Below are 53,831 nucleotides of genomic sequence, written 5' to 3' on the forward strand. Positions count from 1 at the left end.
GTATAGGAACGTTACATGAAGGAGAATCAAAGGATTTTTGGGTGAGAATTGCTAGGGTCGATACAACCGACCCTGAAAAAATAAAACAACAGATGAGACCTTCACACTTCTTCTTGGAAATAAGAAACGAATAAGGGGTGGCTAAATGGGAACAAGAATGAAGCTCCATAGATATAGTCCTATCACAAAAGATTGGGATGAAATATTACACCTTGTTGATCAGGATTTCGTGAAAACATATGGTACATCAAATCCTATTTTACCAGTTGGTCATACTTATGAACCAAATAAAGGGTTATTAAAAGTGTATTATAATGGCCGGCGTTTACTAAGCGGAGTTGATTATATTGAGTTGGATGATTATCACATCCATTTAGGTGTAGGTTCAAAAAATGAAGAGCGTTCTATACAGCTACAAATTGGTGATGAGGTGTACATAGAAGTCTATAAAAACCAATATTGTAGTAGGGGGCAAGCTACTATTAGTGGAACGCAATTTTATGACTTACAAAAAGAAGTATATGATGCTAGGCAATTCAGAGAGAGTGATAAGCCTCATATTTCATTAGATGCACGTTTAGATGAAATACAACGCCAGTTAGAATTGGTGTACGGTGGAAATTCTAGTGTAGATATAGATTATGAATATAACGAAAGAGGTCAAATTATTCGTGAAATTATCACGGGAGATCATACTATTATTCGAGAGTTTACGTATTATGAGAACGAGGCACCTATGGTAAAGGGTGAATTGAAAACAGAGACTGTATATTATACAGATGGTCTTGGAAGTCTATCTCAACAGGTTACAAGGGAATTTTCATATGATCCTGCAACTAGAAGACTATTAAAGACAACAGTACGAGGGGATAGCTAAGTCTATCCCTTTGTTAATTTCTAATGGAAAGTTCTTATAATGAAAGTGCATACCTCGATTTATAAGGAGGATAAATTTATGGATTTTATTGCTTACAATAGAGCGCATCTCAATAACAGGCGTATACGGAAGCTTGACGATAAAGTGATGGTATTTGTTGTGCCATCTATTGTACAAGTAGGTATTGTTCGTACAGAATTACGCTTCCCTTATGAGGGAGAGTTAATTGATGCGTATGTAACGTGCGGCACAATGGGAGAATCAAAAACGTGTATTGACATTGAAAGATGCAGTCAAAGTTCATATGATACAAGACCTATTTGGCATAGCATTCTTGCTGATGAACTTGTTATTGATGGAAAGAGCAAATCTAATCGTACGTCCTCTACACCATATTCTTTTAAACCATCACAACTAGCTGTTAATCGTGATGATCACTTTAGAATCAATATCAAAGAGGTAGGTAAGGGCGTAAAGGATATTACTGTAGAGTTGGTAGTTGAATTAGCTCTCGAAGAATAATAAATAATTCATCACAACTTTATAAAGAGATGTAGCGATAATTAAAGTGTAAATAAAAATTAGGAGGTCATTTATATGCCAGCACCACAAGTGAATTGGAGAAAACAAGACAACTCAGGAGCTGTACCGTCTTGGAATATTGGGACCATTGATGCAGGAACACCTTCCTCTGATTTTGGAGTATTAATTTGGAATAACTTTGCGGGAACAACAGATCTATCTACTATGACAAACTGTACTATTACGACAAAAGATAGTGCAGGTGGTAACACAGGTGAATTGGTAACAAATAAATGGGTCGAGGTGACTGTTGCATCCGCAGGCGAAACGGGTCGTACACCTATTGGAGGTAATTCTACTCATCCAATCCAGGCGGGAGGAAATTCAACGAATACTGATGGTACGTTTTCTCCAAATGCAAATGAAATTTTAGGTGTTAAAAATGATGGTAATAAAACGAATGCAAAAGGTAACTATGCAGAAGTTATCCTTCGTGCCAATGTTCCAGGTAACGCGACAGCAGGAAACGTAGCATTCTTAACACGTGTTGCATATCAGTACGTATAAAAAATAGTTACTTCAATGCAATGAGGTAGGGGGAAGCAAATTGATTTTACAAAATGATAAATATACACATTCTCCTGTGGCACAGGATTTTATCTGGGTGGCTGAGTATCCTGACGGTACTCATCTCCCAGAATTTGATTTTAATACAAAAGAAGAGAATAGCTTTTATAAGATTGATAGAAATAAGCTTTTCAGATTCGGGTTAATTGGTCATGGTAATAAAATTTATTTTGAACGTGATGGTATTTTCAGTATAGCAGGTCATCGCATTCAGTTCTTTTATGAGTTTGATGGAAAAACTATACCTTTAAATGGCGATTTTAAGTATGACATTAACGATATTATCACATTTAAAGATGCAGAAGCATCAGGACTTGTAGCTGGTTTTCAGGGAAACGGAATGTTATCGAATCGTATCACTCATTACAGCTTAGGTTATAAAACGAATATTAATGTAGAAGGTATTAACTTTCATTTTAAGCCCATTGTAAAACTTCCACTTAATCAACCTGCCATGATTAATTTACGAATGGTAGCTGATCAGAAATTAGATGGAAAAGTGATTATAGTAAATAATGGACGAGTAGCTTTTGAAACTAAAGCGCCTCTTGAACCTAATATAGGTGGTGAATTGAATTGGATCATTCAGTAAAGTTAACAAGAGATCAACTTCTAAATATCCTTTATGGTACGTCTTATAACATGGATGGGAGTGTAGTAAAAGATACTGAAACGATTCGAAACTACACAATAGAAGTTATAGATAAGAAAGTTCACTTAAAAACATTTAATATACCAGTTCAAATCTTAGTAGAAAACGAATGGTGTGATATTGAAAATGTAGTAAGTGATGAAGATTTAAATCTAGTATATTCAACATTTCAAGAAGTTCATCTGGACAGTGAAATTATTTTAGATACAGATGATCCGACAGGTATTTCTGTACGAAGTCGTGAACGAGTTCGCGATTTATCTAATTTAATCTCTGAAGCAGGTATTGTTTTGCCGAGGGAATTTACTTGGGTAGACGGGGCATCTGAAACAAGTGGCGTTATTATTTTACCACAAGATGACTACGACAAAGTATTTATTGCTACTGATCCGGACAAAGATGGAAATCCTTTAATTGTCTTTATTAAACAAAAGACAGAAAAGGATCAAGAAAGACCATACTTTGTAAAAGAAAAAGGTAAGACATATATATATGTTGACCATTTCTCTGGTGGAGGGGGAACACAATCTAGTCCCTATTTAGTTGAGGATGAAAAGGATTTAAATAATGTCCGAAGTAACTTAGGTGCTTACTACACGCAAACAAAGGATATTATTATGACTAGTTATCAAACTGGTTCTGGTTTTGCTCCAATTACTAGCTTTAAAGGTTATTATGATGGTGCGGGATATGATATTAAAGATTTATATATTAATCGTACCCAATCTAATGTGGGTTTGTTTGGTGAACAAACCGGGGGGACTATTAAGCGTGTTCGATTAGTTAATGTAAATATTGTGGCCAACGGATCAATGGTAGGTGCTTTAGTAGGAAAGTCTGATGGAGATGTTGAAGATTGTGCCGTAATTTCGGGAACAGTTAAAAATGAGGGGAGCTCTGCTCAATATACAGGTGGCTTAGTTGGTTACCAAAATGCAGGGAGAATTGTAAGAAGCTATAGTCATGCGGATGTGATGTCTTCAGGTAATAACTGTGGTGGTTTTTTAGGAATTGTTAATGGTGGATCTGTATCTCAATGTTTCTCAACAGGTTCTGTTACTGATTTAACAGTTGCTAAAAATGCTTCGTATCATGGGGGGTTTGTAGGTTCAGGAAGCAGCATATATTCTTGCTATTACAATCTTACAAAACAAGGCGGAGTAGCTAAAGGTGGAGGCACTGCACTTAATGAAGCAGACATGAAAAAAGCTTCTTCATACTCGTTTGATTATCAGAATTATTGGCATATTGGCGATTATAAAGTTAATAAAGGATATCCTGAGAATAGGAAGTTTATTAAGTATAGGAAAGGTAAAGGTACTTCAAATGATCCGTTCCTCATTTATAATCAATTTGATTTAGAACAAGTCCGTCATTTCGCGGACAAACATTTTCGTATGGAAAATGATATTATACTGAACTATCCCAAATCGGGTCCTGGTTGGCTTCCAATTGGAGATGGCATGACTAATCATGAAACTGGTTGGTGGGCTAATAGCTTCGAAGGGACGTTGGACGGTAACAATAAAGCTATAGGTGGGCTTTATATGCGTAGACGTTCTACTTCTAAATGTGGAATGTTCGAAACATTATCAACTAATGCAGTTGTTAAGGATCTTATAATTATTGATGTTGATATGGAAGTAGGAAACCATTGTGGTATTATCGCAGGTTCCATGAATAAAGCAAAATTACTTAATGTGAGTGTAAGGATGTTTAATTCTTTTTCATACAAGACTTTTTCTAGTGCAAGTGATGGAAATGGTTCAGGTGGTTTAGTAGGTTTGGCAACTAACGATGCGGTTATTGATAATTGTCTATTTGATGCACCAATACAGCAACAAAGCGGTTACTTTGGTGGTATAGTTGGCTGTGTAGATATGAAAGCTACTATTTCTAATTGTACTGTTTCAGGAATTTTTGATCAAGTCAGTGGATATATGGGAGGAATTATTGGAAATATAGCTTATACAACTTATTCAAATTCTTCCAATCAACTGATAAAGATAAATGATTGTGTGGTCCATGCAGATATGAGTAAGGCAAGTGCTGGGGGGACTATAGCTGCAATTCACTATAGAAAAGATGATTACTATAACAGTGATACTGCTAGAAAAGGTGTATGGAATGTCAATATTTCCCGAGTCATTATTACGGGTACTGCTTCTGCTTCTAATTTATTAAGAGCGGAAGCAGATCGTGTTTATAGTGGACAAGCAATAGACCTATCATATTACTTCAGTAGTAGTTGGCAAGTTAGTAACAGTTTTTATAATAAGAATAAGGTGTCAGCCAGCACGTATTACAATTTTCAAGCCAAATATACACCAGAAATTCGACATCCTTCCACTTACAATGCCTATGATTTTGTAAATACTTGGACGTTTGATGAAAAAAATCGAGATGGAGATCCGGTACTAATTAAACACATTCCACCAAAATTACCAATACTAGGTTTTAGGAATGAAATAGGCCTGTATTATACTGATGAAGCCGGTAACATACTAAGATACTTAGAGTATGGGACACTGGTAGCTGGTAGTACCTCAGAAGCTTATCCCATATGGCTGCAGAATAATGCTGATTTCCCTGTTAAGGATATGAAAGTTTGGGTCGATCCACCTACAGTAAAACCAGGTATTACAGTCCAACTAAGTTTATCAAACAATCCTTTCGTACCTGTAAGTGAAATACCTTTCTCTGGAACTATACCTATTGGAGATGCTAGACAGTTTTATATTAGGTTTTTGTCCGAAGTTACAGTTACAGAGGGTGGTACATTTGATATGAAGGCAAAAGCAAGTCCTGCTTAATGAGCTTTTCATCTCAATACAATGGGATTGGATGTGATTAGAATGGCATATCCGTTAAAGGGACTGACCTTACATTTACACTCTGCGTTAGCTAACCAAGGTTATTCACAGGGTGTAAATACAATCCCTGTTAATTCTTGGTTTGATTTAGCAAGAAAAGGGCATAACGGAAGTTTGATAAGTTTTAACTTCTCGCAAGATAAAACTTGGACAGGTATGAATATACCTACGGATCCTTATTCACTTTACTTTAACGGCCTTAACAATCACGTGGTAATCCCTAATCATTTGGAATTACTGCCAACAGACTCAGGTTTTACTTTTGAAACTTGGGTCAAACCAGTTAAGTCAGGTTATATCGCATCTTATGGTGCGAGGAGTGAACGAGGGTTTTCACTTTATTTTGACTTAGATACTCGTGAAATTCGGGTTCAAATAACGACAGAAACAAAGAAAATGTCTTTTGTTTTTACTGAAGTTAACGTAAAGGCTTGGCAACACATAACTTTACTGTATGATGGAGAACGCTTATGGGGTATGATCAATGCAGCTCCGCAGGGCTTTAGCTTACCTGTATTGGGGGAATATGTTAATACAACAGCCCCATTAGTATTAGGTAAATCATCAACAGCAAATAATAGTTATTTTGAAGGAAATATAGCAACTTTTAGAATATATCAAAGGTCACTTAGTTGGGATGAGGTAACGAATAGTTATAATGCAGGTTTTCTTATTACCGACAATAAAAGTGAACTATCTTCTAAGGGATTAGTATTATGGCGTGATGAGATAGAAGCTACCTTAAATGTAAGCATAATGTCTCAAGCAACAGCGAAATATGAGACAGCCAAAGTAGATAGTCAAAATATAAAAGGCTTCATAGATATTATGAAACCTGAAGATATGATAAGTTCTATTATAATTAATCCAAGTATTAGAATAGCCGCTAACTATGAGATTGATAAATTCGGAGAAAACGATTTAGTTGCTACAATTAGTGTTACACATTTCCAAAAAGATTTAAGATGTACATTGAATATCAATCCTATCAGTTATATGCGTTCTGAATATAATATGGAGGGTTATGGATCTAGCGATTTAAAATCAGAAATTAGAGTATGTACACATAATAATCTATTTTCAAATATATCTATTAATCCTTATGTCAAATTAGTAGGTCATTATGAGATTGATGAACAATATATTTCAAGTTTACTTTCTGAAGTAAATGTATTGACGTATCCTGCACATTTAAAATCAAACATTATAGTGAATATGAAAGAAATTCATTTGTCTGCTAAGTATGAAATGGACAAAGCTTCATATCATGACTTTAAAGGTGCTATTTCTGTAACATATTTTAAAGATTTACCTTCCAATATTGGAGTTAATATAAATGTAGATAGATTGGTAAGGGCTACATACTTTACTGAGCCTTCGTATTATAGTGATCTTTATTCCGAGATTTTTGTAATGGGTACGAATAACTTGGAATCAAGTATACACATTTCTACTAATTCATATCTAAGAGTAACCTATGGAATAGATGGTATTACCATTAGAGATTTCCCTGCAAATCTTACTGTAAGAGCTGTACAGGAACTTCTCTCTACCATTAACGTGACGACCCGTTCATCCATGAGAGCACAGTATGGTATGTCTGGGATTATTATAGATGATTTGGTTTCAAAAATTACTATTACTAGTCTTTCAGAGCTCGATGGTACCTTAACGGTAGCTGTAAAAGGAATAATGTCTGCCAGTTATGAAATTTCTCCAATCTTTATAGCAGATTTACCTATGGATTTAGGGATTAAAGAGTGGAATGAATTATATGGAGACATGTTCATTAATTTGAAAAATAGTATGATGGTTACCTATGAAATAGCGCCTATTTATTTTGAGTGGTTATCATCTAAGTTATCGATTAGAGTAACTGAAAATTTACAATGTAAATTGTTTGTCTCTAAGCCATTCGTATTAAGGGCTAGTTATGGCATGATGGAAAGGCCAAAGTTTAATATGAAACTGTATCCGAATAAGGATGCATTTATTCGTGAATTTTTCCCGAAATTAAACTATGGTTCAGAAACACAGATGTATATAGGTAGGACTGGATCACCGTTTCCTGAGAAATATCGTTCCCTTGTGGGATTTGATATTTCAACAATACCTACAGTAAATACTGAAATAGGTAAAGCTATTTTACGACTGTATTATGATGGGAGAGGACAAGGTTCTCAGTCTGTCCAGGTTATTGAAAGTAATAGTCAATGGAATGAAACAGGTGTAACGTGGGCTAACCAACCTCAAGCTGCAATAGATGGATTTTCTGTAACTAGAGTAATAGGTGGAGCAGCTGGATACGTAGAGTTTGATGTTACGCAGTTAGTTAAGCAGTGGCATATATATGAAAAACCTAACCTTGGTTTCTTAGTGCGGGCAGTAGAAGAGTCCGAAAATTTATCTAGAGGATTTTATACAAAAGAAGCAATCGAGCGAAGACCAGAGTTAGAAGTTACATACTATGACATGCAGATATATTCTGATGATCATGCGTATATTTCAGCAGAAATCACAATTATTCAGAATAAGGTAAAAGATTTAATTGGTAACATTCTTGTTAGAGATAATAAAGGATTTGGTAATCTATCATCTAGTTTACATATTCATCAACCTAGGGAGTTAGAATCCCGAATTTGGATTAACCATCCACAAATTATAGGTAGTATTGTATCTAGACAAAAAGATTTTAGTGAAATTCTTGCAAAAATAGCTATTAAAACAATAGGTGCATCTGATCTTGATGGTTATATTCGTGCCAATGAAATAGAAAAACGTTCGAGTATTTATGTTCTTTATAGAAATGATTTGAACACTAATATTACCGCTCGTGTATGGGGGAACCCTATAGTTAATGGTGGGCAAATAGCCTCTACTATGAGTATTACTGAAAATAATAAAGTCTCTAGTGTTTATGTTCTTTATAGGGATGATCTCATTTCTAATTTTGATATAAGAGTATGGTCTAATGATACTGACTTGCAAAATAATCTACTCATGGAATTTGAAATCACACGTAGTTTTGAGTTGTCTGGTAGTTTAGATGTTAAAGAGCGAGTTGAATTAGATAGTACAATTGGAATTAGGGTTGAAGAATGTACGGATCAACATTCTGAAATGTACGTTAAGTATAGAGTGGATTTAGAAGGTTATGGTAACATAGGAAATCCTAATTTAAAAACGTACATTAATGTTTGGGAGAAATCTTTATTAAATGGCCATGTAATTGCAAGACAAAATATTGAGAACAATCTTCCTGCGACTATTCATATTCCGCTAGGTGGGTGGGAGGAAATTCCTTCTTCGATTAATCTACGCATGATGTATGATGTTCCAGGTATTGTAACAGTAAACTCAGGTAATTTACAATCGTTTATTACGATTCCTATTAATGCGCAAAAAAATCTGGTTTCCATGTTAAATGCGCGAGTAAGAAGAAGCTCAGATTTAGACAGTATATTTGAAATAAATTCAGGTAACTTCTATTCAGAACTAATTGTAAGAGCTATAGGTCATATAGATTTTAGAGGTTATGTAAGAGTTAAACAAAATACTGAAGATAGGCTTCCGATTAAGGGGTATGTAAGGCCTTGGGTTAACTTGTTCTCTAGCATTACTGCTAGTAAGCCACGGTATAGAGATTTAGCCTCTTCTATTAGAATAAGACAAACTGGTGCAGTGATACTAGAAAACTCTATTGTAGTAAGAGTATGGGGTGACTCTTGGCTTGATGGCGGACAACTAGATGGAACAATAGCTATTCGAATATGGGATAACCAGAATCAAGAATCGAGTATTAGTATTAGACGAAGTGCTGAAATCGGATTAAATGGATTTATTCAAGCTAAACAAGTTAGTGATTTACCTTCCAAGATTGCCGCAAGACAAATTGCCTTAGCAGATTTAGCTTGTGAAATAGCTTGCTATGATCATTTTAATTTGTTCGGGAACGCTACTGTACGAGTATGGGGTGATTCTCAAACAGATGGTGGTTTACTTAATGGTAAAATTACCGTAAGACAGTCTTCGAATAGTAATTTTGTTGGTTTAGTTGAAGTATTTGAACATTACAGTGTAAATTCCACGGTTATTATAAGGCAGAGTGATAAGGAAGATTTAAGTAGTACAATTGCAGTAAGACGATCAGCTGCATATGATAAACTTGGAACAGTAGCTGTTAGACAGTCCGATAAAAGTGACTTACAAGCTTATAATTTCTTTGTAAGACAAAGTGATAAATCACAGATATCGGTAACAGCTTTAATTAAGCGTGTTAGCAATTTAGAGAGTAGTATTGAGGTCGTAACAGCATATCCGTATGCTTATATAATGTAAAAGAGAAAAGTAGTCTACCATTTCACTGGGTAGGCTATTTTTTATGATTAAATTCTTATAATTTCTATTGAATAAGATAATAAATTTATAAATATATAAGTCCTATAAATTCTTATGATTTTGCTGTTAAAATCAATTTTCATTTTCTAAAGAACTTTCAATGGTTTAATTAAAGTAACTTTTCTTAACGTGTTGTGTTGTAGATAGTGTTTCTCTAAGAAAAGTGTTATCTTTTTATTTTTGAGTAATGTTAGAGGGAATATATAAATTTTTTACTTAAATTATTTAATAGCGTAAATATTTCCAATGTAGAAAGTTAGTTTTATGTATAGTGACATGAAATTGTTTTAACTATTCTACGTAAGAAGCTAGATAAGACTCAATGATAGAAAGTGATAACTGCCTTAAGTTATAAGGATAAATGAAATAGGAATACGTTTTATCTCTTACAATATATGGAGATAAAAATTTTGAGTGTATTCCATGTGTAACATCTCTTTACCTTGTAATAATTCACATTAAGTTATGTCTAAGGTGGGAGAATTTCTAAAAGTAGGAGGCTATTATATATGCCTAAACAGAGAAAATACAATCTTGTTGAAATTGGTTTGATCAGTATAGCACTGTGGTGGGCAGTTCTATTGTTATCTCCCATTGCTACATTTAAAAATTCTGTTTACAGTACTATGGAGCAAGTTATGCCGGAACAGTTATGGGGCATGCAATGCTTATTTATATCTTTCTTCTTATTATATGGGGTGGCTACAGATAATAAGATTATTAGAAGTATTGGATTGTTAATTTCTATTGGATTTTGGACATTTGTTTCCGTTTCCTTATGGTTAAGTGATAGTGCTACAACAGGTACAAGTTATTTTGTTTGGGCACTTATGGCCGCAGGTCTCTATCTTAAGCTGATGAAAGTAGGTGACGGTTAATGAAAGATAGTTTAATTTCTGCAATTGCTTCTGTATTAGGCATGTTTATTACAGGAGGTTTTGGTTACTTAACTTCTAAGAATAAACCAACTTCTAACACCAGTATCGATACCAGTACTAACCGTCATTCTTTATCTGATGACGAAAGACAGTTTCGAATTGAACTCAAAGATATGATGTTAACATATCAAAATCAGGTGAAAGAACTAACTCTTGAGGTTGCTAGATTAACAAAAGCGAACCTTCAATTAGAAGTACAAGTAAGACAATTAACGGCTCGTAATGAGAGTCTGGAAACGCAAGTGCATGAATTAACCACTGCGAATAGAGAATTAAAAGAAGAGGTACAAAGGAGACGCAATAGTATTGCGGAATAAGGTGACTCCTGGAAAATACATTCAGAATAATTAGTTATTTAAAAGGCAAGGACTACCTCTATCTGTTTTTATATTAAATATATTTATTATTCTAAGTAAATGTTAAACCATTAAATATTCTCCTTATAATAATGCAAATCAAGTGTTGCAATACGAGATTGATGTTCTTCATTTTATTCAGGCATGAGGAGGTCTTGATGTGGGATTTAAGAAAAAATTTGAAATTGAAACGGATTATCTGGATGAAGGATCAACCAAGCGTCCTGGTAATCGCATTTATGTTCAATTTATTGTTGCGCATGATATAGAGCATCCAAACTTAACAGCAAGAGAAAGTGTAGATTATTATCAACGTACACAGAATCAATCAAATACTGCGGTACATTTTCTCGTAGATGATAAACAAATTATTGAGTGTATACCTGCTGTGACACATGAACCAGAATATGCCTTTCATGTAATTTATGATGTTAATACTAGTAATGCATTATATGATACATGTGCTAATAATTCTGCCATCGGAGTAGAATTATGCTACGGTGAAAAAATTGATAAGGTAGATTCGTATAAGCGCTATGTTTGGCTGCATGCTTATATTTGTTATAAGTTTGGACTAAATCCTCGCCGAGATATTATAGGGCATGATGTACTAGATTCTAAGCTGAGAAGTGATCCCGCTAAAGGACTAGAATTTGTAGGTAAAAGCTTTAATCAATTCATTATGGATGTAGTAGACGAGTTTGAAAGTTGTACAAAGGAAACCAATATGATAGCTAAACAGGTATCGGTCAAAAATGGAAAGTTATATACAATACGTGCAACCGATACGCTTCAGTCTTTAACCACTCAATTTGGTATAAAAGCAGATTGTTTAAAAAAACTAAATCCAGAACTGGACATCCATGCATTGTATGAAGGACAAAGTATTTTAATCGAGCCAGGTTCACCTCAATTAGGCAAGAATTACATCAACTTAGAACTAGAAGAGTATATGAGAAGCGCTCCTGTTCGACCATATCCAGGAAAGCCTATAAAACGAGGCGATAGGGGACGGAATATAGAGGCGATTCAAAGAACATTAAAAGTGAGTGTTGATGGCATATTTGGTAAGGAAACAGAAGAAAAGGTTAAAGAGTATCAGCGTAATTCTAGTTTCTTATCTATTGATGGTGTAGTTGGTATGCAAACTTGGTATGCACTATTTTAAATTGGAGGAATAGAAAATGAATGACCTTTTACAGTCAATGCTAGAGAATGGAGCATTGTTAGTGATTTTAGCAATTCTAACAGAATCTCTTACAGAGATTCTAAAAAACATGATACCTAATAGAACTATTCAAGATCGTTTCACGTATCTGTTATCTATTTTTGTAGGTATTTCTTTAGCATTTGCTTTTAATTTAAACTTCTTTGACTTGAATGGATATGGAAAATATATATCCATTATATCTGCAGGATTATTGGCAAGTAGAGGAGCAAATTATGCGAATGGATTTTTGAAAAAATTTGATATTTTACGTTAAAAAAGGATGGGGTTAAAGTATGGGATATATTGTTGATATTTCAAAATGGAATGATAATATTAATTGGGCTGTAGCGGCGAAAAATCTAGATCTTGCTATTTGTCGTGTGCAATATGGTTCATTGAAACGTGATAAATTGTATAATCAGCATGTGCAAAAATTAGAAGCATATGGCGTCCCGCATGCAGCATATGCTTATGGGTGTTATGTAAGTGTTAATGATGCAATTGTGGAAGCAAAAGATTTTATGGCACGAGTTAGTCCAAATGCTAGATTCTTAGTGTTAGATGTAGAAGATGATACACTCGCAAGTTGTGGACCAAGCAAATTAGCTGCAGCATCTCAAGCATTTATTGATACATGTAAAGCGGCAGGGTGGAAAGTTGGTTTATATGTAAGCCACCATATGTATGAAAAATATGGGTTAAGTAATGTAAAAGCAGATTTTTTATGGGTTCCACGCTATGGCAATAAGCCGAAATATAGTTGTGATTTATGGCAATACGCAGACAATACAACAGGTGGGTATGTATCTGGAATTGGGAATTGTGATGTTAACCGTTTGAATGGTGACAAATCTCTTAAATGGTTCTTGGGAGAAGAGGAGAAGAATACGTTTTATCGTATCTACCTTGGTGACTTTAATACATCTGAGTGGAAGGATGCCACAATGAATAGAGTAAAAGAAATTCTACCTGGTTATGGTTTGTGGGAGGAGAATTTAGGAAATGATAATTATCGAATTATCGTAGGAGATTTTAATACTAAATCATGGGTTGATGAAACATTTAATAAATTAAAATTAGCTTTTCCTAACTATGGTATGTGGATTCAAGAAATTTAATAAATAAGCAGATTCTTTATTTAAAGAATCTGCTTATTTTTATATATAACTAAAATGATTTTTAAAAAGTTAAATAGTTTTAATCTTCTGTTAATTAATGTTATATACTTTTTTAATTAAGTTTTATTGCGAGCAATCATTGCATTCAGATAGGTTTTGATCTAAGCGGCTTATAGCTTGTTGACGAATATAATATAAAACTCGAGAGCTATACTTGCTTATAGTGTAACCACATACATCTAATAAATCTTTGAGTTGTTCTATATTCATTATACAGTTTAATTCGATCATTTCTTCTGCAATTACTCCTATTTCACTTTCATATTTGGACAATCGTTTTGACTCAAAGTTGTTATCTAATTTATTCTTTATACGGTTTAAAGCACGATTAACTGTCATTGGATAGACATTTAATTTTTTTGCTATCTGTGAGTTATTGTTACCATCCATAATAAGATTGATCACTTGAGTTTCAAATTCGGATAAATCGGAGTTTTTAAGTAGATTTTCTACATAGATTTTATCCATTACTTTACTTTCATAACCTATTGAGTAATCCTCGGGTTCAAAGCTTTCAAGTGAATTTAAAGAGGTTAATTCTGAAGCGAATCGAAGAACATTTTCAATGCGCTCTACAGTAACATCAAGTAATTTAGCTAATTCTTCAGCTTTTGGGAAATAACCTAGTTCATTTTCAACTTTCTCCATTTGTTTGAGTAGATCTACTGCACTTCGACTTAAGCGTACAAGTCTAGAATCATTATAGAGTAATTGGTTAATTTCCCATATAATTGGCCGATAAATATAAGTAGTAAACTTAATTCCTTTATTAAAATCAAAATCTCTAATTGCTGTAATAACAGCTATATAAGCGTGTTGAAGTAACTCTTCTTCATCCACGTTAAATTTGTTTTTTAGGGATTCAATGCTTCCTTTGTAGTGAGCAATGATTGAGAAGAGAAATTCTTTATTTTCATATAAAAGTTCAGAGAGTAAATCAGGATCCTCTTGGCAAGCTTTCAATAACACATTGTTATGTAAGTCAGGTAAATTATCTTCTCTAAGGTCAATATATCTTTGGGAAGGCACTTTAATTCACCCCAACTCTATTAACGAAGAAAAAACTGTTGGTTAATTTTAAGAAATAAGGTTGATGTAATGGATCAAAGTATGGGCCCCAATTTAAAGTATTTAAATTGAAATATAATGTCTTTAGTAACTTGTTTTTTGTCATTTTTAAATCCTCCTATTTGTTGAATCTGCATACTAACTGTCGTTATGAGAAGTTAATAGGTTGCGACGGAAAAAGTAGAATGATCTAAAACGGGAAGAAAATATAGATTTATTAAGTGAACAGATGGAGACTACTTGTAAGTATGGAATTAGAGGTTAGAAAAAACTATTTTTATATTAGATTTTTAAAATCTAACAACTATTATTAGGGATATTTCGATAGCTACTATGAAAAAGGAGGAGTAATGAGTCTGTTTTATTCAAACGAAATATCAGTTAAATAAAACAAAAAGCAAAGAAAACTTTTTTAAAGAGTAATAAAGCTGTTAAAATTTGGATTTTCTTAGGAGGTGAAGAAAGTGGCATTGACTCCGCATGGTTATAGAATATATTGTGATAAAAAATTGGAGGATGTTATTTCTATTTTAGATGAAAACTTAGAAATTAAGATTGATGGAATAGTATACAATGTCATATTAAAGACAGGGGAATATAAAACTTATCATGAGCAATTTGAAAGTGAACTTCCTGAAATGATTACAACTATCTTTCAAGATAATAACATTCCTGTGTTTTGTAAATTAGGTGGGGTATATGATTTTTCTAATAATCGTACTGTATTAGTATTTGAGCACATGGATACAAAGAAACATCATGATATTAATTTGATTGGCGGCTCAGCATACGATTTATTAATTGGAAAAGTATTAAATACGGAACCATTTGCAGATGGTACTTATTATAAATTTATGGAGATTCATAGCAATATTTTAGTGGTATACCCTGATATGTCACAAATACTGTCTACAATTTTAACAAGACAGTATGCGAGCTATACTCTTAGTGGAACAGTTATTATTAGAATGAGTATGTTTGAAGAGATAAAAAGTTCTATTTATGTAGCAAGTGCATCGCGATTAGAGGGAAGTATTTCAATTCGCAAATCAAGTAACTCTCATATTAAAGGAACTATATCAATACCTATAGATGCTTCTCATGATATTGGCTCGTTCTTAATTATTAGGAAATAAGTTCGCAACATTCTAGTTAAGTAAAACGACTATAAATATATAGCTGTAAGGATAAATTCCATATCAAACTAATTAACCTATTGAAGCTTTAGAGTAAGATTAGGTGTAGATGAAAGATTATAATCTAGGAGGAATTTAAATATGAAAATAAATAAATTTAACGTTTCTGCAGTCTTTTATTTTAAAAGTGGAAATTCAAAGAAAGTTGATTGGTTGGAGGATAAATTAGTAAAAAAATTAAAGAGTGAGACACAAGAATTAACTGAAGGTCTTAGCTTAGAGGAAGCAGATGTTTTTTTAAAAAGTAAGTTTAAGGAATGGCAAGAAAATGGTACTACTATAATTCGTAAAAATGCTAAAGGTGAAAATTCTATCATATCCTTTGCAGAAGTTGAATATATGACCATGTTAGTTAGCTTAGCTAAAGATAACTCTCTAGATACAACTGAGTTGAATGAAGATGAATCTAAAGCAACAAGAAGTATTCAAGAACATCCTGCATTTAAAAAATAATAATGAACAAGGCAGCATCATTGAAAATTTACTTTATAGATTTGAATATGAAGGACTTTTCTTTTGGGAAGTTAAACAATATGACTATACAAAAGGCTAGAATTATTCTACAAAAAATTAAATAAAAAATTTTGTAAATCCTTATAATGAATGCGATACAAGAGGGAGGATGAAATATGAGGGCAAAAGAAATTTTAACGAAGTTAGGTACTTTAGAGCAAAAGAGAGATGAGGTAAGTTCTGCATTAATTGAGACTTCCTATAGAGAAGCAAAGTTAGTTTTAGAGGACTCTCTAAAGAAGTACCAGAAGAAAGTAGATGCTTTTCTTAATACAGAATTCGAGCCTTTATCATCAACAGCTTTTCTAATGGTTTCCCACAAGCATTTAAATCTCAACACTGGTGATCAAGTTCAGTTGAATGTAGAAGCATTAACTAGTGATGGGATTACAAAGAATGTTACTGCTGAACTTCGTCCGGCTATGTTATTTAAAGATATAGATAATTTATATAATAATAAAGGTTTAATTACAGCGGTAGACATTAGTAATTATAAATTTGAAGAACGAATAGTTGAAATTGTAAAGACTACCAATGGTTTTGGTGTGGGTGATGATAGAGAAACACAAGGGTTACAAGTTATAGCAACGAATAAACGAAATGAATATCGAATTGTAAATTTAAAAGGTGACTATTTAGGGATTACTTTCCAAACAGATGGTAAAGAAGAAGTTGGTGATAACTGGTTAATTTATGTATATTGGGCGAGTACAGGCACTACTTATTCTGTCAAAGATAAATATATAGCAAAGGTGAGCCCTGAAGGAATTGTAACAGGCCTTAGCGGAGGAACAACAGATATAGTCATTACAAATGGGGTGCATGAAGTATTTGTACCAATTACAGTCGTAGGAAATGAAGCTCCTGAACCACCAGCTATTACTTCTGTGGATAATATGGAAAGCGGAGTAGAAGTTAGATTTGATTATAGTACGTCAACTGATAGTGAGAGTTATAACATTTTTGTAAATGATGTATTAGTTTTAACAGGTGTTGAGCATTCACCTGCTAAATTAGATCATAACATTTTAAATGATAAAGTATCTGTAATTGAAATGACGGCAATTAATTTAGAGGGTAAAGAGTCTGAAAAATCTAATGCATTTCAATATAAACCATTAGATGAATTATCGACTACTTAAGATTTTTTAATGTGAATGTAAAAACATAGTACATTATTTTTCATAAGGAAGTACAGGTATTATATCTAATTTAATATTTAAATTAGATATAGAAAAAACTCGCAACTAAATTGATATATATATCGACTGCTATAATACCAGTACGAAATAGGAGAGGTAAACGATATGGAATTATCTAAGAAAATTAGTCGATTAGTACAGTTAATTCAAAGTGGCGAAAATTTGTCCATTAGTATCGACATTAATTCCGGACTTGCTAGAATTTGTGACATGGATTTTTCTATGGAAGAACAAAACAAAATTATTCATGGTGACATTGATAACACATGGTTAGTCCAATGGTTTAATTACTTGCAAAAGACAATAAAAAAAGAATTAGATCAAGGTGAAAATAATGCTTTGAAACATTTAGATTTGCTTGAGGTACAACATTTGCAAGTAAGAGATAACAATGAGGAAAAAAGTCAATTGAATAAAAAGGCTAAGAATACTTCTGAATCAAATTCTAATAATGAAGCAGATATGAGTAGAAATCTTTATATTGCGGAGCTGGAAAAGAACTATCGTAATATGGAGAATCGGCTTAAAAAAGCAGAAGATTATGTGAAATATTTAGTGAAACAACTAAATGTAAAAAATGTAACGGAGCAAAACTTACAGTATCCATTACATTTTTCTAATAGTAGCAGCAAAATAGAAAATGCAATGAAAGTTAAGAATAAAGAGATTCAAAATGTTATAGATGCAATGAAAGATATTGAGGTACCTTATGGATCGTTTATAAATCATCAAATTAACGAAGTGATTATAATGAAAATTCATAATGATTCAGGGATTAATTATATTGTATCAGGGGACTATGATTCAGCAATTTTAGTGTAGTTAATAAATGAGATTTAGAGGATATGATTTTAAGGTTGGTGATAATTTAATATGCTATTAAATACATTTACAACGGATCAGTGGAAAAAGCATAGAGAAAACCTCGCTAGTAAGTTAAAGGAGATACATATCGAGCATTCCATTAAACGAATGGTAAGATATGATTCCACTTCACTTGGTTTACAAGATTACCATCTTTCTTTGGTATTTGATATTGAAAAAGAACGTCTCTATATTTGCAATAAAGCATCTAAAAGAATGACTGAAAGTACTTCTATAAGACGTTTGCAGGAAATAGAAATGGTTTTAGTAAATTGGTTAAAAGAAATGAAGGAAATTATTAAATAAATTTATATGAGGATTATGTTTAGGTTGAGGAGATATGGATAATAAAAAAGTTAAAATCTATAGATATTATAAGGGTGGAATTTATCTCGTTACTGGTAAGGGAAAACAAACAGGAACTGATGAAGAAATGGTAATTTATGAAGATGCTAAAGGGAATACTTGGATTGAACCTCAGAGTACTTTTATGGCGGATATTGAGGTATGCGGAGTAAAAGTTCCTCGCTTTGAGCATTTAGGTAATTTCTATAAAAGTAATTAAGGAGAGGGTTAATTTGTTAGGCAAGCGAAAATATATGGTTTCTGGTCATGATGCAGAAGGAAAATATGTAGAAAAAGAAGTTTGGGCTAGTTCTGCTCGTAATGCATTAAATATTTCTCAAGAGTGGAATGACGGTAATACATATACGGTAGCTCGTAAGGTTGGATGCGGCTGTGGTGGAAATTAAGTAGACATAAATGTATGCAATATATAATTATTTTATATTAATATACAGTATAAAGGATTTATTAGCGTTCTTCCTTATAAATACTTTACAGGAGGTAGGAATAAAATGTTTAAAATTAATACAGTTGAAGAATTTAAAGAAAAGATAGTAGAAGGGTTTGTTTTAGTTTATTTTTATACTACTTGGTGTGGCCCCTGTAAAATGATTACACAGGATATTAAGGAATTGTCAAAACAAATTGACGATATTAAATTTATTCAAGTTAACGCTGATCAATTTTTAGATATCACTAAATTGTGTGAAGTTAGTACGATTCCAACGCTTCTGTTTATGAAAGATGGTAAAAATATTGAAAAGAAAGTTGGATTTACTCCTAAGCAAGAAATTCAGGAATTTATTGAGGCTAGTAAATTAGCAAGCCAAATGGAGGCTGAAGAGGAAGTATTAGAAAAAGATGCCTTAAATTGAGAAGAAATTTGAAAAGGTAATACCACAAAGGTGTGTCATTTGACACACCTTTTCCTATAATGGGCTTACTATATTTGGTTAGGAGGTTACAATCGATATGCCTAAACTCAAAAGTATTATGAGATATGTTAAAGAAATAGATAAAATGATTAAAGATTTGCGTAAGGGTATGGCACATAGCCATCCATACTCAGTAGATGCTTTACGGCAATATGTAGATGAATTAGAAGCTATACGTGAAGTAATCATGGAATCAGGACTTGAATCTGGTGAAAACTTGGATACATTAATGTATAAAATTAGGGAATGTATAAGGGAGTGCGTGAGACCTTCTTATGCACGAAAACCACAAGTTTTACCTTATCCAAAACCGGATCCATGGGTACCACCTGTTACAGTCACAGGGGTTAATATTATTTTCGTTGTGGATATTTCTGAATCTATGTTTGAAGGAGGGGGCCTTGAACCTGGAGGTCGTGTTAGAAACTTATTAGTTGCCACAGCAAATGAAATCGAACGTTATGCTAAAGCTGCTAAAATCCCATGTAAAGTATCATTAGTAGCCTATGCTGATCCTACAGACAGAGCAGGAAAGAATAGGCCGAACTTTTGGAGAATTCTACTGAATAAAAGTGTAGATGTACAAGGATTAGCACAAGCATTTTCTGATATTAGTACGCTAACATTTAATCGAGGATCGGATTTCCCTGAATCTGGTATGTCTGCAATTTATTATTCAATTGATCAAGTGATAGATAAAAGTGTAATAAATGGTAAACCCGTAGAGAATTCTCTTATTCTTGTATCAGATGATAGACAAAAGTTAGAGGGCAGTAGCGAACCTTCACATCGCCTGTATAAAGAAGTTACATACGATCAGGTTGACGGGAAGCTAAATAGCCTTAAAGTATTTAATCGTTATGCGTTAGTGCCTATGAAAACTATATATACAGTTCTTCCAGGAAGAAAAGGACCTGGGAAAATAGGGCCAGGGAATTGGAATAGTCCTATCATTCCTTTCTTTAGACAGTGTAGAGAGTACTTCCATGTAAGCTCTTTAAAAGATGTAAGCGATTGGATCACTTGGACATTAGATCCTACTAAGGCTCCGAAAAAAAAGTGAGGAGGAAGTGATAATGACAATTAGATTTGGAGATTTGTATGAGGAAATCTTAGCTATTGAAGATGCTATGCAGCGTATGAGAGATGATATAGCTAGTTCAGATTGTTCCTCTATTACAAAATGTCGTTTGGAAATAGAATTAGAGATGCTTGAACAAAAATTATATGAATTAGAACGTACAAATATAGATTTTGAATTATTAAACTTTGTTACAATTATAGAATCTATTGAAAGATGCTTTAATTGTATTGATATTCCAGGTGAATTATCTCATGATATAGCTCCTGTACCATATGATACAGCAAGCAATTGCGGAGGTAAAAAGAGACAATTATCACTTAAAGATATTGAGTTAATTAAAGTATTTGAGATGAGTACTAGAAAGCCCGACAAACGACCAAATGTATTTGAATTTGTTAAGAGCGCAATGCCGTATAAAATCCTTACAATTGCATCAGAGAAGTATATTGTATCGTATGACTCGTTACGTAATGGTATTGCGGTTAAAGGGTTCAATAGGCAAACAGGGGAGTCAGTAACGAACTTTGGAAATATTTCTAGAATTGATGTGAAATTAAATGATTCGGCGCGTCAGAAATATGGCGTAGAATGGGTAACTGCATGTAAGGTTTTATTAACAACACCTACACCAATGGTTAGTATTGCACCGTTATCGTTAGCTATTGATGGTAATCCGAGCACCATGCCTAGGGTTGAATATACAAATGAGGCAGAAGTTGAAATGGTATTTCAATTTTTTGTATAGATAATTAGGAACTAAAGAAGATAAAAAAACGTACAGAAGTGTACGTTTTTTTATTATTATCTCATTTAATCAAAGTGGCAATTATAATGTTTAATTTTTAAGTCATTTTCTATCATTCCTTTCGAGAGGACTCCCACCTCTAAACGTAAGTGAAGGTGGTGAGGTGAATCGAAAGAAATATTTTATTTTCGAGAAAAAAACGGAAACGTATGTTCTTTTTTGCTATAATATCCTTAACAAGGAGGTGAATAAAATGACAAAGGAAAATCCATCAAACTATAAAACTCTTCAAATTTGGATTAAAAAAGGGCATCGTATGTATTCTTATTTTCAAGAATGTTGTCATAACGCTAAGAACATGTACAACACCACAAACTTTTATATACGCCAGGTGTACACTGGATTAACACAAGAAAAAGAGTTGCAGCCTTTGCAAAAAGAAGTTCTGGATCATATTCATAAAAATATTGGTAAGATGAATGACACACAACGTCTTGCCTATCAGGAGAAATTGGAAAAAGAGAAATTAAAGCCTAAAGAAGAACAGAAAGAGATTACATGTAATTTGTTTTCAGAACCTAATTTTGAAAAACCTTATGTAGATTACAACTTTCTAGATGCACTATTTAAGGCTATGATTCAAAATGATTATCGAGCTTTGCCTACGCAATGTAGCCAGTCAATCATGAAAGGTTTGTTCCAAAATTGGAAATCTTTTTTTGCTAGTTTAAAAGACTATAAAAAGAATCCAAACAAATATGCTGGACCGCCTAGAATTCCAAAGTATATTCGTTCTTCTGAAAAAGAGATTCTGTATACAAACCAAGATTGCATCATTAAAAACGATAGATTTTTAAAGTTTCCAAAGACGAAATTGCAATTAAATATTGGGAAACTAGGTTTCACTGAGGGTAAACTGAAACAAGTTCGTGTGATTCCAAAATACAATGAATATGTAGTGGAATTGGTAATTGATGTTCCTTCTGAACAACAAATGATTGAAGAGAATGCTCGTTATATGAGTATTGATTTAGGGATTGATAACCTTGCAACCATCGTAACAAACACAGGTATGAAACCTGTCCTTGTTAAGGGCAAACATGTCAAAAGCATAAATCAATATTACAACAAAATGAAGAGTCATTTTACAAGCATTCTTAGAAATGGAAAACAAACTAATGAAGGATCTTTTACTTCTAAAAGGATAGAAAAACTTCATCAAAAACGTTACTTGAAAATAAAAGACGTCTTCCATAAAGTTAGTCACCATATCGTAAAACTAGCTCAAGAAGAAGAAGTTTGTAAAATCGTTATTGGTCAAAATAAAAGTTGGAAACAAGAAACGAATATGGGAAAAAGAAATAACCAATCGTTTTGTCATATCCCACATAATTTACTGATTCAAATGATTACATACAAAGCAAATGCTGTAGGCATTCAAGTTGTTGTAACTGAAGAATCATATACATCGAAAGCAAGTTTTCTGGATAACGACTTCATTCCAACGTATGGAGAAAATGACCAAAATACAACTTTTTCAGGAAAACGAATAAAGCGCGGCATATATCGTTCAGCAAATAAAACTTTAATTAATGCAGATGTAAATGCTGCGGCTAACATTTTACGAAAAGTAATCCCAAATGCATGGACAAATGGGATAGAGGGGTTAGGCGTGAAACAGCTCGCTAATGTGTTAACTCCCCTGACGTTAATCGTCCGTTAGGTCAAAACGTTAGAAACCCCCACTTCAAGCTTTGCTAAGTGGGGGAGTGTTCATTAAATTCACCTAAAACGTTGAATTAAGGAAGTTGTTTATTTTCTGTTTAAATTGTTGATGAAATAATCTGTTCAGATCTACATCGCTATTAGAAAACTCTTTAATTTCTTCCATTGAAAATGTGCCACCCCAATATGGAGAGGTATGAATATCCGAATGGAATGTCACTCCTAAATGGGTAGAAGGAATGGCATTTAGCATGATGTTTGAAATTTCTTTTAAAACGTCTTGGGAAACATCTTGTGGTACATCAAAGATTAATTCATCATGTATCTGTAATACGATGTGTATATCATGCTCTTCAAGTATAGATTTGTAATTCTCCTGTAGCCATTCATCTCTATCTAAGCATTTTGTACCATCTGGCCGGGTGGGATAAAATAAATTTACCATGGCTTTTTTAACTTGCGTCGCAGAAGTTCCTTGTATTTTAAAGTTACAACTTTGCCGTTTTATTTTCTCTAATCTCCAATCTGAATTTTTGTTCTTAAAGGTGGAAGAAGAGGTAGCTTTTAAAATCGTTTCTTTAAAACGTCTTTTTCTACCAAACAAATCTTTTACATAACCATTAGTTAAAACTTCTCTATGTGTTTCAGATTCCCATCTTAAAAAGTTGGGTAATTGTTTTTTAAATTGATTAATTAACGAGGTCGCTGCTGCTTTTGTAATATTTAATTGATCGGATAAACCGATTTCTGTTATACCATATAAGGTCACTTAAACCCCTTAGTTTCCTAAGGGAGTGGACTATACCTTAGCAACTATTTCAAGTTACTTCTCACATTAAGCGAACTCGTTAGATTGGTTGTTTATATAACCGCGGAACGCTATAAGTCTCTGCACCTGCCATTCATATGAACGCTTTGGCACAGGATTACCATATGCTTATACACTTAGGTTTCCCTGTTTTGAGTGAGATTTTAATTCGGCAATCCCTTTACCGAATACAATGCTTTTCATTTCTTTTCTAAGCGATTCAAAAGCATTTGCCAGAGAAGGAATGGTAGTACTATTTAGTTCCTTCATATTATATATCTTCAAGATATATAGACATTCTGGGGTATCTGACCATTTATTTATAAGCTGTTGTATATGATGCTGAGTCTCTTTTAATGTCTCTCTTTTATAATTTCGAATATCCTCAAACAAGTTATAAGTAAACCCCTTAATTTGGCAAGTGATTTGACTATGTACATCTAAACCTTTCTTAAAGGCTTCAATTAGAACCGGTTCTTGTGTTACTATTGCGAGCCAACGTAATTCTTGTTGTATGTATACCGCCATTTTCATGGTATTTGAACACTCCTTAAAGGAGCCGGATTAGACTATACCTTCTGTTGCATTCCTGCAAATAATGGGCAAATTTTGTGACCACTAAGCCCATAGCCTACCGTATAAATGAGTTCGATGGATTTATCAATTTTGGTTGATAGACGACTCATTATTTTGTTAACTATGAATCAAGATGATAATTAACAAGCAGTCGTTGCACTTCTTGTCACTAGAAGCACAGGATTGGCTCCACCGTTACATGAGGGCGTTCCCTGTTTTGAGTAGGTTTAGATTAACGACTTCAGCCAACGTTTTGTAAACTGAAGTCAATACTGGTGAATAATCTACCTCTTTCTGCTCTAAAGGCCATACGTATAAAATCAGCTTTACTTGGTACTTGTTGTCATTGTAGTAATGCAAGGCTCTTTATCCTTGCTCTCTTTTTTCAAAGAGTATCGGACTATATCATCACCCTGTTGTAGAAGGGTGGATCGCTTTCGTGCTTATTTCACCTGTTCTAGGTTAATTTAAGTAGTCTCTGCACCTTTCTAATATCCCTATTAGACTTGGCTCAGGATTGACATAGGTAATTACCCTTAGCTTTCCCTGAATTAACGATCTGCTTACACATAAAGTTACCTTTATGCAGCCCACAACTTTAGGTTTGGTGACGAGCAACTCATACGGCCTGTTTTAGTTCCTACAGAGTTATAGATAGGATGAATTTTATTATCGATAGTACCTTGTTGTTCTTTGGGTAGGGAGTTGCAAAAAGAACTTATTAATTTCACTAAGCGACGATATTCTAGAATTAGAGGAATTACAGGATGCATTGATAGCTTACGTATCAGCGTTTTTCTATCTGTTTTTAGCTTGGAAATCACGCTTTTGCAACCTTTGTCATATTCCATGATAGGTTTTAGAATAGCGTTATCAATATAAAGTTTTTGGGCCAAATGGGCTGGAGAATTTATATTAAACAAAGTGCTTGTTAATTTATTTACGTTATTATATTTATTTTGTTGCTTAGGTGGGTGCACACAATTATTTAATGTGATAGTAGAACCTAGGTGATTCAAGATTTCTTTTTTTACGGATTGTAATTTCGCTTGGAGTATTTGTTTTACATCATTGCTTAGAAATTCTTCATTAATTTTAATGCCTTTTCTTTCAGCAGTAGTAAGTACTGCTATTAAAGGCATCTCTATTTCTCTAAATAATTTATATATATGAACAAGATTAAATTTAGGGTTTTCAAAAATCCTTTTCTGGTACTCGAATACAGACTTTAGCATAAAAATATCATAGCAAGCGAAGTAGGTAGCTACATGGTGTTGTAGCTGATCATAGAGTGTCTTTTCAAACATATATTTTTTTCTATCAATGGTATTTAAAATGGTTCCTTTTGAAATAAGACGGGGTAATACATATTCTTTATACCATTCTTTTACACCTTTTGGATGGTTCTCATTTAATAGGTTTGCAGCTATCTCAGTATCCCAAAAGATATTATATGTAATGTCAAAATTACACCAATTATATAGAGCGTGAATGTGTTGCTTACTGTTACTAAGTATTAATAAGGTATCTTTCTCTAATAGTGGTGAGAGTTTTTTCATCGTGTATTCTAGACTTAATGTAGAGATATTCCGTGATAATCGATGTTTAAAAGGCTTAATAGGTATATAAAAAAAACTGTTATCCATAAATCCAATCGTAATTGAGATGATTGAGTCTTTAAAAGGATTCAAACCAGTGGATTTCGTATCAATAAATGTATAAGCTTGCGAATGTAAGGTTTTATACACCTTATACTTGGTAATGAATTCTTTAAATTGTTCAGGGGTATGTATTAAGTAGTAATTTAAAGGTAGTTTTACTGAATTATTAATTCCGTGAACATATTGATTTTGTTTTATCGTAATCTTTTTTTCCTCATTTTTTTTTGTACGAGTTTTTTGCGTGCTTTCTTTTACTTCGCGCTTATTTAATAGTGTAAAAATGTCCTGATTGGATTCATTTGATTTAAAAAACAAAATTTACAACTCCTTACTTCAAAAAGGGACGACATAATCGTCCCTTTCTATATTTAATAATAGAAATTAAAATTCCATACGGTTTTCTAAAACGGTAATTTATGATTAGTAGTTCTCAATTGTTCCTTTTCATCAAAACCTTCAGTAGTTAATGAAAGAGTAGGGGAACTACATTGAAACTGTGCTTGCTGTAAATTATATATTGTTGAGGCTGCATTCATAAATTCTTGGATTTCATCAGGACTATGAGAAGTTATATATATTGATATATCAAGCATTTCAATTTCATTAAAGTCTGGCTTCTTTAATATAGGTTTTTCATCCACTGAAGTATAATGGTATGGTTTAGCTGAATAAGTGGTATCATTAGCACCTGTTCCACTTCTAGAGATAGTGACAAAATCTTTTGTAGGATCAATCATGTAAACATTAAAGTCTGTGTGTAATTTTTGAATGTGAGTTTTCGCTAAAGAGACTAGCTTAATCTTATTATCTAATGGATCATATACACGTAATTTAATCTTCAAATTCGGATATTTACTAGGATTAACGTGACAAAGGGGGCACACATCTGTCCCTGGGCAACGTATATATTTGGGTTTTAAGGTAGGTTCATAATGCTCGCGAATACCAACCAGATTTTCATACCAATCGATAAATAAAAGTGTAAGTGGTTTTTTATCTTTAAACGTAAGAAAGGTGTTTCCCACTTTTAAAATTGCATCTAATCCTTTTATTGTCGTCATACTTTATTTCCTCCTTAAATTGACAGGATATATAACGTCATCCGATTGTTATATATCGATATAAAGGTTTATTTAAATTAACTTTGTTTATTCTATTTATATAAATAAATAGAACTTAAGTTTTTAAATGCAGACTGTAAGTTATGAATCTAGTCAATATTTAATAGTAACAAATCAATAGTTAAGCTTAATAATTTTCCAATAAAGTTCATGTAATGAATGGTTATATATATAAAAGAGGGCTGAAATCTAATAAGAAACAGATAAAAAACGCCTTTGAAAATTATTGTCGATGTTGTATACTAGTTGTATATACTAGACTGATTAATAGTTATCGTAATAACTAATTAAATAGTTGCGGAATTTATAATAAAAATAAAAGTTGCTTTTGTTTACAAAATGTTCTTAATTGTTTTACAATATTTTTAGGTGATTGTTGTTTGAAATAGTAGGGAACTAAGTATATTAACAACAATAAATGCTACGCAATTTCTTTAATGCTCTTGTTGAATGCGATTTATTAATTTTAAGTTCGTTTGCGATTTCGGCTAAATTCATACAGACTCCTAAGCCGTCATATAGCATGTATTCTATGACATGTTGTTCAGTCGGAGTAAATTTATTTCTATGTATTTCAAAATCTGCTTTAACAATTGAGAATTCATATCCTTGTTCGTAAGACTCTTGGCAAAATGTAGGGCAATTATTTTCACTAGAATCGTCTTCAATAAATCCATCACAATAAAATACAGAAGTCGAATTTTTTTCTACCATTCTATTTGTATAACGATAATAATCAACCACGGTTCTTTTAATAATTGTTTGACAAAATGAAGGTAGCTTTTCAGATGGAACTGTTGTTTGTTGAAGAGATTTCATTATACGCAAGATACAATCTTGTTTCACATCTTCTTTATCTTGATTTCTCACCTTAAATAGTTCAAAATTAAAAATTTTAGCTATAGATTCAGAGTTTAGTATTTCCATTATTAAATCTTGAAAGTTTATAGTTGCTGTGTTCATTATATAAATCCCCTTTATTTGAATGAATTAAAATTTACTGCTTAGTAAACTAATTGAATTTGTATTTAATTTATCTAGTAACCCCATCTTAAGTAAGTCATTGGAGTCGATTTTTGAATCTTCAGTGAATTGGGGTGGATAAAGCGTATGATTGACCGTGAATCCTTCCTGTATTAAGTGTTTTGTTGCTTTTTGTGTTGCATCTTTTCCAGCTTTGTCATTGTCAAAAAATAGATCAACTATCTCTATACCTGCTAGATGTAATTCGCGTATTTGGTTTTTAAATAATAATTTTCCGTTAATTGCAACAGCAGGAATACCTACTTGATAGTTACTCATTGCATCTATAGGAGATTCTACGATACGAACTCTTTTAATCCGATTGGCTGATGTTCGTAATTGATTAATTAAATGAAGTCCAAATAAAATATCTTTTTTGTTTGGTAATCCTTCGTTGATAAATTTTGAACCGTTATAATTGCTTCCAATTTTTCGTTTTTGTAAAAAGCGAAGATCCCCGTTTCGAGTACGTTGCGGAAATACGATACATTTATTTCTGACATCTATTTTTATTTCGTAAGTATCTAAAGTCTTCATGTTTATTCCACGCTGATTAATTAAATAGGACATTGCTACATTGTAAATTTCTTGATTTTTAAATTTTTCCTCATCCAATTTTTTGAGTGTTTCTTCGGATAACGTATTTGCTTTTATACATTTTTTTCTTGTAGCTAAGATTTTTGTAATGTCTAAAGGTTTACGATTGTCTTCAAAATAGTAATTTGATAATAGGGCTTTTAATCCGTTGCCTTGTTCTAAAACAAAAGCGGTTTCAATTACACAATCTATGGTTCCTAAGTATCCACAACAGAAACAGTGTGTGTGATAGGGAGGGGTTTTAGAAATACCAAATGATGGTCTTGTTTCTGCATGATTCGGACAGCAACACATTATATAATTGCCGTTATCATTTTTCTTTGAAAATGCTGCATGGTTACTTTGATATCTAAGGGAATACTGATACTTAAAACGCAAATCATCTATTAGACTTGGTATATCAAGTGATGTATTTTCGAGAATTTCTATATTTTTTGCTTTTTGCATGTATTTTCATCTCCATTATTAAGACTAGAAGAACTGTTTTTCATCCTGATTGTTTATGGTACTAATCAGTCCGGTATCAAAGTTATATCGCACAATGAAACTTTGACCACTAGCATTGCCACGATTTTTTATAACCTGTACTTTAAAGGTAGTTTCATTTATTTTGATAATAGATATACCTTTGCTAGCATCTTGAAAAATTGCATAAGTTTCCCCGATATCTTCACCAGTCATCGTGCTATCATTTAGACTTTTTTTTATTCTTTTAGCAGACTCTCTGTTAGCTTGTGCTACTACATAACCTGGAATTCCTGTTCCTAAAATCATTTCACGTACTGCTGCTGATATATCAAATAATCTTTGTCTTAAATCCCAAAAATTATTATTGGAGCTATTTAAACGTACTTTGGATAATTGATCTAAAACAAAGCGAGTATGTCCTTCAGACTCAAGGATGCGTTGTATTTCAGTAACTGTATAGGGGCGACCACCATTTTTTTGAATATCATAGATGACCATATCTTTTTGCTTTTTCCTTAGTTGATCTAAAAAGAAGATATAACGGTCTTTTTGTTCAGCTGACATAGTACCACGTTGTATGCCTAGATTTGATACACCAGCCAGGACATGATCCCAATTTCGGGCAATTTCTTCGGCACGTTGTTCTAAAGCAAAGTAGGCAGGGAAATCCCACTCGATATTACTATTCCAAGCGGACATTAACATAAATGAGGATATTAATGTTTTGCCCATATTAGATGGTGCGAAAACAAGAAAATAATCAGTTTCTTGCCCATCACTTACTAATCCATTAGTCACTAAATCTAATGTTTTAAAGCCTGTAGTCGCTCCTAAAATTTCATTTTCATCTCTACCATGAATTGATAAGTATTTACTCTTACGTGTATCCGCCATTCCAGTATATGAGTATCCTTTGTTGTCAATATTCGCAAGTTTTAACATATTCGTGGCATTTAATTTAATATCTAAAATAGCTTCTACAGTTTTCTTTTCAGCGACAAGGTTTGCTGCTTTTTGAAGAAAGGGCTTGAATTTTCTATGTAACCAATCTTCTTTAAGAGCATCTACTACAAATTCTGTTTTTTCTAATTCGACCATTTCAAATTCTTCAAATATATTCATTACGGTTTCTATTGTTGGAAGTTGTTTTTGTAATTTTTTAAAATTTTTAATGTAATTAAAAATATCTTTATGTATAGGAAAATGTTCTTCATCAAGGCCATTTTTATCAATTGAAGACCAATCTCTATTTTCTAATATATGGTTTAATAGTTGTAATTCTTCAATGGATGGCATAATATAGACTCCTTTTCATCTAATCTCGACATAATAATCGATGTGATAATGGAAATAGTTGCGATTTTTTTAATAACAAAACGCGGAACTTATGTTCGTTTTTAGGGTGAAAAATTAGAACTTATGTTCTTTTGTGATTTAAAATAAAACGTATGTTCTATTTTTAGTGAAAAATAAAAGAACTTATGTTCGTTTTTGGGGCGTAAAAGAATAGAAGATTAAACCAGAAACCTAATGGAATAAAGCATCTTACTATCCAAAACAGATATTGCTGCTTTATTATGTTCTGATTAACTTCTTTTGTTTTACATATATTTATATATAAGGATTTAATGTATTTCTACTCAATTCATAAGCTGAAAATTTAATCATGTAAATTAGTATACTATGGAAATATATTAATTGTAATACTATTTTTACATATTTATCATATTATTGTTAAATGCATTCTAGAAAGACCCCGTTACATGACGAGATCTTTATATAATTGGCTTCAGAATATAACTTTTTTCTTGTCTTCTATCACGACCTCCTAATTGATATACAACAGTATTAAATAACATACGAGATGTAATAATATCCCCAAGACAATTCTCTTGTTCTAATTGTTGGAGTGTAAGATTAGAAGTGAAAAATGTTGATTTTTTGTTTTCTTTACGAAAATCAATTACATCATAAGTAAAATCCTTAATATAATTTGTAAATCTCCCATTTCCTATATCATCAAGTATTAGTAGGGGAACCGTCTTCATGAGTTTTACTTGTTGTAAAACTCTTTGTGTGAAATCTTCATCATTTAATTGATAAATTTGCCGTAGATCATTTGCCCATGAACCATACTTAATATAGAGTACAAGCGGAGACTCAAAATTAAATAAATAAGGATTCATTACTGATTTAAATATATATTCCATTGCAAAGGCTATAGCAGTATATGATTTACCAGTTCCTTTTTGTGGATGTATAAAAGCAAGATTATTTCCATTCTTAACGATTTCCTCTATTGAATTAAAAGTATCTATAATGTAGTCTTTGTACATTCTGTTATCCGTGTCTATTAAGAAATTTTTTTTATTTGCATTTTGATATTCTAAAGGAATTTGAGAAAGCTTTAAAGCTTGATTAAGTAAGATATAACCGCTACACTCAGGATTTATTGTATAATCCTGTGGCAGGGGAGTAGTACCATTTCTACGTTGGCACCAATCTCTAACGACACATTGTGTACAAGTAACATAAGGTTCATTCAATATTCACACCACCTATTATCCTATAAATTATTTATATGATTTTATAATTTCAAAACTGTTATATAATAGATTGATTTTTAAATATAAAATTACTAGTCAATACTTCAATATTTAATTCTTTTCTTTCTAAAACATGAAGGAATAAAGCATTTAAGTGATTTATTGTATTTTGCTGAATCTCCATATGATGTAATGAATATTTATTTTGATTAAGAAAAGACAATATTGAATTCTTGCATTTCATAATATCCTTCCAACCATATTTTTTTGCAAGTGTATCTATTACTTCCCATATCATTTCTGATACTTTTAGGAGTGGAATTTTATCACATTCTATTATGTAGTATCGATTACTTTTTCCACGACCTGGGACCTCTTTTTTTATAAATCCTTTTTCAACTAATTCATTAATATAACGAATAATTGTATTTATTGAGCAGGAACAAGATATAGACAATCTATAAATACTTGGGAATGCAAATTCTCCTTTTTTATAAATGTAATTCAAAATGTTAGAATACACCAATTTTGCGTGAGTACTTAGGCCAATACAGTGAGCTATCATGCTAGGAGTGCTTATATGCCCTTTGTTGTATGAGCTATTGTATATAAATTCTCTTTCTTTTGAATTTGGTATCGTTTTATACAATTAAAACACCTCTTTCTATTATAAGTATCGTTTTATATGCTGAAAAAGTTGAGGGGGAATTTTAAGGAAATAAAAAATAATTCTACATTCAGATAAAAAATAATTCAATTTACCTATAATACTATTAAATAAAATCCAATAAACACGCAGTTTTTTAATAATGGAAAGCTTTAATTGTTTATATTCTTGCGTAGTTTGGGTTTGATTATAAAGAGCGATTATAAAGCGGGTATTACAACTTGAATAGTTTAGAGGTGATGATATGAAGAGTAATTGGAAATCTCATCCGATTTGTGGATTAGGAGATCAAATTGGAAAAGCTATTATGCTTACATGTAAAGAAAATGCATATATTGGTGGTTTAAAAGACATCACTGAAAAATCCATTATGATTGAAGTTGGTGAGGGGATGGTTATTGCTGTGGACCGCACTGTATTAAATGATGAATCAATAGAACTACATGTTGTGGGAGGATAAAAGATTGTCTGATTTTGTTATAAGTGAAAATACGCGTAATAGTATTAGTACTATTAATGCTCCTAGACCAAAATTAGATCCCCGAGATCCTAATATTGGGAAAATAGCACTGGTTAAAGAAGGGGCATATAAAGGTCTAAAAGGTATAATATATCCACCTACTAAGGAATTGAAATATGATGGAGAGTTTGTAAAAGGATTTACAGGGCATTATGAAGTAGAAAAACTCTATCATGTAATGTTCTTTTTTGAAGATGGTACATTTTTTTGTGCAATGGAGACTGATTTAATGGATTTAGAGGTAGAAGGGGGTATATTCATTATTGATGACGGAGATGGAACTGTTGCAAAACCCTATGGATGTGGTGAAAGATTATATACGTCGGTTCCAGAAATTTATCATGAATTACCTTTAAATAAATCAGGTTATATCATTATCAATACCTACCAAAGCAGGCGGGTAGATTCTGTATTTAAAGTGTTTTGGATTAACGATCTTACTACACCAATAGGGCAAACTCATACACGCGTGCATGGAGTAGTTTTTAATAGTCCACATGATATAATATTTTATTATGATCCCAGGTATAACCCAAATAAGATAGTCATTAAGAATGATTATATAGGAAATTGGTATCATAAGGTCAATTGTCTTACAGAACTTGATGGCTCAATATTTAAGCCGTATACCTGTGGGACTAATATTGTTCTTAATAGTCCCATAGATATGAAAAAGTGTTTTTTTCAACTAATTGAACGTACAGGGGAAGTTGAAGTTGTATATAAATACTTGGGAGATCCTAAAAGTGAGGCTTCATTAGAAGTGTTTTGGCAGAATGAAGTCATAGGGAAAGTAAACACTAAGGAAAAAAATTTTGAGGAGAAAAGCATTATCTTTAGTGTAGATGAAATCAAAATGTTTAATCCTCAGGTAAGAGTTACAGTACATGGACACTGGGAAGTGAAAGTAAAATGTCCGGTAAATAAGGGGATATCAAAGTTAAGAGAAAAGAATTTTTGAGTACTAGTGGTATGGCTTAGGAAGAGATAATTACATAAAAATACATGTGAGTTAAAATACGCATAATTCTACTGTAAAATGGATATGTTTTACGGTCACAATCAACAATATGTAGTAGCTCTACAATAAGTAGATAAGGCGAAAGGTATCTTTTGGAAGCGTAACGATTATGAATTAGCTGAAGAGCGCTTAGTTTCTGCTTTGGATATATTTAAGAAAAATGAAGAGAATCATGCTTGCCTTATCGGTTGTCATAATTTAAGATTCTTATACAACAGTTAGAATTTATCAGAATTAGCAATTCGTCATATATCTGAAGTAATTGCCGAGTCCCCTAACAATTATAGAGCATTTTAATTTTGGCTTGCGAACTTGCAAAATTGGGGAGGGAAGACAAAGTATTGAATGTATTTGAAACAGGATTGGAAATTAGTAATGATTTAAAAATATAGAATATGACCATCATTTCCAAATCTTAAAAGCATACATCTAAATATTCCTGAAGAAGAGCTAGAAAAACTCATAATATCTAGGAATGAATATTACACCAAGGAAACTTTATATGAATACTTCCAAAAATATAATGGTAAATTAGTCATAAAATATTATGATGAAGATAATCATATGAAGGCATCTAGGTGCTTTTATAGTAAAGGGACTATTGAGTTAGCTAGTAACATTAATACTAAACTATGGTATGGGTTCGTTAAAAGTTGAACTGATCCCAGAAAGTTTGACAAGTCGTTTCATTAGGCAGCTTTTAGGGCATGAGTTCGATATTGTACCGGGCTCATGCCTTTTAATTTTGCCTTAATTCGTTTGTGATTATAATAATCGATATATTTTTCAAATTCTTATTTAAAATGTTCTATGCTTTCAAAATCTTTTAGATAAAGAAATTCAGATTTCATAATACCAAAGAAACTTTCAATAATCGCATTATCGTAACATCTTTGATACAAGTGAATAGGTTGGTCTTGAATCAATTGTATAAGCGATTATCTCTCAATTAAATAGATCTAACATCGGTGATAAGTAGAGCTTCTCGCCGCATAATTTAAATTCTGTTATGTCTGTAACTCATTTTTCGTTTGGCTTTTTAGCCTTAAAGTTACGTTCTAAAATATTTGGCGTAATCTTCCCTACTTTCCCTTTATAAGAGCGATATTTTTTCATACGAACTAGGCTCTTTAAACCTAACTTTTTCACAATTCGTTGAACTTTTTTAAATAAGCATTCTCCATACGCAAACGCTCCAATTCAGCTTGTAATGCTTCTACTGACTCTTCTGTTTGTGTTTGTTTCTTAATTGATTTTTGATTGTCCTTAGTCATAGATTGACGCCCCTTTTTCTTAGATTTAAGGGCGTCTACTCCTTTTTGACGTAGCTGAATACGCCATTTTCTAATAAGTCCAGATGAAGAAATATTAAAAATAACTGCCGTTTCGTTTGGAGACGTCCCATTTTCGAACATATAATTTAGTACGCCTAGTTTATACTGTACAAAATACGTTGTATAGTCTTTTTCAAATGCTCGGATTCCATGATATTCAAATTGTTTTATACATATTCGAACCACTTCGTGATTCGTTCTCAATGATTTCGCAATATCTTTTATACTCTCACTTCCATCTTGATAATGTATTGCTGCATTCATTTTGTTTTCTGAAGTAAATTTAGTCATAAAAAAACTACACCTCCAATTGTTAGACTGTGTCTAACAATTGGAGGTGTAGTTCATAAGAAGTAACCTGTTTTTATTTATATATTAAAAAATCGGCGGAGTAACAGAAAATAAGACTATCGCGTTTTTTTCAAAATGATTCACCCATTTATGCTTTAAATAAGCAGGTATCTTTACACTGTCGCCAGTTTCTAATACGTATTCTTCCTCATTTAAATATAATGTGATTTTCCCATCTAAGACAAATGCTAATTCTTCTCCTTTATGTTCTAGCACATTTTCTGATGAAGCTGTATTAGGCGGGACGGTCATAATTGCTGTTGCTAAATTTCCAGTGAAATCAGGTGAAAGCATTTCATATGATAAATTATCAATAATCATTTTCTTTCGTTTATGGGAACGTACAATTAAATCGTCTGTATTTGTATCTTCAAGTAAAAAGCTAAATGTTGGCACATCAAGAGCTTTAGCAAGCACTTTTAATGTTTGGATAGAAGGGTTAGCGGACCCGCGCTCAATTTGACTTAACATTGATGGTGTAATATCGGCCATCTTTGCTAGTTCTTTACTAGTTAAACCTTTTTCTTTTCTTTGTTTTTCAATTTTTTTACCAATATCTATATTTTCCATAATGAAAATCTCCTTAATAATTATTAAATTATATTTAAATAAATTAAATTAAAATTAACTTAATGGGATTATTTGTGTTAAACTATATTAAAATTAATTTAATTATAATTTATTGTATGGTGAGCTACAAGGATATAAGGAGGAAACAAAATGAAAGAAATAGGGGCATTACAAGCAGAATATCCATTAGTGAATAAGCTTATTGCAACAGAAGAAGTATTTTGGATAAACCCAAACATAGAAAAGTATGAAACGGCAATAAAAGATTCACCACTTAATGAAGAGAATGTAAAAGATGCGGAAGAGAGATTAAAGCGTTTTGCACCATATATTGCGAAAGTTTTTCCTGAAACGAAAGGGGCGAACGGCATAATCGAATCACCTTTAGTGAAAATACCTTCTATGAAAGAAGCTTTAGAGAGAAAATATGAGCAACCTATTTTAGGAGAATTATTATTAAAATGTGATAGTCATCTTCCAATATCAGGATCAATTAAAGCTAGGGGTGGCATTTATGAAGTGTTGAAACATGCTGAGCAACTAGCATTGCAGCACGGAATGGTAACAGAAGAAGATAATTATTCCGTTTTAGATAGTGATACATGTAGAGAGTTTTTCTCGAAATATTCAATTGCAGTAGGTTCTACAGGGAATTTAGGACTTAGCATAGGGATTATGAGTGCGAATCTAGGTTTTAATGTAACTGTTCATATGTCAGCAGACGCAAAAAAATGGAAGAAAGATTTATTAAGAAGTAAAGGTGTAAACGTTATTGAATATGAAGATGATTATAGCAAAGCAGTAGAAGAAGGAAGAAGACAAGCGGATGCGGATCCTAGCTGTTATTTTGTAGACGATGAAAACTCACATGATTTATTTTTAGGATACGCAGTAGCCGCATCACGATTACAAAAGCAATTAGAAGAGTTAGAGGTTGTAGTAGATGAAGATCATCCTTTATTTGTTTACCTTCCGTGCGGAGTAGGAGGAGGACCTGGCGGAGTAGCATTCGGTTTAAAGTTATTGTATAAAGATAATGTTCATTGTTTCTTTGCAGAGCCAACACATTCTCCTTGTATGTTACTCGGCTTAATGACAGGCCTTCATGACAAAATTTCCGTTCAAGATATCGGAATTGATAATGTAACAGATGCGGATGGACTTGCGGTAGGAAGGCCATCTGGATTTGTCGGTAAAACGATGGAACCATTTTTGAGTGGGAATTACACAGTAAGTGATGAAGAGTTATATAGATTGTTAAAAGAACTAGCTGATACTGAGAATATTGATTTAGAGCCTTCTGCACTAGCAGGTATGATAGGGCCAGTGAAAGTATGTAAAGAAGATGAGTATTTACAAAAGCAACAGTTAACAGAGAAGGTGAAAAAAGGTACTCATATTGTGTGGGGAACGGGTGGAAGTATGGTTCCAAAAGATATAATGGATGAATATTATAGGAAAGGTTTGGAATTAACGATATAAGAAAAATGAGGCTAGTTGTAGCCTCATTTTTTCATGTACATAAAAATCTTTGTTATTTTCACAATAGTTCTTTATAGTATATATAAAGGATAACTAATATTGAATAAATACAACAAAAAAGCTTTATTTTACATAATAAGAGGATGTGTATACGATGTCATTACAGACTAAATATATAGCGGGTATTTCGCTTGGGGTTATGGGTGTCGGCTTTGCGGCTTCTATCCCTTTTCAAGGAACGGTAGCAGGAGAGATTATACAAGGGGGATTTGAAGCTGGATTGGTTGGTGGACTTGCGGATTGGTTTGCGGTTACTGCTTTATTCCGTCATCCGATGGGAATACCAATTCCGCATACAGCTTTGTTACCTAAAAATCGTAAACGAGTAACGAAAGGGCTCATTCATACGTTAGAAAATGAATGGCTGACGAAAGAAAGTATTACGAATAAAGTAAAAGAGATGCAGTTAGCACAAATGGTACTGCAAATTGCTGAGAGAGAAATGCAGTCTGATGCTGTGAAAAAGGGGATTGTAACGATTGCAGAGAAAGCAATTGTTACAATAGATACAGAAAAGTTAGCTGTTATTATTGAAAAAGAATTAAAAACATATTTGCATACAATTAATACAAGTAACATTTTACAAGTGCTTGTTGATCAATTAGTTGTGCAAGAATATGATGAAAAGACACTTGATTACATATTAGTGAAGGTAAAAGATTGGACAGCGCAAGATGAAGCTCGTTACCAGCTCGGTAGCTTAGGTATGAAGGCAATGGAAAATATAAAAGTAGATGGATTCTTGCAGTTTACTTTGAAATCATTTATGAATATTGTAGATGAAGATAAAATTGGCGGCATTTTGCAGAAGTTTATCATTAGTAATATTAACAGCTTACAAGAGGCTGATAATAGCACAAGACAACTTATATTAGCGAAGATTCGTCAAGAAATTATCAATGTAAAAGAAAATGAAGCCTTATTAAAGGAATTAGAAAATTGGAAAGAAAAGTGGATTGCGAATTGGAATGCTACTGACAAAATAAAAGAGATGCTAGAGCAAGTACAACAAAGAGCAGTTGCTTTTGTAAATAATGAAGAATTTGCTGATAAATATGTTATTCCATTTTTACAAAAACAAATGAATAAAATAAAAGAAGATGAACAGACAGTTCAAAAAATAGAAGATTGGTTACAAAAACAAGTTGTAAGTCTTGTTGAGAAGAACCATTCGAAAATTGGTAAGCTTGTACAAGAAAACCTTGATAAGTTAGATGATAAAACGTTAATCGAAATGATTGAAAATAACGTCGGTAAAGATTTACAGTGGATTCGAGTAAACGGGGCTGTTTGCGGATTTATGATTGGATTAGTGTTAGAAGGAATTAAAGCAATTATATGAGAAAAACCTTCCGCAATTGCGGAAGGTTTTTTTATTTTTCAATAACACTCATATTCAAATTATAAGCTTTCTCAATATTTAACTTGTACGTCCCATTTCCAGTTTTAATCGAATTTTTATACCAATGTTCTTGGTTGTTTAATTCTGGATGTTCTTCTGAAGAAGTATTTTCGTTTTTCGTTAAATCTTCTACTTGTTCCCAAGGTGAGCTTCCATGTGTTTCTTTTTGATTCGTTACTGCTGTTAAAGATACATCACTTTCTTTTGCAAGATGGACAGACACTCTTGAGCTTTCCTGTACAAACCAATTATTTTGTAATTGACCTGGATAAAGAGATAGTTCGTTATTTGAAGCACGGATTTCCACATTTTTATTTTGTGGAAGAACAAGCGTTGGTTTCACCTGTGGTGCTGAATTAAATAACGTATGCTGAACAGGTAATGATTTTAAAGTGATATACATCGTTTCTCCAGCCGTTTGAACTGAAAGGAAATCATCTCGTTTTAAATTGAGTTTTTCATTTGCTTTCGTTGTCATTTCATAAGTTCCCAAAAGATGAATTTGATTTGTATTATTTCCCTCTATCGTTAGAGGTTGATGTCCTGCATCTACTACGATTTTTTTGATAGATTCAGGTATATCAAATTGTCCGTCTGGAATATTACTCGTTTGCCTCGTTGTGTTAATAGAGTGACGAACTTCTTCTAGTAATCCAGTTGATAATAAACAGTAAAAAGCAATTCCGACGCTTCCTAAAACGCCGATAAAGAAAATACTAAAAATATCATATTTAATAAATGATTGTTCCTTCTTAGAAAATAGAAGGTATAGTAAAACTTCGGCTCCAAGTATGATAAGTAAAACTGGCCACCATGCAGTTAGTGTATCTAATACTTGAATTCCTTTTATGACTGAAAATAGTAAAAAGCATCCTAACGATATAATAGAAAGCCCCATTGAGAATGTTCCAACACGCCAAGTCCTCATTCGCTTGTCCCACCTTTGTTTTCTTTATTTCCAAGTAACAATTTAAAGCCGCCGCCAATTAAAAGGAGCGCAACGATAGATGTTTGGAAATAGCGATAATATAGTTCACTAAGATGAATATTAAATATAGTTGCAAAATAATCATTCAAAATAGGAAGGACTGTTTGATTTAATAAATAATAACCACCGAGTGTAATTAATCCGATACCGATCCATCTTTGATGATTTATAAAATAATCGATAATGGGTTCGTCTTGAACTCGTTCTTTTCCGTATTTTGCTGTTTGCTGTAACGCATCAAAAAAGCTATAGAACCAAATGATTGGTACTAAAAACAAAAATGCAGAAAGTCTTAATAAGTCGAGTAAATAAATAGATAGTAAGAAGGCTGCCATAAGCTGAAGACCACGGCGTTGTAAGCCTAAATACATATGACCTGCTCCAGGGAACATCGCTAAAATAGAAGCAAATGTTTTACTTTTCTTTCCCTGCTCTTGATGTTCTTCAAAATCTTCGAAAATAGTACGGTCAATTAATTGCTCGTCGCGTTCTTTTTTCTGTAGTTGCTGAACAACGTCAAAGAAATTATAAATCCATAAAACAGGTAACGTAATAAGGAAGATAAGGAAACTTCCTTGAGATGTTAATAAAGTCACAAATATAATCATGCTGCCTAAGCCAGCGCAAGCGACTAAAAACGTAAGACCGCGTTGCATAAGTCCTAATTGGAAATGGCCAAGTCCAGGGATGATAGATAGGAGAATGATATAAAATCGTTCGCTCTCTTTAGAGGAATTTATCAATTCTCCAGCTTCTTGTTTTTTCGTTTGTTTTATAATGGTGATAACTAAATCTAGTAAGTTAATTGCCCATAGAACGGCTAGTAAAAATAGAGAAAGAAAAGCAATATCACGTTCTCTTACTACTATGGTACAAAATACTGCAAAGGAGAATAGAAATAAAGATCCTCCGCTATATAAAATAAACCGTCCTAGCTTTTTTAAGTATAAATGTCCAAGCCCAGGAATTAGCCCTAATACAAGTGCTAAAAAGGGGTTTTTATTCATGCTTTGAACCTCCGTCCTTTTTTGGTGTGTCTACCGATTTGTTTACAATTTGTTGTGAGATAGAAGACTCGTTATGTTTTGAAGATTTCTCGAAATTTGATGTCGCTGTAAAAATATATTGGAATAAACCACTTACCATAAAAATAATTGTAGCCGCAGTCGCAATTATGTAGTGAATAATGGTGCGCTTTAGTGAGTTTGTTTTTATATTTTCGTTAGGCTGTAGCGTTTCAAAATCAATTTGCGTTATAACTTCGTTCATAAATGAATCATCATTTATCATTGGAAGGTTTTCCTGTTGTTCATCGATACTTTCCATATAAAGTGCTAAACAATGATCACATTCATAAAGGTGTTCTTCCATAGATTCACGTTCATTGCTTTCTATAAAATCTAGAGTATAATTGCGCCAATCTTCTTTTGAATAATGTGTCATAGAAACTCTTCCTCCTTCCAATGTTTTTTAATCCATTTTCTTGCCCGATACAGTTTCATTTCGACTGTTTTCACTTCAATATTTTCCTGTAAAGCAATTTCTTGATAGCTTTTTTCTTCTAAGTAATGTGAGAGAACAACGTCACGATAATTTTCGGGAAGTTCTCTCAGTTTTTGAGCAATGAGTAATTTTTGCTCTTTCGTCAATAATAAAGCCTCAATATTATGAGAGGACTGTATATTTTCCTCAGTTTCTTTACATAAGGAGAGTTCTTCGTTTTCTCTAGCTTTCTTTCTCTTATAATCAATAGCGTGATTGGTGGCAATACGAGTCATCCATGTTTTTAATCCACGAAATTGATAATTTGGGAGAGAGGCGTGAATTTTTACGAATACTTCTTGTGTAACATCTTTCGCATCTTCTTCATGTCTTAAAATAGAAAAGATAACTTGGAAAATATAGTGACGATATGTTTGCACAAGGACACGAAAAGCATGTTCGCTTCCTTGCTGTGCTTTTTCAATTAATAGTTTTTCCTCAATCGGTCTCTCCCTCCTTTTTGACGCATTCTATTATATAGACGTAAAGAATGATAAGTCACCCTACACATGTTGTAAAAAAAGAATAATATATTTTTAGAAAGGAGGCTATATGAAAAAAAGGTGTGAAAAAATGGTAAAAAGGAGTATATAATGAGCAAGTAGGAAATGTTACGGGAAGAAAGGATGTGAATGTTAGTAGGGGAAGGTCCATACTAACAAGCATGAAAATAAAAATATTAATAGCAGATGATAATTCTTTTATTAGAGAAGGCATGAAAATTATTTTAAATACATATGAAGAGTTCGAAGTGGTAGATACAGTAAATGATGGGAAAGAAGCAGTGGACTATTGCCAAAAGAACGACGTTGATATCGCTCTTTTAGATGTTCGTATGCCAAACATGAATGGGGTAGACGCGACGAAATTCATTTGTGAAGAGACGAAAACGAAACCGCTAATTTTAACGACGTTCGATGATGACGAATATATTTTGGATGCAGTAAAAAACGGAGCGAAAGGTTATTTATTAAAAAATAATGATCCAGAGCGTATTCGTGATGCGATAAAAGGGGTATATAACGGACAAACTGTTATGCAAGATGTAGTGCTTAATAAAATTAAGTGCAACTTAATGGAAAGCAAAGAGGACGAATGTAAAATAGATACAAGTCTTTTTACAGAAAGAGAACTTAGTATTATCGCGTTAATTGCGAAAGGTTTCTCGAATAAAGAAATTTCAAAACAACTTTTCATATCAGAAGGAACGATTGCAAATTATATTACGTCAGTTTTAGGGAAAACTGGACTTGAACATCGTACACAAATTGCGATTTATTATTTAACAGGGAAAGTAGAGTAGTGATATGGAATTTTGGCTAACTGTAAGTAAATTAATTGTCTTTTTATATATTGTGTTTAGTTATATTTACGCAAATGTAGTAAATTTACCTTGGGTTATATTTACTTTACTTATTTACCTCTCTGTAAACGTGCTGATTTCTATATTTAAAAAAGATACGTACAAAAACATATTAACTTCTCTGTCAATTGGCGTAGTTATGTTCTTTACATGGAGGATTCATCCATTTTTTATTTTGCTTTTACCTTTGAACTTATACGAAATTACATTCCATTATATAGAAAAGAATTGGCCACGTTTTGTCGTTATGATGCTCCCAATTACGATTGCAGATGAAAGTATTCGAATGACTTATGGATTAATTGTTGCATTTTCTTTTCTCGTTTTAACTATTGCAGAGCGATATATATCGCGTGTAGTAAAGCTTGAATCGCAAAATGATAAGATGCGAAAAGATATGCAGCGGCTGACGAAAAGCTTACATGAAAATAAAGAGTACATAAAGCAATCAGAGTACACATTTAAATTAGAAGAGAGAAATCGGTTGTCACAAGAAATTCATGATAAAATTGGCCACTCAATGACAGGGGCGCTAATTCAAATGGAAGCAGCAAAGAGGTTAATGGAAATAGATAAAGAAAAATCTGCGGAGTTATTACAAAATGCAATTCACATTTCAAAAGATGGAATTGAAAGTATTCGCATTACATTAAAAAATATGAAGCCACCAACTGAGCAAATTGGTATTCATCGTATGAAATTATTCATAGAGGAATTTGCCGGTAAGAATGATATGAATATTCCTTTTGTGTACAAAGGGAACTTAGATATGATTTCTCCCATTCAGTGGAAAATTATCGGTGAGAATGTTACAGAAGCACTAACAAATGCAATGAAATATGCTGATGCGACAGTTATTTCTATAGATATTCATGTGCTTAACAAGATGGTTAAGGTGCAAGTGAAGGATAACGGAAAAGGGGTGGCTCTTGTTAAAAAAGGTCTCGGTATTATGGGGATGGAGGAGCGAACGGCGTCTGTAAACGGAAAAATTATTGTAGATGGAACAAGTGGTTTTTCAGTAACGATGTTGTTGCCAATATAAAGAGAATGGTACGAGGATGAACCATCTCATATGAAAAAAGTGAATATTCTCATGTGAAAAGAATGAACTTCTGCACTGAGCAGGTTCATTCTTTTTGTTTATACTAAAAGCAGAGAAACCGAAATAGGGGTGAAAATGATGAATACATTAGAAATTAAAAATTTAACGAAAAAATTTGGTGATTTCATCGCAGTTGATAATATGTCTTTATCTATTAAAGAAGGAGAAATATTTGGCTTTTTAGGATCAAATGGTGCTGGTAAAAGTACAACGATAAATATGATCGCTGGGTTGTTAAGAAGTAATGAAGGTGAAATTAGCATACTAGGAAAAAATATAAAGAAACATAATCGATTTGCGAAAATGAATATCGGTATTGTTCCGCAAGATATTGCGATTTATGAAGAGTTAACTGCCTATGAAAATGTGAAATTCTTTGCTGGATTGTACGGATTACGAGGAGCCGAATTAAAAGCTAGGGTAGAGGAAGCTCTTCAATTTGTAGGACTTAGTGATAAACAGAAAAGCTATCCGAAGAACTTTTCTGGTGGGATGAAGCGAAGACTGAATATCGCTTGTGCAATTGCTCATAGACCGAAGTTAATTATTATGGATGAGCCGACAGTTGGAATTGATCCACAGTCAAGAAACTACATTTTGCAGTCAGTACGCAAATTAAATGAAATGGGAAGTACAATTATTTATACGAGTCACTACATGGAAGAGGTAGAAGAGATTTGTACGAAAATAGCGATAGTAGATCACGGTAAAGTAATTGCAGAAGGTACGAAAGAACAGTTAAAAGCAATTATTACTGACACGAAAGATATTTGGATTGAAGTGAAATCGGTAGAGAATTTAGATGTAGAAAAATTAAAAGAGATAAACGGTGTGAAAGCAGTTCAAATTGAAGAAAACGTAATTAAAGTGAATTCTGATGCGGGATTAAATAATTTAAATAAAATCATTCAACACTGTATCAATCATGATATTGAAATTCGTTCATTAGAGGAGCAGGCTCCCAACTTAGAAACAGTATTCCTTACATTGACGGGAAGAAACTTACGAGATAAATAAAAAGTAAATGAAGAAAAGGTAAAGGGAGGTTCATCAATTGAACATCTTCAATATTGCAATTATGCATATTAAAAGAGATTTCAGAGATGTAAGAACTTTAGTTTTTATGTTAGCATTTCCGATTGTGCTTATGCTTGTGTTAGGAACAGCGTTAACCAACGCATTTAATAGTGATAGTCATTCGATTAAAGATATACAAGTGCTATATAAAGATGAAGCGAGTAGCACGTTTTCTCAATCATTTGAAGCATTTACGAAAGAAGTGGATAAATCAGGTATTCATTTTAAAAAAGCTTCCGGCAGTATAGATGGGAAAGAAGAAGTGAAGCAAAATAAATATGCCGCTTATGTAGAGTTAAATAAAGATGGTGCAAAATTTTATGGGAGTGACAAAAGTAGTATTGAGGGAAGTATTGTGGAAGGAATGCTTACAACATTTGTTGATAAGTACAATGTAGCGGTCGAAGTTGCAAAAGTAGATCCTACTAAGGTTAGTACGGTTATTTCAAACGGAAATCATAATGATTATATAAAAGAAACATCTTTACAAGCTACGAAAAAACCAGGTTCCATGGATTACTATGCGGTTGTAATGACAACGATGATTGCATTATATGCTGCAATGGGAGCGAGTTCTTTAATTCGAGGAGAACGCATACGTAAAACAGGAGATCGTCTCATTGCTGCACCTATAAGTAAAGCTGAAATATTTATTGGAAAAGTACTTGGTAGCCTAGTAGCAAACGCCCTTTGTGTATTACTTGTCATGTTATTTAGTAAATTTGTATTTCAAGCGAATTGGGGCGACCACCTTGGAATCATATTTATTATTTTATTAACACAAGTCTTTCTAGCAATTAGCTTTGGTTTAGGGATCGGGTATATTACGAAAACAGCTGAATCATCGAGAGCAATTATTCTTGTTGTTATACAGTTAGCTTCTATTTTTGGTGGTGCATACTTCGTAGTAGAAGAAAATTTCATTACGAACTTATCACCATTAACGTGGGCAAACACAGCTGTCATGAAAATTATTTATGCAAACGATGTAGGAGCGGTACTGCCAGTAATATGTTTAAATCTTGGGATTTCAGCACTCTTTTTATTAATTGCAATTATTGCATTACGTAGACGGGAGGGGCTATAGTATGAAAGATATTTTATGGCTCATACAAAAAACGCTATCTGTCCTTTTGAAAAATAAAAAAGGGTTATTCATTATTATTAGTTTACCGATAATCGGAACACTCATCTCTTTTTCGATATACGGAAATGCGGGGCAAGGCACGTTAAATATCGGGATTGTAAATAAGGAAAATGAGCCGATAGCAAATGATACGATAAAGTTTTTAGAAGGATTAAATCATGTGAAAGTGAGTAAGGTTAAGGAGTCGGAAGTAGAAGATAAACTCACTTCCAAAAAACTTGATGGAGTTATTACATTACATTCTGGTTTTTCAAAAAGTGTTCGAGAAGGGAAACCAGATCATATTGAAATTGCATCGATTAAAGGTGATCAAGTAACAGCATTTATAAAATCATATTTATATAACTATATTGATAATGTAGTAGCTATTAGTAAAGTAGCAGGAACAGATCAAAGTACATTTGATACTATGTACGCAGGCTATCAAAAAAGTGCATTTAAGATGAAAACTGCAACGCTAGAAGATACTTCGAAAAATAAAGATATGACAAATCAAACGATGGGTTACCTTATTATGTTTATGCTGTTTTCAGCAGCGAACTTATCAGGTTCTATTTTAAAAGAAAAAGAAAATAGAACGTACTTTAGACTCTTATCAACACCGATAGATGGGAAGAGATTTATATTATCTAATGTCGGAGTAAATATGATGATGCTAACAGTACAAATTCTAATTACAATCCTATTCCTAACGAATGTTTTTCATACGAATATCAATATGCCTTTCATAGTGATGATTGGCGTACTCATGCTATTTGCTTTAATAGCGATTGGAATATCGTTAGTCCTTGTCGCTTTTTCGAAAAACTCAGCATCGGCAAATACGATGCAAAATCTGGTCATTGTACCAACTTGTTTACTTGCCGGATGTTATTTTCCATATGACATTATGCCAAAAGCGGTACAAAAAGTAGCTGATTTCCTTCCGCAGCGTTGGTTGCTAGACACGATAGCAAAACTACAGCAAGGAATTCCATTTTCAGAGTTGTATGTAAACATTTTAATCTTATTCGCCTTTGCGGTAGCATTCTTCTTAATTGCTATTTATAAGTTTGGAAGAAATAATGATGCGAGAAACTTTGTTTAATATGAAAAGGGTGTGACGTTAAGTCACATCCTTTTTTGTATGAAGCATGAAATCTGGATTTGAATGCCAAAATAGAAGGATGGAAAGAAAAATGAGCGAAAGGAAATCAAAATGATTAAAAAAATATTACGAATTACTTCTATTATTATTGCTATTTTCGCTTTTATTTTAATTTGTATGCATATTGATGTTACTTTAGGTAGGAAAATGGAAACTGGGAAAAACATGCCAACAGAGTATGCACCTCATTATAGTGATTTTCAATTATATGTAGAAGGAAAGTCATTTTATAAACGGTTATTTACTGATATAAAAGAAGCGAAACAATCTATTTACACTTATTTTTTTATTTTATCGGATGATAAAAGCAGTCATACTTTTTTAAACTTATTAAAAGAAAAGGCAAGAGAAGGAGTAAACGTATATTTATCTGTCGATTTACTTAACGATTTATCATTTGAAAGAAAGATGAAAAAAGAATTACAGAAAAATGGTGTGCATTTTACATATAGTAGAAAACAGGAATTACCATTCGGGTTTTATTCCCTTCATCATCGTAATCATCGCCGCATTACAACGATTGATGGAGAGATTGGTTATACAGGTGGTTTTAATATAGGGGATGAGTACTTAGGGAAAGATAAACACTTTGGGTACTGGAGAGACTATCATGTACGGATAAAAGGAGAAGGTGCAAAAGATTTAGAGGAACAATTTGCTTTGGATTGGAAACGAGATACGAAAGAAGATATAAAGAGAAGTACGAATAAAGCTAGTAAAGGGAATACATTACATACTATGGTTAGTTATAATGGGCATCACGTCGCTGAAAAATATATAGATCTTATAAAACAAGCTCAGCACTCCATTGTAATTGCAACGCCGTATTTTATAGCGAAAAATAAAGAATCCATGAATGCTTTAATCGCAGCACAAAAGCGTGGTGTTACAGTAAAAATACTTTGGTCATATAAACCAGATCTACCTCTTATAAAAGAAGCGGCGTATCCATACATACGTCAAGCTGTTAATAATGGGATTACTGTATATGGTTATAAAAAAGGAATGTTCCATGGTAAATTAATGCTTATTGATAATGAATTAACCGTTATTGGTACAACAAACTTTACTTCGCGTAGCTTCAATATAAATGATGAAATGAATTTTTATATTTATGGTGGTCCTATTGTAGGACAAGTTAATAAGACGTTAGCAGAGGATTTTCATGATTCGAAAGAAATGACGAAAGAGTTTTTTGAGAAGTTATCTTTTTGGGAGGGTTGTAAGGAGAAAGTGGCGGGATTGGTTGACTTCTATTTGTGATGATGAATTAGGAAAGGGTGCCTACAAAAGGCACCCTTTTTTGGTGGGAAATCATTATTTTTCATGCACCAGCATCGTAACATCACCATTAATCAACGTCCCCACATGTTCGCCTAAACATATTTTCTTCATGACACCAGGCTCATCAAAGTTAAAGACGTGTGCTGGTAAATTGTAGTCCCGGGCAAGCAGTAATGCCGCTTGATCCATGACTTGTATATTTTGTCTAACGACATCATTATAGTTTAGTTTGCTGTACATTTTTGCTGCTTTATTATGTTTTGGATCACTAGTAAAGACGCCATCTACTCCTTGTTTTGCGACTAATATTGCGTCACTATTCATTTCAATGGCCCTTTGAACACTTGGATAATCTGTCGTAACGAATGGTTGCCCGTTACCACCTCCAAAAATAACGATATACCCGTTATCTAAATGGTGGACTGCACGTAGGCGAATGTATGGTTCAGCTACAGCATTAAACGGGATGGAAGTCATAACGCGCACTTCTTTATTTGTTTTACTTGTTAAAACGCCGCGTAGCATTAAGCTGTTAATGATTGTACCTAACGTCCCGATATTGTCAGCTTCTACACGATCGATTCCCCATTCTTCCGCTAGATGACCTCTAAAAATGTTCCCGCCTCCAATGACGATAGATACCTCAATACCTAAATCAACGATGGATAAAATTTCGTTTGCGATATGTTCTAATCGTTTGGAGTTAAAGCTATTTCCGGTTTGATCGGCAAGTGCACCGCCGCTTAATTTAATTAAGACACGTTTATATGGTCTCATAACAATTCCCCCTATATAGATCGCAGTCAACTCCCCCCACTGAGATAAAGCCTTTCAGTGGGGCTTGAGTTCGAACACTAGGTCTTTTCGTCTATCGCTAGACAGTTTGACGCTCTAGCATTCATGCTACCTTATGGTAACACCCCGAGTCTGTTTTTGGTTGGTACTGACAACGAACGATTGTTTTCCCACTTGCATCACCCTTTCGAAAAAGAGCAGTTCTCCCTTATGGAAGAAGCCACCACTCAGATGAATCCGGCGTGTGCTACAAGCCCCGACAAGTCGCGTACACATGGATGGTTGACGCACCCACTAAGCTATGCACAAAGCAATAGCCTTACGTTTTTGCACTTCTAATAGAATCGGCGTTTTCACTTTGAGATTGCCATCCAATTCTACAACTCCTGACTTTTTCAATGTATTCAGCGCACCATTAATATCGGCATGGATACATGTTCCTGCTTTACTTTGATACAGACCACGCGTAATTCGTTTGCCGCTAAAGCGATATTGCGTCTTATCATCCTTAGACCAAACTGGAACCGGATCCTTATCAAGAAAACTAGCTTTTGAAGTATAGCTTTCTTCTTGTTTGAAAAAGCGAATGCCTTCTTTTACACATTTATTCTCAATCGCTGCAATCAATTTCTGAAATGGGATTTGAACAAACTTTTGATTATTCTTTTTCCCCATATGAGAGTTTTGTTTCCAACCAGCGTTATACCCTACAACAATCGTATCTATATCGAATTCTTTCACTTTTTTGAACAACAGACCTACTGTTTGTGCAATATAACCGTTTATTTGTCTTTCTCGTTTATGCCAAAGTGCGGCCATTTTATTCGTTACAATACGTTTTGAAATTCCATTGTCCATATTTTTCTGCCCTAGATTACATATCATTTTGTTGAAGTATTGATTTATGGATTTTAGTTTTTTCCCATCCATTAAGAAGGCATCACCTGTATTGGTTACGCAACTTAACAATCTGTCTACACCTAAATCGCAACTCAAAGCGTTACTAGTGGTCGTAGGTGGTTTCTTCATTTGAGAAACGTGCATTTCATATGTATAATGCACCTCAAAGAACCGACCTTTTTGCTTTGGTACAATCTCAATGTAGGAGATGTTTTTATTTCTTAAGTTTTTTGGCATACGTATTTTAATAGAACCGAATTTTTTTCTGAATGCAACATTCATCGGAATCATCCAATACCCGTTCTCATCCACTTTTGGCACTTGATAGATTTCAATAATTCGTTTGTCAGTGGAACGAGAATAATTCGGAAACTTAGGACGCCCTGTGAACTGCTCAGTTTTTTTCTTCCACTGTTCCAACGCTTTAAAAAAGCTCTTCACTTCTGTAAACAAGGCTCTACGAATCGCTTGAACCGAATTTGATTGAATGCCCCAGTAATTCATATCGGCTTGCATGGCAGTATCCACTTCTCTTATAGTAGCCATTTTATTATGATTCAAGTAACTTTGTTTAATCGTGTACAATCCAACATTTCGCAATGCTTTTGAACTATGTGACATGCGTTGCAGTAAGCGGAATTCTTTAGCAGTCAAGCAAGTTCGCCCAATATTTTGTTTTTGAGTGAATCGTTGTATGATTTCTCTTTTCTTTTGTTTACGTAATACTTTCACTGCTTTCTTTCTGGCCATTGTTTTCACCGTCTTTCTTAGAGGACTCATTAAAAATTTTTTAACAAATCCATATTTGGAACGAAATGAAACAACATGCGAACATGTTCTTCATCGTAATTCCTTTTGACTCAAGTAGCTGAATGATAAGCATTATCCAATTTCGTTGTCTTACAATCTATTCCCTCCTCTCCTTATCTACGCAGATTATATCGTAAGACAAAAAAACAAACATTCGCACTCAAAAAATTATTATGAGCGAAACAAAAGAGTTCAGCCTACCTTCTGACGGCAATTCATCTCCACCTGAATTGTTGAGTTTCACCCGTAACACAAATCGGAGGGAGTCTTCTTGCCGAAAAGGATAAAAAAAGGAACAAAGGCGAATGCCTTTGTTCCTTTTTAAGAAAATGAAAAAGAAAAGAAGAAGATAGGACGAATTGCTTTGTATAGTTTTTCATAATATCCACTCCTTTTCATTTTGATTTGTTTTAAGTATATATCTTTTTGATTATACGAAACAATCTGATTACTTATCAAGTTTATTTTATCGTTTTTTAACAAAATGGTGTCAATGAAAAAAAGAAGAAAAATATTTGAATTTTTTGTGACGAACTTGTAGGTTTTTGTATGATTTTGTAGGTTCGCTTATAAGATGTGTGAGTAGCTTTTATAAATTCAAATTGAAAGCGTTCGCATGAGGGGGATGAACATAAATGAAAAAATTCGGATTGGCAACACAAATTTTTGTCGCGCTTGTTTTAGGGATTGTAGTAGGGGCAGTCTTTTATGGCAATAAAACGGCGATTTCTTATATCACACCAATTGGGGATATATTTATTCACTTAATTAAGATGATTGTAGTACCAATTGTTATTTCAGCATTAATTGTTGCAGTAGCTGGTGTAGGAGATATGAAGAAGCTTGGGAAACTGGGTGGTAAGACAATTCTTTATTTCGAAATTATTACGACGATTGCTATTTTAATGGGATTACTTGCAGCGAATATATTCCAACCAGGTACTGGTGTTGATATGAGTAATTTACAGCAAAGTGATATTTCTTCTTATAAACAAACTGCAGATGCAACAGAGAAGAAAGGTTTTGCTGAGACAATTGTTCACATTGTACCGAAAAACGTATTTGAATCGATTGTACAAGGTGACCTATTACCGATTATATTCTTCTCAGTATTGTTCGGCTTAGGAGTTGCGGCAATTGGAGAAAAAGGAAAGCCTGTTTTTAACTTTTTTGAAGGCGTACTCGAAGCCATGTTTTGGGTTACAAATCAAGTTATGAAATTTGCACCATTTGGTGTATTCGCATTAATTGCCGTTACGGTTGCAAAATTTGGTGTAGCGACATTACTTCCGCTAGGAAAACTAGTGCTAGCTGTATACGTAACTGTTATACTATTCGTTGTGATTGTATTAGGTATTAATGCACGAATGGTTGGAGTAAACATTTTTACATTAATGAAAATTTTAAAAGAAGAATTGATTCTTTCGTTTACGACAGCAAGTTCAGAAGCTGTTTTACCTAATATAATGAGAAAAATGGAAGAGTTCGGTTGTCCAAAGGCAGTTGCCTCTTTCGTAATTCCGACAGGTTATACATTTAACTTGACTGGATCGGCTATTTATCAAGCGTTAGCGGCATTGTTTGTTGCACAAATGTACGGTGTGCACATGTCACTAACGGAGCAAATAACGTTATTATTCGTTCTCATGTTAACATCCAAAGGTATGGCGGGAGTTCCAGGTGCATCGTTCGTTGTTGTATTAGCAACGTTAGGTTCGATGGGGCTACCACTAGAAGGTATCGCGTTAATTGCGGGAATTGACCGCATTTTAGATATGATTCGCTCATCTGTCAATGTATTAGGAAATGCATTAGCGGCCATTGTTATGTCGAAGTGGGAAGGCGAATTCGATAATGAGAAAGCAAAACAATATGTAGAAACAGTCAAAGAAACAAAAGCAGCATAAGAAATCGTTAAGGAGTGAATAATCATGGCAACATTAACTGAAGTTAAAAATGGTGTTCGAATTGAAAAAGATTTTTTAGGTGAAAAAGAAGTACCAAACTATGCATACTACGGCGTACAAACAATGCGTGCAGTTGAAAACTTCCCAATCACAGGATACAAAATCCATGAAGGCTTAATTAGAGCGTTCGCAATTGTAAAAAAAGCAGCAGCGCTTGCGAATACAGATGTAGGAAGATTGGAATTGAACAA

51 protein-coding genes and 2 pseudogenes (1 of these 53 running past the window's edge) are annotated in these 53,831 nt (G+C 33.1%); 35 read left to right on the forward strand and 18 right to left on the reverse strand.

Going from position 1 to position 53,831, the window contains the following annotated elements:
* The 12 genes from ACS2QP_RS09745 to ACS2QP_RS09800 all read left to right on the forward strand — a co-directional run.
* Positions 1–134 carry the 3' portion of a hypothetical protein gene (locus ACS2QP_RS09745; RefSeq protein WP_000022193.1) on the forward strand. It extends 988 nt beyond the left edge of the window, so 134 of the gene's 1,122 nt are visible here — the last part of the coding sequence; its start codon lies off the left edge, out of view; its stop codon occupies positions 132–134.
* An 11-nt stretch (positions 135–145) separates the two neighbouring features.
* Positions 146–877, forward strand: coding sequence for a hypothetical protein (locus ACS2QP_RS09750; protein ID WP_000537240.1), 732 nt, complete (start codon positions 146–148; stop codon positions 875–877).
* A gap of 78 nt (positions 878–955) precedes the next feature.
* Positions 956–1,399 carry a hypothetical protein gene (locus tag ACS2QP_RS09755; RefSeq protein ID WP_000345536.1) on the forward strand — a complete coding sequence of 148 codons (444 nt, stop codon included), beginning with the start codon at positions 956–958 and terminating at the stop codon, positions 1,397–1,399.
* A 75-nt stretch (positions 1,400–1,474) separates the two neighbouring features.
* Positions 1,475–1,966 carry a hypothetical protein gene (locus ACS2QP_RS09760; protein ID WP_149215459.1) on the forward strand — a complete coding sequence of 164 codons (492 nt, stop codon included), beginning with the start codon at positions 1,475–1,477 and terminating at the stop codon, positions 1,964–1,966.
* 40 nt (positions 1,967–2,006) lie between these two features.
* Positions 2,007–2,618, forward strand: a complete 612-nt coding sequence (locus ACS2QP_RS09765) for a hypothetical protein (RefSeq protein ID WP_000602965.1) — start codon at positions 2,007–2,009, stop codon at positions 2,616–2,618.
* Positions 2,603–5,491, forward strand: a complete 2,889-nt coding sequence (locus tag ACS2QP_RS09770) for a halomucin (RefSeq protein WP_097999164.1) — start codon at positions 2,603–2,605, stop codon at positions 5,489–5,491. Before ACS2QP_RS09765 ends, ACS2QP_RS09770 begins: the two co-directional genes overlap by 16 nt.
* Before the next feature lie 42 nt (positions 5,492–5,533).
* Positions 5,534–9,889: a DNRLRE domain-containing protein gene (locus ACS2QP_RS09775; protein ID WP_438882366.1), complete on the forward strand. Its 4,356-nt coding sequence runs from the start codon at positions 5,534–5,536 to the stop codon at positions 9,887–9,889.
* Positions 9,890–10,458: 569 nt separating this feature from the next.
* Complete coding sequence (locus tag ACS2QP_RS09780) at positions 10,459–10,827, forward strand: hypothetical protein (protein ID WP_046392586.1); 369 nt, start codon at positions 10,459–10,461, stop codon at positions 10,825–10,827.
* Positions 10,827–11,204, forward strand: coding sequence for a hypothetical protein (locus tag ACS2QP_RS09785; RefSeq protein ID WP_000655295.1), 378 nt, complete (start codon positions 10,827–10,829; stop codon positions 11,202–11,204). Before ACS2QP_RS09780 ends, ACS2QP_RS09785 begins: the two co-directional genes overlap by 1 nt.
* Positions 11,205–11,403: 199 nt before the next feature.
* Positions 11,404–12,411, forward strand: a complete 1,008-nt coding sequence (locus ACS2QP_RS09790) for an N-acetylmuramoyl-L-alanine amidase (protein ID WP_438882367.1) — start codon at positions 11,404–11,406, stop codon at positions 12,409–12,411.
* 16 nt (positions 12,412–12,427) lie between these two features.
* Entirely contained in the window at positions 12,428–12,727 is a 300-nt protein-coding gene (locus ACS2QP_RS09795) for a hypothetical protein (protein ID WP_000998963.1), read from the forward strand.
* A gap of 19 nt (positions 12,728–12,746) precedes the next feature.
* Positions 12,747–13,571, forward strand: a complete 825-nt coding sequence (locus tag ACS2QP_RS09800; protein WP_086419597.1) for a GH25 family lysozyme — start codon at positions 12,747–12,749, stop codon at positions 13,569–13,571.
* 123 nt (positions 13,572–13,694) lie between these two features.
* Here the strand turns inward: ACS2QP_RS09800 and ACS2QP_RS09805 are convergent, their stop codons facing one another.
* Complete coding sequence (locus ACS2QP_RS09805) at positions 13,695–14,660, reverse strand: sigma-70 family RNA polymerase sigma factor (protein WP_086419598.1); 966 nt, start codon at positions 14,658–14,660, stop codon at positions 13,695–13,697.
* Positions 14,661–15,163: 503 nt separating this feature from the next.
* Here ACS2QP_RS09805 and ACS2QP_RS09810 point away from each other — a divergent pair.
* The 11 genes from ACS2QP_RS09810 to ACS2QP_RS09860 all read left to right on the forward strand — a co-directional run bounded on the left by ACS2QP_RS09810 (position 15,164) and on the right by ACS2QP_RS09860 (position 23,306).
* On the forward strand, positions 15,164–15,835 hold the full coding sequence (locus ACS2QP_RS09810; RefSeq protein WP_438882368.1) for a hypothetical protein: 672 nt from the start codon (positions 15,164–15,166) through the stop codon (positions 15,833–15,835).
* Positions 15,836–15,976: 141 nt separating this feature from the next.
* Complete coding sequence (locus ACS2QP_RS09815; RefSeq protein ID WP_438882369.1) at positions 15,977–16,348, forward strand: hypothetical protein; 372 nt, start codon at positions 15,977–15,979, stop codon at positions 16,346–16,348.
* 176 nt (positions 16,349–16,524) lie between these two features.
* Positions 16,525–17,550, forward strand: coding sequence for a hypothetical protein (locus ACS2QP_RS09820; protein ID WP_438882370.1), 1,026 nt, complete (start codon positions 16,525–16,527; stop codon positions 17,548–17,550).
* Positions 17,551–17,715: 165 nt separating this feature from the next.
* Positions 17,716–18,432 (forward strand): hypothetical protein, encoded by a 717-nt coding sequence (locus ACS2QP_RS09825; protein WP_438882371.1) that lies wholly within the window; start codon positions 17,716–17,718, stop codon positions 18,430–18,432.
* 51 nt (positions 18,433–18,483) lie between these two features.
* A complete protein-coding gene (locus tag ACS2QP_RS09830) occupies positions 18,484–18,780 on the forward strand; it encodes a hypothetical protein (protein WP_046392594.1) in 297 nt (98 codons plus the stop codon).
* A 34-nt stretch (positions 18,781–18,814) separates the two neighbouring features.
* Positions 18,815–19,039 (forward strand): DUF1653 domain-containing protein, encoded by a 225-nt coding sequence (locus ACS2QP_RS09835; RefSeq protein ID WP_000369000.1) that lies wholly within the window; start codon positions 18,815–18,817, stop codon positions 19,037–19,039.
* A gap of 13 nt (positions 19,040–19,052) precedes the next feature.
* Positions 19,053–19,226, forward strand: coding sequence for a hypothetical protein (locus ACS2QP_RS09840; protein WP_000900867.1), 174 nt, complete (start codon positions 19,053–19,055; stop codon positions 19,224–19,226).
* 105 nt (positions 19,227–19,331) lie between these two features.
* Positions 19,332–19,694, forward strand: a complete 363-nt coding sequence (locus ACS2QP_RS09845; RefSeq protein ID WP_438882372.1) for a thioredoxin family protein — start codon at positions 19,332–19,334, stop codon at positions 19,692–19,694.
* 97 nt (positions 19,695–19,791) lie between these two features.
* On the forward strand, positions 19,792–20,817 hold the full coding sequence (locus ACS2QP_RS09850; protein WP_438882373.1) for a hypothetical protein: 1,026 nt from the start codon (positions 19,792–19,794) through the stop codon (positions 20,815–20,817).
* A gap of 13 nt (positions 20,818–20,830) precedes the next feature.
* A complete protein-coding gene (locus ACS2QP_RS09855; protein ID WP_098382362.1) occupies positions 20,831–21,583 on the forward strand; it encodes a hypothetical protein in 753 nt (250 codons plus the stop codon).
* A 253-nt stretch (positions 21,584–21,836) separates the two neighbouring features.
* Positions 21,837–23,306: an RNA-guided endonuclease InsQ/TnpB family protein gene (locus ACS2QP_RS09860; protein ID WP_438882374.1), complete on the forward strand. Its 1,470-nt coding sequence runs from the start codon at positions 21,837–21,839 to the stop codon at positions 23,304–23,306.
* A 63-nt stretch (positions 23,307–23,369) separates the two neighbouring features.
* Here ACS2QP_RS09860 and ACS2QP_RS09865 read toward each other — a convergent pair whose 3' ends face one another.
* From ACS2QP_RS09865 to ACS2QP_RS09905, 9 genes are all read right to left on the reverse strand, one after another.
* On the reverse strand, positions 23,370–24,077 hold the full coding sequence (locus tag ACS2QP_RS09865; RefSeq protein WP_438882375.1) for a DNA polymerase: 708 nt from the start codon (positions 24,075–24,077) through the stop codon (positions 23,370–23,372).
* 168 nt (positions 24,078–24,245) lie between these two features.
* Positions 24,246–24,650, reverse strand: a complete 405-nt coding sequence (locus ACS2QP_RS09870) for a hypothetical protein (protein ID WP_000781409.1) — start codon at positions 24,648–24,650, stop codon at positions 24,246–24,248.
* 623 nt (positions 24,651–25,273) lie between these two features.
* The gene (locus tag ACS2QP_RS09875; protein ID WP_438882376.1) at positions 25,274–26,668 is read right to left on the reverse strand and encodes a DNA polymerase; all 1,395 of its coding nucleotides are present in this window, start codon (positions 26,666–26,668) and stop codon (positions 25,274–25,276) included.
* 86 nt (positions 26,669–26,754) lie between these two features.
* On the reverse strand, positions 26,755–27,414 hold the full coding sequence (locus ACS2QP_RS09880) for a hypothetical protein (RefSeq protein WP_438882377.1): 660 nt from the start codon (positions 27,412–27,414) through the stop codon (positions 26,755–26,757).
* Between the two features lie 465 nt (positions 27,415–27,879).
* On the reverse strand, positions 27,880–28,437 hold the full coding sequence (locus tag ACS2QP_RS09885; RefSeq protein ID WP_438882378.1) for a sigma-70 family RNA polymerase sigma factor: 558 nt from the start codon (positions 28,435–28,437) through the stop codon (positions 27,880–27,882).
* Between the two features lie 27 nt (positions 28,438–28,464).
* Positions 28,465–29,541, reverse strand: coding sequence for a toprim domain-containing protein (locus tag ACS2QP_RS09890; protein ID WP_438882379.1), 1,077 nt, complete (start codon positions 29,539–29,541; stop codon positions 28,465–28,467).
* A 24-nt stretch (positions 29,542–29,565) separates the two neighbouring features.
* On the reverse strand, positions 29,566–30,858 hold the full coding sequence (locus ACS2QP_RS09895) for a DnaB-like helicase C-terminal domain-containing protein (RefSeq protein WP_438882380.1): 1,293 nt from the start codon (positions 30,856–30,858) through the stop codon (positions 29,566–29,568).
* Between the two features lie 479 nt (positions 30,859–31,337).
* The gene (locus tag ACS2QP_RS09900; protein WP_438882381.1) at positions 31,338–32,108 is read right to left on the reverse strand and encodes an ATP-binding protein; all 771 of its coding nucleotides are present in this window, start codon (positions 32,106–32,108) and stop codon (positions 31,338–31,340) included.
* Between the two features lie 58 nt (positions 32,109–32,166).
* Entirely contained in the window at positions 32,167–32,757 is a 591-nt protein-coding gene (locus ACS2QP_RS09905; protein ID WP_438882382.1) for a helix-turn-helix domain-containing protein, read from the reverse strand.
* Between the two features lie 262 nt (positions 32,758–33,019).
* Between ACS2QP_RS09905 and ACS2QP_RS09910 the strand changes: the two genes are divergently transcribed.
* The gene (locus ACS2QP_RS09910) at positions 33,020–33,235 is read left to right on the forward strand and encodes a hypothetical protein (protein WP_000841663.1); all 216 of its coding nucleotides are present in this window, start codon (positions 33,020–33,022) and stop codon (positions 33,233–33,235) included.
* Between the two features lie 4 nt (positions 33,236–33,239).
* Positions 33,240–34,256, forward strand: a complete 1,017-nt coding sequence (locus tag ACS2QP_RS09915) for a hypothetical protein (protein ID WP_438882383.1) — start codon at positions 33,240–33,242, stop codon at positions 34,254–34,256.
* Positions 34,257–35,005: 749 nt separating this feature from the next.
* Here ACS2QP_RS09915 and ACS2QP_RS09920 read toward each other — a convergent pair.
* Positions 35,006–35,941 (reverse strand): annotated as a pseudogene (locus ACS2QP_RS09920) (IS3 family transposase).
* 84 nt (positions 35,942–36,025) lie between these two features.
* Entirely contained in the window at positions 36,026–36,571 is a 546-nt protein-coding gene (locus ACS2QP_RS09925; RefSeq protein ID WP_000427637.1) for a helix-turn-helix domain-containing protein, read from the reverse strand.
* A gap of 150 nt (positions 36,572–36,721) precedes the next feature.
* On the opposite strand from ACS2QP_RS09925, the gene ACS2QP_RS09930 reads away from it, so the two are divergent.
* Both ACS2QP_RS09930 and ACS2QP_RS09935 read left to right on the forward strand, forming a co-directional pair.
* Positions 36,722–38,053, forward strand: a complete 1,332-nt coding sequence (locus ACS2QP_RS09930; protein WP_153580829.1) for a D-serine ammonia-lyase — start codon at positions 36,722–36,724, stop codon at positions 38,051–38,053.
* A 154-nt stretch (positions 38,054–38,207) separates the two neighbouring features.
* Positions 38,208–39,455: a DUF445 domain-containing protein gene (locus ACS2QP_RS09935; RefSeq protein WP_063536068.1), complete on the forward strand. Its 1,248-nt coding sequence runs from the start codon at positions 38,208–38,210 to the stop codon at positions 39,453–39,455.
* A gap of 31 nt (positions 39,456–39,486) precedes the next feature.
* On the opposite strand, the gene exsE is transcribed toward ACS2QP_RS09935, so the two are convergent.
* Genes exsE through ACS2QP_RS09955 form a run of 4 tightly spaced genes read right to left on the reverse strand, consistent with a single transcriptional unit; the run spans position 39,487 to position 42,425 of the window.
* Complete coding sequence (exsE, locus tag ACS2QP_RS09940) at positions 39,487–40,443, reverse strand: exosporium protein ExsE (protein ID WP_438882384.1); 957 nt, start codon at positions 40,441–40,443, stop codon at positions 39,487–39,489.
* Positions 40,440–41,510 carry a hypothetical protein gene (locus tag ACS2QP_RS09945; RefSeq protein ID WP_001039112.1) on the reverse strand — a complete coding sequence of 357 codons (1,071 nt, stop codon included), beginning with the start codon at positions 41,508–41,510 and terminating at the stop codon, positions 40,440–40,442. Before ACS2QP_RS09945 ends, exsE begins: the two co-directional genes overlap by 4 nt.
* Positions 41,503–41,946, reverse strand: coding sequence for a hypothetical protein (locus ACS2QP_RS09950; protein WP_438882385.1), 444 nt, complete (start codon positions 41,944–41,946; stop codon positions 41,503–41,505). Before ACS2QP_RS09950 ends, ACS2QP_RS09945 begins: the two co-directional genes overlap by 8 nt.
* Positions 41,943–42,425: an RNA polymerase sigma factor gene (locus tag ACS2QP_RS09955; protein ID WP_017673970.1), complete on the reverse strand. Its 483-nt coding sequence runs from the start codon at positions 42,423–42,425 to the stop codon at positions 41,943–41,945. The genes ACS2QP_RS09950 and ACS2QP_RS09955 overlap by 4 nt, the downstream gene beginning before the upstream one ends.
* Positions 42,426–42,709: 284 nt before the next feature.
* On the opposite strand from ACS2QP_RS09955, the gene ACS2QP_RS09960 reads away from it, so the two are divergent.
* The 6 genes from ACS2QP_RS09960 (at position 42,710) to ACS2QP_RS09985 (ending at position 49,147) form a co-directional block, all read left to right on the forward strand.
* Entirely contained in the window at positions 42,710–43,348 is a 639-nt protein-coding gene (locus tag ACS2QP_RS09960; protein ID WP_438882395.1) for a response regulator, read from the forward strand.
* A 4-nt stretch (positions 43,349–43,352) separates the two neighbouring features.
* Positions 43,353–44,453 carry a sensor histidine kinase gene (locus tag ACS2QP_RS09965; RefSeq protein WP_438882386.1) on the forward strand — a complete coding sequence of 367 codons (1,101 nt, stop codon included), beginning with the start codon at positions 43,353–43,355 and terminating at the stop codon, positions 44,451–44,453.
* 138 nt (positions 44,454–44,591) lie between these two features.
* Complete coding sequence (locus tag ACS2QP_RS09970; RefSeq protein ID WP_001093818.1) at positions 44,592–45,530, forward strand: ABC transporter ATP-binding protein; 939 nt, start codon at positions 44,592–44,594, stop codon at positions 45,528–45,530.
* 37 nt (positions 45,531–45,567) lie between these two features.
* Positions 45,568–46,677 (forward strand): ABC transporter permease, encoded by a 1,110-nt coding sequence (locus ACS2QP_RS09975; RefSeq protein ID WP_153580825.1) that lies wholly within the window; start codon positions 45,568–45,570, stop codon positions 46,675–46,677.
* Between the two features lies 1 nt (position 46,678).
* On the forward strand, positions 46,679–47,824 hold the full coding sequence (locus ACS2QP_RS09980; protein WP_153580824.1) for an ABC transporter permease: 1,146 nt from the start codon (positions 46,679–46,681) through the stop codon (positions 47,822–47,824).
* A gap of 111 nt (positions 47,825–47,935) precedes the next feature.
* Entirely contained in the window at positions 47,936–49,147 is a 1,212-nt protein-coding gene (locus ACS2QP_RS09985; protein WP_438882387.1) for a phospholipase D-like domain-containing protein, read from the forward strand.
* A 54-nt stretch (positions 49,148–49,201) separates the two neighbouring features.
* On the opposite strand, the gene pyrH is transcribed toward ACS2QP_RS09985, so the two are convergent.
* Positions 49,202–49,945: a UMP kinase gene (pyrH, locus tag ACS2QP_RS09990; RefSeq protein ID WP_001248051.1), complete on the reverse strand. Its 744-nt coding sequence runs from the start codon at positions 49,943–49,945 to the stop codon at positions 49,202–49,204.
* A gap of 312 nt (positions 49,946–50,257) precedes the next feature.
* Complete coding sequence (locus tag ACS2QP_RS09995; protein ID WP_438882388.1) at positions 50,258–51,613, reverse strand: RNA-guided endonuclease TnpB family protein; 1,356 nt, start codon at positions 51,611–51,613, stop codon at positions 50,258–50,260.
* Positions 51,614–52,308: 695 nt separating this feature from the next.
* On the opposite strand from ACS2QP_RS09995, the gene ACS2QP_RS10000 reads away from it, so the two are divergent.
* Positions 52,309–53,580, forward strand: coding sequence for a cation:dicarboxylate symporter family transporter (locus ACS2QP_RS10000; RefSeq protein WP_438882389.1), 1,272 nt, complete (start codon positions 52,309–52,311; stop codon positions 53,578–53,580).
* A gap of 24 nt (positions 53,581–53,604) precedes the next feature.
* Positions 53,605–53,831 (forward strand): annotated as a pseudogene (locus tag ACS2QP_RS10005) (lyase family protein); the annotation flags it as partial.

Source organism: Bacillus cereus group sp. Bce019, from assembly GCF_051781745.1.
Classification (GTDB): Bacteria; Bacillota; Bacilli; order Bacillales; family Bacillaceae_G; genus Bacillus_A; species Bacillus_A cereus.

Coding starts and splice junctions, on each gene's coding strand:
- ACS2QP_RS09835 (WP_000369000.1), top strand. CDS start 18,815: ATGGATAATAAAAAAGTTAAAATCTATAGATATTATAAGGGTGGAATT.
- ACS2QP_RS09925 (WP_000427637.1), bottom strand. CDS start 36,571: ATGGAAAATATAGATATTGGTAAAAAAATTGAAAAACAAAGAAAAGAA.
- ACS2QP_RS09860 (WP_438882374.1), top strand. CDS start 21,837: ATGACAAAGGAAAATCCATCAAACTATAAAACTCTTCAAATTTGGATT.
- exsE (WP_438882384.1), bottom strand. CDS start 40,443: ATGAGGACTTGGCGTGTTGGAACATTCTCAATGGGGCTTTCTATTATA.
- ACS2QP_RS09885 (WP_438882378.1), bottom strand. CDS start 28,437: ATGAACACAGCAACTATAAACTTTCAAGATTTAATAATGGAAATACTA.
- ACS2QP_RS09815 (WP_438882369.1), top strand. CDS start 15,977: ATGAAAATAAATAAATTTAACGTTTCTGCAGTCTTTTATTTTAAAAGT.
- ACS2QP_RS09965 (WP_438882386.1), top strand. CDS start 43,353: ATGGAATTTTGGCTAACTGTAAGTAAATTAATTGTCTTTTTATATATT.
- ACS2QP_RS09830 (WP_046392594.1), top strand. CDS start 18,484: ATGCTATTAAATACATTTACAACGGATCAGTGGAAAAAGCATAGAGAA.
- ACS2QP_RS09880 (WP_438882377.1), bottom strand. CDS start 27,414: ATGACGACAATAAAAGGATTAGATGCAATTTTAAAAGTGGGAAACACC.
- ACS2QP_RS09755 (WP_000345536.1), top strand. CDS start 956: ATGGATTTTATTGCTTACAATAGAGCGCATCTCAATAACAGGCGTATA.
- ACS2QP_RS09910 (WP_000841663.1), top strand. CDS start 33,020: ATGAAGAGTAATTGGAAATCTCATCCGATTTGTGGATTAGGAGATCAA.
- ACS2QP_RS09795 (WP_000998963.1), top strand. CDS start 12,428: ATGAATGACCTTTTACAGTCAATGCTAGAGAATGGAGCATTGTTAGTG.
- ACS2QP_RS09985 (WP_438882387.1), top strand. CDS start 47,936: ATGATTAAAAAAATATTACGAATTACTTCTATTATTATTGCTATTTTC.
- ACS2QP_RS09845 (WP_438882372.1), top strand. CDS start 19,332: ATGTTTAAAATTAATACAGTTGAAGAATTTAAAGAAAAGATAGTAGAA.
- ACS2QP_RS09750 (WP_000537240.1), top strand. CDS start 146: ATGGGAACAAGAATGAAGCTCCATAGATATAGTCCTATCACAAAAGAT.
- ACS2QP_RS09775 (WP_438882366.1), top strand. CDS start 5,534: ATGGCATATCCGTTAAAGGGACTGACCTTACATTTACACTCTGCGTTA.
- ACS2QP_RS09825 (WP_438882371.1), top strand. CDS start 17,716: ATGGAATTATCTAAGAAAATTAGTCGATTAGTACAGTTAATTCAAAGT.
- ACS2QP_RS09870 (WP_000781409.1), bottom strand. CDS start 24,650: ATGAAAATGGCGGTATACATACAACAAGAATTACGTTGGCTCGCAATA.
- ACS2QP_RS09800 (WP_086419597.1), top strand. CDS start 12,747: ATGGGATATATTGTTGATATTTCAAAATGGAATGATAATATTAATTGG.
- ACS2QP_RS09950 (WP_438882385.1), bottom strand. CDS start 41,946: ATGACACATTATTCAAAAGAAGATTGGCGCAATTATACTCTAGATTTT.
- ACS2QP_RS09890 (WP_438882379.1), bottom strand. CDS start 29,541: ATGCAAAAAGCAAAAAATATAGAAATTCTCGAAAATACATCACTTGAT.
- ACS2QP_RS09895 (WP_438882380.1), bottom strand. CDS start 30,858: ATGCCATCCATTGAAGAATTACAACTATTAAACCATATATTAGAAAAT.
- ACS2QP_RS09970 (WP_001093818.1), top strand. CDS start 44,592: ATGAATACATTAGAAATTAAAAATTTAACGAAAAAATTTGGTGATTTC.
- ACS2QP_RS09760 (WP_149215459.1), top strand. CDS start 1,475: ATGCCAGCACCACAAGTGAATTGGAGAAAACAAGACAACTCAGGAGCT.
- ACS2QP_RS09820 (WP_438882370.1), top strand. CDS start 16,525: ATGAGGGCAAAAGAAATTTTAACGAAGTTAGGTACTTTAGAGCAAAAG.
- pyrH (WP_001248051.1), bottom strand. CDS start 49,945: ATGAGACCATATAAACGTGTCTTAATTAAATTAAGCGGCGGTGCACTT.
- ACS2QP_RS09960 (WP_438882395.1), top strand. CDS start 42,710: ATGAAAATAAAAATATTAATAGCAGATGATAATTCTTTTATTAGAGAA.
- ACS2QP_RS09995 (WP_438882388.1), bottom strand. CDS start 51,613: ATGGCCAGAAAGAAAGCAGTGAAAGTATTACGTAAACAAAAGAAAAGA.
- ACS2QP_RS09785 (WP_000655295.1), top strand. CDS start 10,827: ATGAAAGATAGTTTAATTTCTGCAATTGCTTCTGTATTAGGCATGTTT.
- ACS2QP_RS09935 (WP_063536068.1), top strand. CDS start 38,208: ATGTCATTACAGACTAAATATATAGCGGGTATTTCGCTTGGGGTTATG.
- ACS2QP_RS09980 (WP_153580824.1), top strand. CDS start 46,679: ATGAAAGATATTTTATGGCTCATACAAAAAACGCTATCTGTCCTTTTG.
- ACS2QP_RS09855 (WP_098382362.1), top strand. CDS start 20,831: ATGACAATTAGATTTGGAGATTTGTATGAGGAAATCTTAGCTATTGAA.
- ACS2QP_RS10000 (WP_438882389.1), top strand. CDS start 52,309: ATGAAAAAATTCGGATTGGCAACACAAATTTTTGTCGCGCTTGTTTTA.
- ACS2QP_RS09930 (WP_153580829.1), top strand. CDS start 36,722: ATGAAAGAAATAGGGGCATTACAAGCAGAATATCCATTAGTGAATAAG.
- ACS2QP_RS09945 (WP_001039112.1), bottom strand. CDS start 41,510: ATGAATAAAAACCCCTTTTTAGCACTTGTATTAGGGCTAATTCCTGGG.
- ACS2QP_RS09780 (WP_046392586.1), top strand. CDS start 10,459: ATGCCTAAACAGAGAAAATACAATCTTGTTGAAATTGGTTTGATCAGT.
- ACS2QP_RS09850 (WP_438882373.1), top strand. CDS start 19,792: ATGCCTAAACTCAAAAGTATTATGAGATATGTTAAAGAAATAGATAAA.